Origin of the sequence: Aeromonas sp. ASNIH5, from assembly GCF_002902865.1 — a bacterium.
GTDB classification, from domain to species: Bacteria; Pseudomonadota; Gammaproteobacteria; order Enterobacterales; family Aeromonadaceae; genus Aeromonas; species Aeromonas caviae.
The window spans coordinates 171,483-228,841 of the sequence record NZ_CP026122.1 but is presented as its reverse complement, the minus strand read 5'-3'; the positions used below and the strand labels follow the sequence as shown (position 1 = coordinate 228,841).

Here is a 57,359-nt window from a genome sequence, read left to right as displayed (position 1 = left end):
TGATGCCAGCGGATCAGCGCCTCGGCCCCCAGCCTCACCACACTCTGGCCGCGCACGATGGGCTGATAGTAAAGGGCCAGTTGCGGGCATTGCGGGCAGTGGATAAGCTCCCGCAGCTCGGTCGACAGCCGGCGTTTGCGCTGATAGTGCTGATACATGCTGCTGGAGAAGAGCACATTGCGATTCAGCCGCTTGCGCTTGGCGCTGTCGAGGGTGATATCGGCAAACAGCAGCATCTCTTCCGGTGAATGATCCGGTTTCACGTACTGGCTGGTGCCCATGAAGACCCGCACCCGGTGCGCCGGATCGGCGGCAAACACCAGATCCGCCAGCTCGCTGCGCAGTTGCTCCAGAAACGGGAAGCGCAGATAGGTGGGCATGGTGCCAGTGATGATGAGGGTGAACTCGTCACTGCCGGTTCGGGCAACGAAGATCCCCTGGCCAGAGGCGGCGTGGATCCGCTCCGCAAGCCGTTTGAGCAAGGCGTCCCCCACTTCGTAACCCAGACTGTCATTGACCTCCCTGAAATGCCCCAGATCCATGAGGCAGACTGTGATGCTGCTGCGCCGACCGGGGTGGCTGGTCCACTGCTGGAGGTGCTTGATGAGCGCCGCCCGGTTGGGGAGACGGGTGAGGGGATCGTTCCACGCCAGAAAATGCTGGCGGCGCACTTCGCGAAACAGCACCATCAACATCACCATGGTCGCCAGCATCAGAAATCCCAGGATGAAGAAGTTCTGGGTTCTCGACTCGTTGAGCAGCTCACGCTGGGCGATGGCAGAGGGCCCGGTGAAGTTTTTCACCATCACGTCCCGCACCCCGCGCATCTCGTCATCGAGCGCGGCCGTGAACATCTTGAGTGCGGGGGAATCCGGCTCCCCTTGCACCACATCCTGCTCATAGCGTTCGAAGAGGGCGAGGATCTTGCCGACTGCCTTGTCCGCGCCGAATCGGGCCCTGACCGACTTTGCCTCCTCCCCGTGCAGGAAGACATCGAGCCGGTTCCAGGCAATGTCAAAGCGCTTGTTCATCTCCTCCCGGCTGGCGGCACCGGCACGATAGAGCTGCAAGCCCTCCTCGAAGGCGTGGATCTCCAGCTCGAGCTGGGCCAGTGCCCAAGCGGAGAGCTGGGTGTAGCGCGTCACCGCATTGAACGCGCGGTCATAGTTCCAGACCGACCAGAGGGTCACCCCCAAAAAGGTGGTCACCATCAGGATCAGGCTCAAGAACTTGCCGCACAGCATCTTATTTGCTCTCCAGCGCCGCCAGCTGCCACACCATCCGGCTGTGATAGAGCTCCTTGTTGAGTTCGGGATGGTCGGTGAGGGGATAAATGACCCAGAGCGGCCCCTTGTTGCGCAAAGTCAGCGCCTTGCCATCCTGCTTCTCGGCCACCAGCACCGGGTACTTCTCCCCGTCTTCCAGCGGCAGAGCGGCCCAGTATTCATTGACCGCGAGGGCCTTGACCTCCTGGCTCTTGAGACCGTAGATCCTGACCAGGTCCCGCAGCAACACCCCGCGATAGAGGTGCTCCCCCTCGGTCCAGGGCGTCCCCGTCTTAACTTACGTCTGCGGCAAGGCCTCAAACTCGGCACGGGTCAGCACCACCTCCCCCTTGCCATTGCAGCACCCCGCCCCCGCAATTCTGAAGAAGGGCTCCTCCGCCAACACCATACCCGACACGAGCCATCCAGATATCAGCAACACCTTGCCAAGCCACTTGCCCATCACGCACCTCCCTGTCATACGGTTTATTTATTCATCTCACTCTGCTGACTCATATGCAAACAACAGAATGCACCTTCAGACCAAAGTCGCAGTCGTTTGCAACCAGCAACTATCTCTGCGCCTTCCAAAAGTACCCAATCGCTTCCCAAAGAATGACACCAGGCGCCACCCCCAGGCAAATGGATTGCACCATTTTTCTTTCACTGGCTCCTCATCAAACCGGGTGCCCGCCACAGCCGGAAATAGGTGACAATCTTCACTACGCATCTGAAAAACAGACACAAAAAAGGCCGCTCCATGGAGCGGCCTTCTCATCAGTGCAGTCAGGGTTTAGCTGTCGCGGCGCTTGTTGCCACCGAATTTGCGACCCTTGTCGAAACCGCCTTCACGGCGATCCTTGTTGAAGGGACGGTCACCCTGGGGACGGCGATCCTTGTTGAAAGGACGGTCGCCACGGAACGAACGATCACCACGGGGCGGACGGGGAGCAGTGTTGCCACCGGCCGGCACTTCGGTGTAACGGGTGATCTGCAGCGGACGCTGGCAGACACGGGCCTTCTTGATCACTTCCAGCACCTCGGCGCTCATGCCCTTGGGCAGATCGACGGTGGAGAAGTCATCGGCGATGTCGATGTTGCCGATGAAGCGGCTCTCGATGTTCGCTTCGTTGGCGATGGCACCCACGATCTGGCCCGGCTTGACGCCGTGATGGGCGCCCACGTCGACGCGGTAGCGCTCCATCTCCACGTCCGGGTTGTCTTTCAGCGGACGCGGTTCGAGGGACGGCATGCGACGGGCCGGACGATCGCCACGGTCACCGAAGTCACGACCGCCACGGTCGTTGAACTCACGACGCTCGAAGCCACCGCGATCGTTGCCAGCGTTGAACACCGGATCCGGAATGGAGTCATCCAGCAGCAGCGGTTGATCGCCCTGTACCAGCTTGGCCAGTGCAGCAGCCAGCTCCAGCGGATCGGCAGAGTCTTCTTCGATCAGCTCGTTCACCAGGTTGTGGTAGATCTCGAGCTCTTCACCCATCATGGTTTCGCGGATGCGCTCCTTGAACTTGGCCAGACGGTGCTGGTTGATGTCCTCGGTGCTCGGCATCTTCATCGGCTCGATGGCTTGACGAGTTGCGTGCTCGATGGCACGCAGCATGCGACGCTCGCGCGGCGCCACGAACAGGATGGCTTCACCCTTGCGACCGGCACGGCCGGTACGGCCGATACGGTGAACGTAGGATTCGGTGTCGTAGGGAATGTCGTAGTTCACTACGTGGGTGATGCGCTCAACGTCCAGACCGCGGGCGACCACGTCGGTGGCGATCAGGATGTCCAGCTGGCCCTGACGCAGCTTGTCAACGGTACGCTCACGCAGCTTCTGCGGGATGTCACCGTGCAGCGCTTCACAGGCGTGACCACGGGCAGCCAGCTTGCCTGCCAGCTCTTCGGCGGCGTTCTTGGTACGCACGAACACCAGCAGGGCTTCGTAGGATTCCACTTCCAGCAGACGGGTCATGGCGTCCAGCTTGTGCAGACCGGTCACCTGCCAGTAACGCTGACGAATGGTGGTGGCGGTCGCGGTCTTGGAGGCGATCTTGATCTCTTTGGGCTGCTTCAGGTGCTTCTGGGCAACACGACGGATCTGCTCCGGCATGGTGGCAGAGAACAGGGCAACCTGACGACCGGCCGGGCACTGATCCATGATCCAGTCCACGTCGTCGATGAAGCCCATGCGCAGCATTTCGTCCGCTTCATCCAGCACCAGGGCTTTCAGACCGGAGAGGTCCAGGTTCTTGCGACGGATCAGGTCCATCACGCGGCCCGGGGTACCCACGACAACCTGGGCACCGCGGCGCAGGGCGCGGGTCTGGGTTTCGTAGGAAGCGCCGCCGTAGATGGGCAGCACGTGGAAATCGGGCATGTGGTGGGCATAGCGTTGGCACGCCTCTGCCACCTGCAGGGCCAGCTCGCGGGTCGGGGCCAGCACCAGGATCTGGGTGTTGCGGTTACCAGCTTCCAGACGAGACAACAGAGGCAAGGCAAAAGCAGCGGTCTTCCCTGTACCGGTTTGTGCCTGCCCCAGCAGATCGTGTCCCGCCATCAGGTGGGGAATTGCTGCGGCCTGGATGGGAGACGGGCGCTCATAGCCCACGTCCTGCAGCGCTTTCAATACAGGCGCGGCCAGTCCAAGCTCACTAAAAAGGGGCAGTTGTTCGGTATCAGACATAGATTCTTCCAGATTAAGGCAGGCGGCTAACACCGCGGAATAGCAAAAAGGCGGCGATTATAGCGCCACTTTGTTCTGCTGTCTTGAAAAATGTGATAGGTGTCTCAAGACGTTGGCAATTATAGAGGGATCTCGCGACTATGGCTTGCTTATTTTTCACTCATGATGCGTTATTGCCGATCACGCTTCGCCAGAGTCCTTGTCCCGCTTGTGCTTGAGCACCGCCATGGTCAATCGGCTGGTGCACAATAAACGACCACGTTCATCGCGAATCTCGATCTGCCACACCTGAGTCGTCGCCCCCAGATGCAGCGGCGCGCAGCGTCCCGTCACCACCCCTTCCCGCTTGGCCCTCAGGTGGTTGGCATTGACCTCCAGCCCCACGCAATAACTCTCCTCCCCCACCGCCATGTTGGCCGCAAGCGATCCCAGCGTTTCCGCCAGCACCACGGAGGCGCCGCCGTGCAGCATGCCGAGCGGTTGATGGGTGCGGTGATCCACCGGCATGGTGGCCTCCAGCCAGTCGGGGCCAAAGGCGGTGTAGACGATGTCGAGGTGGGCCATCAGGGTGTTGCGGGAGCTGGCATTGAGCCCCTCCAGGCTCATGGGTTTGCGCCAGATGGGGCTGCTTTCTTGACTCATGGTGAGCGGACTCCTTGCGTGATCAACGGGTTATCGCTGCGCTGTAGCGGCAAACCAGCAGTGTCGGCGAAAAAGGCGCAAAAAAAAAGATGCCCACGCCGAGGCATCTTGCATCGAGATTGACCCTCACCAGGGATAGGTCACCCCTGGCCACTCGGCCCAAGGGCCGTCCCGCCCCGGCAGACGCGGCTCGGACCAGCGCCATACCTTGCCGAGCCAGGCGCGCAGTTCGGCTTCGAGTTCGCTGTCAGTGAGCGGCGCCTCGGCCACCTTCCAGAAGAAGAGCTCCACCTGCACCTCCGGCAGCACCGACGGATAGAGGTAAACCCCGCCCCAGAAGCGGGGCTCCCTGTCCGGGCTCCAGAGGCCATAGGCAAAGGAGCGCTTGGCCAGAAACTCGGAGTGCTGCCACTCCAAATCGGCCTCGTGCTGACTCAGGCTGAAATGGGCGGAGGGCCACACATCGTCCGGGCGAAACAGCTGATGGAGCTGCTCCCGCTCGCGCAGGATGGCGACAAACTCCACCACGGCCTGGGACGGCGTGGTGGGGAGCAACAGAAAATGCGGGTGCCGATAGGCCTTTGGCACCCGGAACCCCTTGGGAAAGTGGAGCATCAGAGCAGTTCCAGCAGGGCCTGCAGCGGGTGCTTGAGCTTCTCCCCCTCCATCCGCTTGACCTGGCTGCGGCACGAATAGCCGGTGGCCAGGCAGCGAGCCTTGGGCAGGCGCGCGAGGGGCTCGGCCCAGCTCAGACCATAGATGCCTTTGGAGTTCTCCACCTGTTTGGCGTCGTGGCCATAGGTACCGGCCATGCCGCAGCAGCCCACCGAGACCGGCTGCAGCGTGGCACCGAAGCGGCCAAACAGGGTGCTCCAGTCACCGTGGGTGGTGGGCTTGGCGGTCTTCTCGGTGCAGTGGGCAAACAGATACCAGGGGTCGGAGCCAGCCTCTTCTCGCAGCGGCAGCGCCTCGGCAGGCAGGGAGAGCAGCCACTCCTGGGGCAGCAGCACCTGGAAATCGCCGCGGGCGGGGCCGAGCGCCTTCACGTACTCGTCCCGGTAGCAGAGCACCAGAGAGGGGTCGACCCCCACCATGGGGATGCCGAGAGCCGCCACCTTGTTGAGGAACTGGGCGCTGCTGGCAGCAGTGCGGGCGAAGGCGCGCAGGAATCCCTTCACGTGCTGAGGCTTGCCGTTGGGTTTGAACGGCAGCAGGTAGGGCTGATAACCCAGCTTGCTGGCCAGCTTCACCAGGTCACGCACCACGGGGGCGTCGTAGTAGCTGGTGAAGGGATCCTGCACGATGAGCACCACTTTTTGGCGCTGCTCGGGGCTCATGGCCTCGAGGCCTGGCAGATCGAAATAGCGGGCGCGGTGATCCCGCAGCTCCTCGGCCAGGGTCGGCACGGAGAGCAGCGGCACATCCACCATGCCGATGCTCTTCTCGGTCGCCTTCTGGGCCCACTCTTTTTCGAGGAAGAAGTTGACCAGCTTGGGGGCCTTGGCCAGCAGGGGCGCATAGCTTTCTACCGTGCCCACGAAGTAATCCTTGGGGCCGCGCAGATATCGGCTGTGATAGAGCTGCATGAAGCGGGCGCGGAAGGTGGGTACATCCACCTTGATGGGGCACTGGCTGGTGCATGCCTTGCACGCAAGGCACCCCTCCATCGCCTCCATCACCTCGTGGGAGAAGTCATACTCGCCCCGGGCGCGGGCCACCGTATTGCGGAACTTGTCGACGATCTGCTTGAAGCGTAGTCCCCCGCTTTGCAGCGCCACCTCTTCGGCAAGGGGATCGAAGCCCTGCTCCGACAACTGGCGCAGCCATTCACGCATCAGGCCAGCCCGCCCCTTGGGGGAGTGACGGCGGTCGCGGCTGATCTTGACCGAGGGGCACATGGGGGAGTCGGTCTCGAAGGTGAAGCAGAGACCATTGCCGTTGCAATCGAGGGCCCGGGTATAGCTCTCGCGCACGGCAATCGGGATCTGGCGGTCGAACTTGCCGCGCTTGGGCCCGTCCACCGAGACAAGCGAAGCGCCGCTGCCATAAGGCATGCAGATCTTGCCCGGGTTGATGCGGTTGGCCGGGTCAAATGCCCCCTTGACCCGTTGCAGCTCTTCCCACAGCTCGCCGAAGAAGGCGGGGCTGTATTCGGAGCGAAAACCCTTGCCGTGCTCCCCCCACATCAGGCCGCCGTATTTGGCGGTGAGCGCCACCACCTGATCCGAGATGCGCCGCAGCAGCACCTCCTGCTCCGGATCGCACAAGTCCAGCGCCGGGCGCACGTGCAGCACCCCGGCATCGACATGGCCGAACATACCGTAGTCAAGGCCGTGAGCGTCCAGCAGGGCGCGAAACTCCATGATGAAGTCCGCCAGGGATTCCGGCGGCACGGCGGTGTCTTCGGTAAAGGCCACCGGCTTCTTGCGCCCCTCGGCGTTGCCGAGCAGCCCCACCGACTTCTTGCGCATGCCATAGATGGTCTCGATGCTCGGCAGGTGGTCGCACACCTGATAGCCAATGATCCCCGCCTCCCCCCTGGCCAGCAGGGCGTCGATGCGCCGGCACAGCTCCGCCACCTTGGCCTTGTGCGCATCCTCGTCGGTGTCGGCAAACTCGACGATGTTGAGCCCCTGCAGATCCTTGCCCGGCACATCCTGGATGAGATCCTTTACCGAGTGCCAGATGATGTCGGCGCGGGCCAGTCCCAGCACCCGGGAGTCCACCGTCTCCACCGACAGGGCGTGGGCCTGTACCATAAAGGGGGCATTTCTGAGCGCGGAGGGGAAGCTGTCGTACTTGACGTTGACCAAGGTGCGGTAGCGCGGGATGGGGGTGATGTTGAGGCGGGCTTCGGTGATGAAGCCCAAAGAGCCTTCCGAGCCGCACAGCACCCGGCTCACATCCAGAGTGTCGGTATCGGGCTGATAGAGGTGCTTGAGATCGTAACCGGTCAGAAAGCGGTTGAGCTTGGGGAAGGTGGCTTCGATGTCGGCGCGCCGCTCGCGGCCAATGCGATAGAGGGTGCGATAGATCTCCCCTTCACGGGTCTCGAGGGCCAGCTTGTCCGCCAGACGCTGGCCGGTCACCGGCTCGGTCGCCATGAGATCGCCGTTTTCCAGCACGGCCTTGAGGCCAAGCACATGATCCGAGGTCTTGCCGTACACCAGCGACCCCTGCCCCGAGGCATCGGTGTTGACCATGCCCCCCAAAGTGGCCCGGTTGGAGGTGGAGAGATCCGGCGAGAAGAAGTAGCCGTGGGGCTTCAAATAGGCGTTGAGCTGGTCTTTGACCACCCCGGCCTGGGCCCGCACCCAGCCCTCTTCCAGATTAATTTCCATGATCTGGTTCATATGGCGCGAGAGATCGACGATAATGCCGCCGCCCAAGGATTGGCCATTGGTGCCGGTACCGCCGCCGCGAGGGAAGAAACTCAAGGTTGCGTACTCGGGCCCCTGGGCCAGCTTGAGCATCACCGCTATGTCATCCGCGCTGCGCGGATAGAGAACCGCCTGGGGTACGACCTGATAGACGCTGTTGTCCGTCGCCATCGCCAACCGGCTTGCATAAGACTTTTCGATATCACCACGAAATGCTGATCGCGCCAGCAACTCAAGAAACTGCAGGGTTGTAGGTGACAAACTGTCCTGGTAATCGAGTCTCGGGATCATGAATCCTTGTTCCCATCCTTTGCTTGATGCCGGCATTCCGGCGACAACGACCGTTCGGACCTGCCTCTTTGCGGGTGTCCGAACCAGTCCGCTCACATGTGAGCGGGCAGTATATCAGCTAGAAAACCGCTTGCGCGCGCAATCTTCACCATTTGAAAGGAGGACTTTTATGGCTCACTACAGCCATGTTATCAGTACGCTTATTCGCACCGAAAAACAGGCGCTGACCCTGTCGCTGTTTGGTTGCATCACCTTTGCCATTTTCGGGATCGGCTATGGTCTGTTCGTCGGTTCCAACGCCATCATGCTGGACGGCATCTTCACCCTGTTCAGCATGGGCATGACGGGCCTTGGGCTCATCACCGCCTACCTGGTTACCCGCCCCTCCGACGCCCGTTTCCAATACGGCTACGCCCATTTCGAACCCATCGCCAACGTCATCAACGGCGCCATCATTCTGCTGCTCTGCCTCGGTGCCCTCTATGGCGGCATCACCTCCCTGCTGGCGGGCGGACGGGAGATCGATCTCGGCCACGCCCTCATCTATGCCGTCGTCTCCACCTTCTTCTGCAGCATCCTCTATCTCATCGAGGCCGACGTGGCCGAGCGGGTCAACTCCGAGCTGGTGCGGGTGGACTCCAAGGAGTGGCTGGTGGATACCCTGCTCAGCGCCACCCTGCTCATCGGCTTTCTGGTCGCCATCGGGCTCGATACCCTGGGTTACGGCCACTACAACCGCTACATAGACCCCATGCTGGTCTCCCTGCTGGCCCTGTGCGCCACCCTCATTCCCATCAAGGTGCTCGGTCGCAACCTGCGGGAGGTGCTGAAGATCGCCCCCAAGGGAGAGGTCAAGCAGCGAGTCGAACACGAGATCGAGGCCCTGCGCCAGCGCCATGGCATCGAATGCTACAGCCACCTGGCGAAAAGCGGCCGCCGCTTCGATCTCGAGCTCAACATCCTGGTGGCCCCCGGCCAGGAGTGGCCCGTCGAGCGCCAGGATGCCCTGCGCCAGGAGCTCTGGTCCCGCCTCGGCGACACCCTGGGAGACGCCTGGCTGTCGGTCTGCTTCACCCGCGAGAAACGCTGGCTCTGATCCGGCGCTCGTCATTGCGCTGCAACGCGGGGCCCAGTCGCCCCGCGTCATGACTCCCGGCGCAACCGCCGCCAAGTTCCCTCCTCTGTCGAGGCCCCATCCTGCTTACCCCCTCACTCCTCGCGCCTTCCCCCTGTCCCGTTCAACCCGCCAGGAGAAAACGTTTGCCACCCCTTCCGGATCAATATTCACTTTCATCCCAGGGAAAAATAATAAAAATTCGTTGCTAAAATAAAGTACCGCCGCTATTTATTCCGATCAGGGATGAAGGCTATTTCCTGCCTGGCAATGGAATTGTTGTTAACCGGAAAAATAAAATAATAAATCTCGTATCATTAAACAGTTGAGGTAATGTCCATGAAGAAAGTACTGATCGCTGCCATAACCCTGGCCATGGCGGGTGCGGCGAGCGCCGCCATTCCACAGTTGAATTATCAGTGCCCGGGTCAAATCCAGATGCACAGCGATGAAGGTGGCCCCGTCTATATCAATGGCAAGGAGGCCAAACTCAAGAAGTACAGCGAGGAGTTCTACGAGGCCAAGGGCGCCGGCGTCACCCTCTCCATCAGCAACACCGGGGGCCAGTACGATGTCTCCTACACCAGCAAGAAAGGCTCGGGTACCTGCCAGCCAGGCTCCTCTGCGGCCCCTGCTGCAACCACTGCCCACAAGGCCAGTCCCGCAGAGAAAGCCTGTCTCAAGGCGGTCTCCGACAAGACAGACGTGGCACAACAGCAGCTCCAGGTGATCGATGTGATGGACTCGGAAGCCGGGGTAGGCGTCACCATCAAGGTGCCGGGCGCAGAGGCTCCCTGGTCATGCCTGAGCGACAAGAAAGGGCATGTTCAGGGCGCGGCCTATACCGGCAATTGACCTGACGACCAGGGTTAACGTCCCCTGAAACAACCCGTGTGAGCGCAAACGAGGAGGCCTGGGCCTCCTTGCTTTTATACGCTGAATATATGATTAATGTGAATTAGTTGGTGGCGAACAAGTTAAATTTAGAATAATAACTCCATATCAAACACCATAACCCCCTCTATTCCTTCTTTCTCCCATGACACAGCCGCAATATTTCCCCCTGAAACAAATTATTACAAAAATAATGGATATATATGAGCCTGATGAATCCGGTTGTTGGTATCAGATCGTTTATTTTCCTTGTTCAGCACCTATATTTGTGATCGTGTCAATGTGTCGCTCTTTTATCTCCAGTCAAACTTGGCTGCGCATCAATGCCCCTTTCCCTTGCCTCCCCCGTCGGCAATCCCCTCGTCGCGTCCCCCTGACAGCCCCCTTGCCAAATGGCGGCGAGTCGTTATCATCAGGGCTCACTTTTGACCCGAGGTTTTATTGCCCATCATGGACAATCCCCGAAGTAGCCCTTCGTCTTTTCCCATCAAAGCCTATCTGTACCTGCTCAACCAACGCCTCTGAAGCGATCGTCTCCGTCACCACGGCCACGCCGTGACCACGATTCACTGCATCTGTCTTCATTGAGGTCAATCACATGGAATTCTTGCTGGACCCGTCAATCTGGGTCGGTCTGCTTACCCTGATCATCCTGGAAATCGTTCTCGGGATAGACAACCTGGTCTTCATCGCCATCCTGGTGAAAAAACTGCCCCCCGCCCAGCGGGACAAGGCGCGCATCATCGGTCTCTCCCTGGCCCTGCTGATGCGCCTGGGACTGCTCACCATCATGTCATGGCTGGTCACCCTCACGGCTCCTCTGCTGCACATCTGGGATCACCCCTTCTCCGGTCGGGATCTCATCCTGATGGGAGGCGGACTCTTCCTGCTGTTCAAGGCCACCTCCGAGCTGCATGAGCGACTCGAGGCCAAGCCCGAGGAGCAAGGCGGCACCGGCGTCTATGCCGGGTTCGGGGTGGTGATCGCCCAGATCCTGGTGCTGGATGCGGTCTTCTCCCTGGACTCCATCATCACCGCCGTCGGCATGGTGGATCACCTCGGCGTCATGATGGCGGCCGTGACCATCGCCATGGTAGTGATGGTGCTCGCCTCCAAGCCCCTGACCCGCTTCGTCAACGCCCACCCCACTGTGGTGGTGCTCTGCCTGAGCTTCCTCTTGATGATCGGCTTCAGCCTGGTGGCGGAGGGCTTCGGCTTCCACATTCCGAAGGGCTACCTCTACGCGGCCATCGGCTTCTCGGTGCTCATCGAGTTCTTCAACCAGCTCGCCCAGCGCAGTGCCCTGCGCCATGAGGCGCGCCAGCCCCTGCGCGAGCGCACCACCGCCGCCATCTTCAAGCTGATGGGGGGGAACAAACGCTCAGCCCACCCGCAGGAGGACGAAGAAGAGGTGCAGGCTCAGCCCCTGCCCCCTGGTTTCGGTGAAGAGGAGCGTTACATGGTGAGCGGCGTGCTGTCGCTGGCCGAGCGTTCCATTCGCACCATCATGACCCCGCGCTCCGAGATGGAGTGGATCGACGTGAGCGACAGCGAGGACGAGATCCGCGCCCTGCTGCAACGGGCCCCCCACAGCCTGTTCCCGGTCTGTGACGGGGAGCTGGACGAGATCATCGGGGTGGTCAAGGCTCGGGATCTGCTGTTTGCCCTCAACGAGGGGCAATCCCTGGCAGCACTAGCCAGACAGAACGAGCCCGTCATCGTGCCCCAGACCATCAACGTGATCCGGCTGCTGGCGGAGCTGCGCCAGGCCAGGGGCAGCCTCATTCTGGTGGCGGACGAGTTTGGCGTCATCCAGGGGCTGGTCACCAACCACGATCTGCTGGAGGCCATCGTCGGCGAACTGCCGGACGAGGACGAGACCCCCGATGTGGTGCGCGAGGGCGAGCACTGGCTCATCCACGGCACCACCAACATCCATCAGGTGGAGCAGGCACTGAACTGCGACGGGCTGGTGAGCGAGAGCGACGAGTACGTGACCCTGGCGGGCATGCTGCTCTCCCACTTCGGCAGCCTGCCCGACGTCGGTCAGCAGTTGCACCTCGGCCAGTTCTGCTTCGAGGTCATGGCCGTGAGCGAGCGGCGCATCGAGCGAGTACGGGTCACCCCACTCTCCCCCTGATCATCGGTGGCAATGCAGCAAAAGAGGGCCTTTGGCCCTCTTTTTTCTGGCGCGAGCCCGGCCCCTCCTGCGCCATTGCTGCGATAACGGCAATTCTCTTCTGCAATACCCCCTCTTTTTCACAATAACAATCCCCTCTAAAGTCACCTCACTCCTAAAGATTGAGGAATCCATCATGCACCACGATCCCCTGTTCTGCCCCCTTCGCCTCGGCCAGCTGCACCTTGCCAACCGCATCGTCATGCCCCCCATGACCCGCTCCCGCGCCAGCCAGCCCGGGGACGTGGCCAACGCCATGATGGCGACCTACTACGCCCAGCGTGCCGGGGCCGGCCTCATCATCAGCGAAGGCACCCAGATAGATCCCCTGGGCAAGGGCTACGCCTGGACGCCGGGCATCCACAGCGCCGAGCAGGTGGCAGGCTGGAAGCAGGTAACAGACGCGGTCCACGCCGAGGGGGGCATCATGTTCGCCCAGCTCTGGCACGTGGGCCGGGTCACCCATCCTGACAACATCGGCGGCGCCCAGCCCCTCTCCTCCTCCGCCATCCAGGCCAAGGGAGTGAAGGTGTTCGTCGACAACGGCAGCGATGCCCCGGGGTTTGTGGAGACCGTCACCCCGCGCGCCATGACCCAGGCCGACATCGACGCCGTGGTGGGGCAGTTTCGCCGGGCCGCCCGCAACGCCATGGAGGCGGGCTTTGACGGCATCGAGTTGCACGCCGCCAACGGCTACCTCATCAACCAGTTCCTCGACTCCGAGTCCAATACCCGCACCGACGGCTATGGCGGTTCGCTCGAAAACCGGCTGCGCTTTCTGAAAGAGGTGACCGAGGCGGTCTGTGACGAGATCGGTCCCGACCGGGTCGGGGTACGCCTTGCGCCACTCACCACCCTCAACGGCACCGTGGATGCCAACCCCCAGGAGACCTATCTGGCCGCCGCGCGCCTGCTGGGCCAGCTCGGCGTGGTCTATCTGCACGTCGCCGAAGCGGACTGGGACGACGCCCCCCTGATGGCGGAGAGCTTCAAGCAGGGGCTGCGCGATGCCTTCCCCAACACCCTCATCTACGCCGGCAAGTACGATGGGGAACGTGCCCGCGCCGCCATCGAGGCGGGCTGGGCCGACATGATTGGCTTCGGTCGCCCCTTCGTGGCCAACCCCGACTTGCCGAACCGCCTGCGCCACGGCCATCCGTTCGCCCCCCATGATCCCGCGACCCTGTTTGGCGGCGGCGAGAAAGGGCTGACTGACTACCCCGTCTATGGGGCAGAGCGGACATAAGGCGGCTCGCGCCGAACGCCTTACCGGGCGGGCCCCACCAGCGTGGGGTCCGCCTTGTTGTCTCGCCAGTGCAACAGTAATTCAAGACATTGTTACGCCATATGACTCAATCTGCGCCCCCTCTCTTTCAAGGAGTCACCATGAACCATACCCAGGCCTGGTGCTGGCACGCCCCCAGCGAACCGGACCAGCTCACTCTCACCCGGCAAGCGCTCCCCACCCCCGGGCCCGACGAGGTCCTCGTCGCTAACCGGATCATCGCCTTCAATCCGGTGGACTGGAAACTCATCGAACAGGGTCATCCCCACTGGCAGCCAGGCCATGTGCCCGGCGTCGATGGCATGGGCACCCTGGTGGCGCTGGGGGCCAACGTCACCCACCTGCGCCCCGGCACCCGGGTCGCCTATCACACCGACTTGCGCCACGGCGGCAGCTTTGCCCGCCACACCCTGGTGCCGGCTCGCGCCCTGATGCCGGTGCCCGATGCCCTGAGCGACGAGGCGGCCGCCGCGCTCCCCTGCCCCGGCCTCACCGCCTGGCAGGCGCTGGCCAAGCTGCCGCACCTGCACGGGGAGGCCCTGCTCATCTCGGGGGCTGGCAGCAGTGTCGGCCGCTTCGCGGTGCAACTTGCCCTCCAGAAGGGTGCCCGCGTCTTTGCCAGCGCCAGCCCGCGCCACCACCAGTGGCTCAAACAGCTAGGCGTGCAGGGGGTGGCGGACTATCGGGATCCCGACTGGCTGGTCCAGTTGCAGGCCGCCAACGGCGGTGAACCCTTCGAGGGGATCATCGATCTGGTCTCCAGCCAGCAGGCAGAAGCCTTGCTGCCTGCCCTTGGCTATTACGGCCACATGGTGACGGTGCTCGGGCGCATCGCGCGCAACCCGCTGCCCGCCTTTAGCCATTGCCACTCGTTGCACGAGATTGCCCTCGGCGCCCAGCACGCCTTTGGCTCGGATAAACAGTGGAGCCGTCTGGTGGCGGCCGGTGTCGCCATGATGGCGCAGATGGCGAGCGGCGAGCTGACCCTGCCGCCGCTGGTGGTGGGCGACTTCGACGCCCTGCCCGCCCTGCTCACCCACGTCAAGCAGGAGGGACAAGGGGAAAAGTATCTGGTGAGGGTGGGTTGATACCCGCCCAACGATGGTACAAAGAGGCCCGCCATGGCGGGCCTCCTCCATTCAAGGTGTGCAAGGCGGCCTGCTCAGTGCAGGCTCACCCCGTGCAGGGCGGCATGGAGGCGAATGTCCCGGGTCAGACGCACCTTGTCCGCGAGGCTCAGCCAGCTCGCCTCCACGGCATTGAGACTGAGGCGGCACAGCTGCTCCTGGCTGGCGCCAAGCCCGTCGGCCAGGGCCTGGAAGTTGGCCCCCAGGTATCCCCCGAAATAGGCGGGATCGTCGGAGTTCACGGTGACGCAGAGCCCCTGCTCCAGCAGCCTCAGCACATTGTGGTGGGCCATCTGGTCAAACACCCTTAGCCGCACGTTGGAGAGGGGGCAGACGGTGAGGGGCAGCCGGGTGTCGGCAAGATAGCTCAGCAGCGCGGGATCCTCGACGCAGCGCACCCCGTGATCGATGCGTTGCACTCCGAGCTCCCGGATCGCCTGCCAGATGTAGTCCGCAGGTCCCTCCTCCCCCGCGTGGGCCACCACCGGCAGCCCCAGCTCGCGGCAGCGAGCGAAGACCCGGGCGAACTTGCTGGGCGGGTTGCCCTGCTCCCCCGAATCGAGGCCGACCCCGTGCAGGCGCGCCAGGTGCGGCGTGGCCTCTGCCAGGGTGGCGAATGCCGCCTCTTCACTCAGGTGGCGCAGGAAGCTCATGATGAGCCGCCAGCTGATGCCAAAGGCTGCTTCGCCAGCCTGTAGCGCCCGCTCGATGCCCCCCAGCACGGTGGCAAAGGGCACGCCGCGGGCGGTGTGGGTCTGGGGGTCGAAAAAGATCTCCACGTGCACCACGTGATCGGCAACGCAGCGCTCGAGATAGGCCCAGGTGAGGTCGAAGAAATCCTGTTCGTGGATGAGCACGCTGGCACCGAGGTAGTAGAGATCGAGGAAGGATTGCAGGCCGTCGAACTCATAGGCGGCGCGCAGGCTGCCAACATCGGGCCAGGGCAGCGCCACCCCATTGCGCTGACCGAGGGCGAACATCAGCTCGGGTTCGAGGGTCCCCTCGATATGCAGGTGCAGTTCCAGCTTGGGCAAGCCGGCAATAAAGTGCTCCATGATGACGGCTCCATCGTCAGACTCCGTGCGGACACCACCGGGGCGGCGCCCTCCCTTCGCCTTCATTGTGCACCCATCTGGCCCGCCGGAGGAGACTTGTCATCAAAGGGCCTTATAATGGCGGCACAAAAACCATAACCGATTGAAGAGACGAACAGAGGGATGCCCTGTCCCCGCTCTTGCGCCCTACAAGGAGAATTCATGAAGAAAAACGTCATCTGTGACATTGACGGCGTCATCCTGCACAACAACGATCTCATTCCCGGCGCCGACCGCTTCGTCCACCGCCTGCTGGAGCAGGGCAGCAAGCTCCTGTTCCTCACCAACTACCCGGCCCAGACCCAGAAAGATCTGCAAAACCGCTTCCGATCCGCCGGAATAGAGGTGCCCGAGGAGTGCTTCTACACCTCCGCCATGGGCACCGCCGACTTTCTCAAGCGCCAGGATGGCAAGAAGGCCTATGTGATTGGCGAAGGGGCCCTGACCCACGAGCTCTACAAGGCCGGCTTCACCATCACCGACATCGACCCCGACTTCGTGGTGGTGGGGGAGACCCGCAACTACAACTGGACCATGATGCAGCAGGGCGCCAAGTTCGTGGATCAGGGGGCCCGCTTCATCGCTACCAACCCGGATACCCACGGCCCCATGATGCACCCGGCCTGCGGCGCCCTGTGTGCCCCCATCGAGCGGATGACCGGCAAGAAGCCCTTCTATGTCGGCAAGCCGAGCGCCTGGATCATTCGCGCGGCCCTCAACCGGATGGAGGCCCACTCCGACGACACCATCATCATCGGCGACAACCTGCGCACCGACATCCTGGCGGGCTTCCAGGCCGGTCTCGAGACGGTGTTGGTGCTCTCCGGGGTGAGCAAGGTGGCGGACATCGACCGCATGCCGTTTCGACCGAACCACATCTTTGACTCCGTGGTGGACATCGACATCGTCTGATCCCGGGTGCCGCCCTTCCGGTGGCCTTCAGCCTGCACGGGCCCCCTTGGCAAAGGGGGCCCGTTTCGTCTAACGTAAGCGCAACATCGTTAAACAAACTAAACGGGAGCAGGATGCTCCTTCGCCACTCAAGGACGCACCATGAAGAGCCTGAACGACTGGATCCTGCTGGACAAGCACACTGTCTCCCCCACCCCGATGATGCCAGCCCCCGAGCGCATCAGGACTGGAACGCCGAGCCAGACGGCATGGAACCACTACTCCGACCCTAGCCAGCAGTTTCACGTGGGCTTCTGGGCTTGCGAGCCGGGCTGCTGGGCCGTTCACTATACCGAACACGAATACTGCCAGATGCTGGAAGGGGAGGCGGTGATCCACGACGAGCAGGGCGGCCGGCTGCACCTCAAACCGGGGGATCAGTTCGTCATTCCCGCCGGTTTTGTCGGGCAGTGGGAGACCCTCACCCCTTGTCGCAAGCTCTATGTGATCTTCGAACCCGCCGCGACTTGACGCGCACGTCAACCCTGACCCTCTCTCTTCAGGCGGCCGGACGGCCGCCATCCCCTGCGCAACTTGACGCTTACGGCATGATTTTCTGCGGTTTTCCCGCTTGCAAAAGGGTTTTCCGCTAGGCATTGTGATTGGCGAGGAATGTAAATGGAATTTCGAGCCCAAACGTGGGGGGCTCATATAAAAATCAAGAGGATTACCGCCAATGTGTTCTATTTTCGGCATTCTGGACATCAAGACCGACGCCACTGCCCTGCGCAAATCGGCCCTGGAGATGTCCAAGCGACTGCGTCACCGCGGGCCTGACTGGTCCGGCGTCTACAGCTCCGACAAGGCCATCCTGGTGCACGAGCGCCTGGCCATCGTCGATCCGGGCAACGGCGCACAGCCTCTCTACAACCCCGAGCGCACGCACGTATTGGCCGTCAACGGCGAGATCTACAACCACAAGGAGCTGGAGAAGAACCTCAAGGTCGACTTCCAGTTCCAGACCCACTCCGACTGTGAAGTGCTGCTGGCCCTCTACAAGGAGAAGGGCCCGGCGTTTTTGGACGATCTGAACGGCATCTTCGCCTTCATCCTCTATGACGCCGAGCAGGATGCCTACCTGATTGGTCGCGACCACATGGGGATCATCCCCCTCTATACCGGCCGCGACGAGCACGGCAACTTCTATGTCGCCTCCGAGATGAAGGCGCTGGTGCCCGTGTGCAAGAGCGTCGAGACCTTCCCGCCGGGACACTACCTGTGGAGCAAGGATGGCGAGCTTAAAACTTGGTACAAACGGGACTGGATGGAATACGCGCCGGTCGAGCACAACGTCAGCGACAAGGCCGAGCTCAAAGCGGCCCTGGAAGCGGCGGTCAAGCGCCAGCTGATGTGCGACGTGCCCTATGGCGTGCTGCTCTCCGGTGGTCTGGATTCGTCCGTCATCTCCGCCATCACCAAGCTCTATGCCGCCCGCCGGGTGGAAGACGATGGCAAGAGCGAAGCCTGGTGGCCGCAGCTGCACTCCTTCGCCGTCGGCCTGGAAGGGTCGCCGGATCTCGCCGCCGCCCGCAAGGTGGCCGATCACCTGGGCACCATCCACCACCAGATCCACTTCACCGTGCAGGAAGGGCTGGATGCCCTGCGGGACGTCATCTATCACCTCGAGACCTATGACGTCACCACCATCCGCGCCTCCACGCCCATGTATCTGATGGCCCGCTACATCAAGGCGATGGGGATCAAGATGGTGCTCTCTGGCGAAGGCTCCGACGAGCTGTTCGGCGGCTACCTCTACTTCCACAAGGCACCCAACGCCCGTGAGTTCCATGAGGAGAACGTGCGCAAGCTCGCTTCCCTGCACCTCTATGACTGCCTGCGGGCCAACAAGTCCATGGCCGCCTGGGGCGTGGAAGGCCGCGTGCCCTTCCTCGACAAGGAGTTCATGGACGTGGCGATGCGCCTCAATCCCGCCGACAAGATGTGCGGCAAGGGCAAGATCGAGAAACACATCCTGCGGGAAGCCTTCGAGGATCTGCTGCCCCACGAAGTGGCGTGGCGCCAGAAGGAGCAGTTCTCCGACGGCGTAGGCTACTCCTGGATTGACAGCCTGAAAGCCATGGTCGAGGAAGAGGTGACGGATCAGATGTTCGAGGCTGCGGCCTTCCGCTTCCCCGTCAACACCCCGCTCACCAAGGAGGCGTACTACTACCGCGCCATCTTCGACGAGCACTTCCCGCTGGAGTCCGCCGCCCGCACCGTGCCCTACGGCAAGTCGGTCGCCTGCTCCACCCCGACCGCGCTCGAATGGGATGCCAAGTTCAAGGAGATGGCCGACCCCTCCGGTCGCGCCGTGATGGACGTCCACCAGCAGGGTTACTGATCGCCCCTGACCTGAATACAAAGCCCCTCTCGAGGGGCTTTGTTGTTTTCTGCCATTCCATTGCCGCTTTTTGCCTTCCCCTTCCCTGTTTGCGGCTTGGCGCAGGAAACGCCTCGTGTCACATTGTCTGCGCCTGGAAGCAAAGATAACGACACAAGGAAGAGACCCATGAAACGACTGTTACTGCCCCTGATGCTGGGCTCCCTGCTGTTCAATGGCGCCGCCTGCGCGGGCGACCACCTCTGGAGTCAGAGCCTGCCCGCTTACAGCCAGGGTTATGACGAGACGCGGGATCCGGCCCGCGATCTCGCCGCCGCTACCGCCAAGGCCAGTGCCGAGGGCAAGAAAGTCCTGCTGCTGGTGGGGGGCGAATGGTGCAGCTGGTGCCAGGAGATGAACCGCTTTCTGGACAGTGAACCCGATCTCGCCGGCCAGCTCAACCGCACCTTCGTGGTGGTCAAGGTGAACGTCAGCGAGCAGAACAAGAATGAATCCTTCCTGAAAGCCTATCCCGAGTATCTGGGGGTCCCCCACTTCTACGTGCTGGATGCCAAGGGCAAGCTGCTCGAGTCCTTCAACACCGGGCTGCTGGAGAAGGGGAAGAGTTACGACGGGGAGAAACTCGGCAAATTTATCGCCTATTTCCAGCCCAGGACCACCCACGGCTGACTCGCCAGTCAATAAAACAGGGCCCCGCACGGTCAGTGACAGTGCAGGGCCTTGATGGCTACGCAAACAGGGAAGTGGCATGTCTGCGACACACCGACCATCCATCACCCCGGACAAGGACGAAAAAGATGTTGCGAATACTGGGCAAGGCGTCGTCAATCAATGTGCGCAAGGTACTGTGGACCTGTGCCGAGCTCACCCTCCCGTTCGAACTGGAGGAGTGGGGATCCGGCTTCAAACCCACGGATACCCCGGCGTTTCTGGCGCTCAACCCCAATGCCATGGTGCCCGTCATTCAGGATGAGGATTTTACGCTGTGGGAGTCGAACACCATCATCCGCTATCTGGCGACGCGCCATGGTGCCAATGCACTCTATCCCGCCGAGGCGAGAGCCAGGGCTCGGGTCGATCAATGGATTGACTGGCAGGCATCGGACTTGAACACCGCCTGGCGCTACGCCTTCCTGTCGCTGGTGAGGCGCTCCCCCCAGCATCAAGACCATCAGGCCCTTCACGCAGCTTGCCTGCAGTGGTCTCACTGCATGGAGATCCTGGAGAGACAGCTTCAAACAACCGGAGGATATGTGGCCGGTCCGCACTTCTCGCTGGCAGACATTCCCATCGGGCTGTCAGTCAACCGCTGGCTGGAGACGCCCTATGATCGCCCGTCGCTACCCGCCGTGGACGACTACTACCAGCGACTGAAAGAGCGGCCGGGGTTTCGACGCTATGGGGCCAATGGCACGCCCTGAGGCGAGCAAGATAACCCGGGCAAGAAAGAGACGGCAGACCGGGCCAACGCGCTGGCCCGGTCTGCACAGCTTCAGGGCTGGGCATCCGGCTGATTGGCGGGGGCGGCCTTGATAAAGGCCTGCAACTGCTCGCAGTTGGCGACGATGCGCGCAATGGTGGGGTAGTCATCCAGGGTCATGTCGAAGCGGAGGGCGTTGTAGACCTGGGGTACCAGCATGCAGTCCGCCAGGGTAACCTCATTGCCCACGCAATAGATGCCGGCGGTGGTCATGAGAAGCTGCTCCAGCGCGGTGAAGGTCTCGTCTATCCAGTGGCGATACCAGGCATCCCGCGCCATCTTGCTCTGCCCCAACTCCTGCTCCAGGTAGTGCAGCACGCGCAGGTTGTTGAGGGGGTGGGTGTCACAGGCGATCATGTTGACGATCTGGCGCACCCGGGCACGTTCGATGGGGGCGGAGGGCATCAGGGGGTAGGCGGGATAGGTCTCGTCGAGGTACTCCATGATGGCCACCGACTGACCCAGATGCACGTCATCGTCCACGAGAAACGGCACCAGTCCCTGTGGATTGACCCGGCGGTAGGCCTTCTCCTTCTGCTCACCCTGCCGCAAGTTGACCGGGTGCTGCTCATAATCGAGCCCCTTGAGTTGCAGTACCAAACGCACGCGAAAGCTGGCCGATGAGCGCCAATATCCAAACAACTGCAGCATAGTGTGTCCCTGTGGTGGCAGGTGTCTGCCACCTGCCGTGTCGCCCGCCCCTCCCGGGGTCGGGCTCTCCTAGCTCGTCCGCTCGGCCGTTGCTTGCGTGACCCGCTGCAAAATGGTGCCAAACAGACTCATCCCGTTGCGATCCTGCATCGCGATGGACACTGTATCACCAAAGCGCAGAAAGGGTGTAGTGGCTTGACCTGACTCGATAATTTCCAGCATCCGCCGCTCGGCAAGGCAGGAGGATCCCCGGCTTCTGTCGTAGTTGGAGACGGTGCCCGAGCCGATGATGCAGCCCGCCCCGAGCGGCCTTGTCTTGGCGGCATGGGCAATCAGCTCATCAAAGTTGAAGGTCATGTCCACCCCGGCGTCGGGCTGCCCGAACAGGGCGCCGTTGAGGTGGGTCACCAGGGGCAGGTGGACCTTGCCATCGCGCCAGTCATCCCCCAGCTCGTCCGGGGTGATGGCCACCGGCGAGAAGCTGCTGGAGGGCTTGGACTGGAAGAAGCCGAAGCCCTTGGCAAGCTCCCCGGGAATGAGGTTGCGCAGGCTCACGTCGTTGACCAGCATCAAGAGCTTGATGTGGCTCGCCGCCCTCTGCGAACGGGTGCCCATGGGCACGTCGTCGGTGATGACGGCAATTTCCGACTCAAAGTCGATGCCCCACTCCTCGGAGCCCATCACGATGGGGCCACGGGGCGGCAGGAAGCTGTCAGAGCCTCCCTGATACATCAGGGGATCGTGCCAGAAGCTTTCTGGCATGTCGGCGCCGCGGGCCTTGCGCACCAGCTCCACGTGATTGACGTAGGCACTGCCGTCAATCCACTGGTAGGCGCGGGGCAGCGGGGAGAGGCACGCCTCCTCATCGAAGGGGAAGGCGTCGGGGCAGGCGCCCTCGTTGAGTCGCTGATAGACGTTCGCCAATTGCGGCGCCACTTCGTCCCACTGATCGAGGGCCGACTGCAGGGTCGGAGCAATGGTCGTCACGTGGACGGCGCGCGCCAGATCGCGGCTCACCACCACCAGGGCGCCGTCGCGCTTGCCATTGTTCAGGGTTGCCAGTTTCATATCGAATTCCTTATTTGCCGAGCGTCTCTGGACGCTGCCAGCTGGTGACATAACCGGGGTGTTCGACCCCTTCGCAGATCGGGCCGACGGCCAGGGCATCCCGGGTGTCGAGCATCACCGCCACCTCGTCGGTGAAGGTCTTGGCATGAGCCAGTCCCGCCGCAAAGGCCTTGGGATGGGGACCATGGGTGAAGCCGGCAGGGTGGAAGGTGACCATGCCCCGCTTGATGTTGTCCCGGCTGAAGAAGTCCCCGGCGTGGTAGAAGAGCACTTCGTCGAAGTCGTCGTTGCTGTGGTAGAAGGGCACCCGCAGGGCGCCTGGGTCACTCTCGATGGGACGCGGCACGAAGGTGCAGACCACGAACCGGCTCGCCACGAAGGTGGAGTGAGCCGAGGGAGGCAGGTGGTAGCGGTGGCTCATCAGCGGGCGGATATCCCGCCAGTTGAGGCGCACCACGCACAAGTCCCCGTGCCACCCTTGTGCATCCAGCGGGTTGAACGGCCAGGTGACGACCGAGACCTGATCGTGGCGCTTGATCTGCAGCGACCAGGGGTTTTCATCCTGCTGGGCCAGGAAGCGCTCGTTGATGGCGGGCACGTCCAGGGCCGCCGGATCGAAGATGGCGTGATTGCCCACCAGTCCCTTGTCCGGCAGCTGATAACTGTCTTCCGTCGCCTCTATCATCAGGATGAAGAGGGGCGCGGTGGGCTCGATGCGCCACATGGTGCCACGGGGGATCACCACATAGTCGCCATCTCTCAAGATGAGGTGTCCGTAGTCGCAGTAGAACTCTCCGCTCCCCTCGTGAATGAACAGGAGCTCGTCGCCATCGGCGTTTCGCACCAGAAACGGCATGGGCTCATGCAGGCGCCAGATGCGGTAGCGGCAGTGGGGGTTGCTGAGCAGATCCGGCATCACCCAGGGGGAGAGGGAGCTCACCTCCTCCTGCAGATCGTTCAGATCAAACGCCCGTGGCCGAAGCGGCCCCTCCCAGTTGACCCAGTCGGTGGGAGCATGCTTGTGGTGCATGTGGGTGGCCGGACCGAAGAAGCCCGAGCGCCCCAGCTCGCGCTCATAGATGGCCTGCTCCGGCAGATCGGCATGGGCCTGGCGGGAGTGGGTTCCCTCCCGATGGGGGAAGCTTATCCAGTTACGCATCGCTCGGTTCTCCGTTTTTCTGGCCCTGCGCGGCACTGTTCACCTCCCCTTGCGTGGATCCGTCCAGCACGCCACGGCGGATCTGATCCAGTTCGATGGATTCGAACAGTGCCTGGAAGTTGCCCTCACCAAAGCCCTCGTTGCCCTTGCGCTGGATGATCTCGAAGAACACAGGCCCGATCACGGTATCGGTGAAGATCTGCAGCAGGATGCCGTCCTTCGTCGGCGAGCCGTCGATGAGGATGCGCAGCGCCTTCAGCGCCGCCAGATCCTCCTGATGACCCGCGACCCGGCTGTCCACCTTCTCGTAGTAGGTGTCCGGCGTCGGCATGAAGCCGGTTCCCCGCCCTCTGAGCGTGCGGATGGTGTGATAGATGTCGGCAGAGGCGAGCGCGATGTGCTGGATCCCCTCCCCCTTGTACTGGCGCAGGTACTCCTCTATCTGGGACTTGTCGTCCGCCGACTCGTTGATGGGAATGCGAATTTTACCGCAGGGGGCCGTCATGGCGCGCGAGTGCAATCCGGTTAGCTTGCCCTCGATGTCGAAGTAGCGGATTTCCCGGAAGTTGCCGATCCGCTCGTAGAAATTCGACCAGAGGTTCATGTTGCCGCGATGGACGTTGTGGGTCAGGTGGTCGATCTCATAGAGCCCCGCGTCCACCTCGGCCATGCGGGCCTGCCAGTCGGGGTAGAAGATAAAGTCCACGTCATAGATGGAGCCCCGCTCACCATAGCGATCGACAAAGGAGAGGGTACTCTCGCCGATGCCGTAGATGGCGGGGATGTTGAGCTCCATGGGGCCGATTTTGCCCACAAACGGCTTGGCCCCCTGGCCGATGGCGTACTGCTGGGCGCGGCCGGCATCGCTCACCCGAAACGCCATGCCGCACACGCTCGGACCATGGGCCCGGGCAAACTCCTCCGCCTGGGAGTGGGGCTCGGCATTGACCACGAAGTTGATGTCCCCCTGGCGATAGAGCCAGCACTGCTTGTGCCTGTGCTTGGCCACTTCGGCAAAGCCCAGTGAGACGAACAGCGCCTTGAGAGCCGCAATGCCCTTGAGATCCGGCGCCGTGTACTCGACGAACTCAAACCCGTCGGTGCCAAGGGGGTTGATGGTGTGAGTACGGGAAGAAGGGGTGGTCATGATGCGCTCCTTGCGATGAACTGATAACGAAACGGTTCACGCCGCAAGGGCTCGACAGGCAGCCCGCACGGCATTGTTAACAACTTGTTTCATTAGAGTGGCGAGCGCAGGGAATGAGAAGGGGCGGCGTTCAGATAGTTTGGCGGGGATCCGCGCCAAAAAATGTAAATGAAATGTGACATCACAGCCTCAACCTTGCACTGCGCTCGTTAGCGTCCCGCAAGGACGTCAGCTTTGCCTTACAGCGACCAATAACGGGGTTCGATATGGGGCAGCACCGCCCTCGCCTTTAGCAATCGAGTCCTTTGCGGGTTGATGAGCCAGGCCTGCTCCCCCAACGCCAGCAGGGGCAGATCGTGCAGGCTGTCACTCAGGGTGAGTGCGGCCTCCAGGGTCAGGAGCTCGGGCAGCAGCTTGTGCCTGCCATGGCAATAGAAGCGCGGCACCAGGCCGCCGAAACGGTAACCCATCCGCGAGCCGATGATGCGGTGAGGGAGCCTTGGCAGTTGACGATGGAGCTGGGCACGGACCAGGGCGCGGGGACTGGCGGAGATGACCCAGCAGCGGTGCCCCTCCCCCGTCAGGAGGGCTCGCGCCTCCCGATACAGACCGGGCCGGGTCAGGCTGTACTGCCGTACCAGGGCGCGCCAGGCCAGGGGGGATAGCCCGAGGGTGATGGCCCACCAGATGAGTGCAATGCCGCGACTGCGCTGACCTGGCAGCAGATAGATCACGGCACCGAACGGCACCGAACGCCATCAGTGGCCACAGCAGCAGCGGCCAGATACGGCGGCGCAAGATGAAACGCAGCAACCCCGCATGGCTGTCATCCGGCGCCAGGGTGTCATCGAAGTCGGCCAGGATCCAGCCACGGGCTGGGACTCTCGCGGTTGCAGCGCTCATTCGGTGATCTCTGCGATGGCGGCATGCAACTCGGGCAGGAGGAACAGCGCCCCCTCATCGGGCGGACAAACGAGATCGAAGCTCTCACCTGCCAGGGTGAAGGCGAGGCGCCAGGCGTGCAGATAACCGCGATCCGCCGCCGTGCCGCCGTAACGCTCATCTCCGAGGATGGGGGCTCCCACGCTCTTCAAGGCCACCCGGATCTGGTGGGTCTTGCCGGTCCGGGGCTTGATGCGATAAAGGCGCAGCCCCTCGCGCACCGAAACGGAGTCGAACCAGCTGATGGCCGGGTTATCCTGGGTGCGGCTCAGCATCCAGCTGCCGCCTCGCCCTTTCTCCATGTCACCCTTCACCCAGCCCTGCTTCTTCTTCGGCTTGCGATCGGAGAGTGCCAGATACTGCTTGCTCACTTCCCGCGCCGCGAAAGCCATGCTGAGGGCGCGATTCGCTTCGGCGGTGCGGGCCAGCAGCACCAGCCCAGAGGTCATCTTGTCCAGTCGATGGACCGGATAGAGGTCAAGACCGGTATCCATTCTGACCCGATTGACGAGACCCGGCTCGCCGGCATCATCGTGCATGCCAATGCCCGGACGCTTGTTGATCACCATGAAATCTTTGTGCTGCAATAGTATCCGGTACATGTATAACCCTTTAGAATGTTACTTGTTAACAACTTGAATGCAGGCCTGCAGGCCATCTTCATGGACCCTCAGCACAAGAATCGCACGAATGAAAAAATGCCTGTTTTGGCTGTTGTTGCTTGGCATCACTTGCTTCTCGCCCCTCCAGGCCAGTGAACGGACACGTGATCTGCCGGAGAAGGTGGTATTGCAGTTGCGCTGGCTGCATCAGCCCCAGTTTGTGGGCTATCACATGGCCAAGGCCAAGGGGTATTACGCCGACGCTGGTCTGGATGTCGAGATAAGGCCAGGTGGCAAGGGAATAAGTCCGGTTCAGGAGGTGCTGGCCGGACGCGCCGACTTTGGCGTCGGCAACACCGAGGTGCTGACCCACTACGCCCAGGGCAAGCCGCTGCTGGCGCTGGCCAGCGTCTACCAGCACTCTCCCTCCATCTTCCTGGCACGCCGCGACAGCGGCATTCTCACCGTTGCGGACATGCGTGGCAAACGGATCATGATGTTTCCGGGTCATCAGGATGCCGAACTGCTGGCCACCCTCTACTATCAGGGGCTTCACGAGCGCCAGCTCATCCCGGTACCCACCTCGGTCAACATCGACGATCTGATCGCTGGCCGGATAGACATCTTCAACGCCTATCTGAGCAATGAGCCCTTCTATCTGGAAGAGCGCGGCATCTCGGTGTCCGTCATCAACCCTCGCAACTACGGCATCGATTTCTACAGCGACATTCTCTTCACCACCCAGGCACAGGAGCGGCTCAATCCGGAGCGGGTGGCACGTTTTCGTGCAGCCAGCCTCAAGGGATGGCGCTATGCCCTCACCCACCCCGAGGAAGCCATCGCCCTGCTGCGCACGGAGTATGGCGTCAACCGCAGCCAGGCCCACATGGAATACGAGTTGCAGATGAGCAAGGAGATGATCCAGCCGCTCTATGTGGAGATCGGGTATATGAATCCGGATCGCTTCGCTCACATCATGCAGCAGCTGGTGGAGATAGGCCTCCTTGCCAAACCGGTCTCCCTGACCCGTTTTCTCTATCAGGTTCCCTCAGAACAGTGGATCTTCTGGCGTCCCTGGTTCCTGCTGAGCCTGGGTGTTGGTGGTCTCATCCTGCTGCTCTCCCTCTATCTTCTGATGAGCAACAAGCGGCTCAACCAGGAAGTGGCCCTGCGCAAGCAGCGAGAGCAGGAGATACTGCAACTGGCCCGCCTCGATCCCCTTACCGGGCTGCCCAATCGCCTGAGCCTGATGGAGCAGTTGAAACACCAGGTACAAAGCGACAATCCGGGCTGCCTGCTGTTTTGCGATCTCAATGACTTCAAGCGCATCAACGACAACTTCGGCCACAGCCAGGGGGATGCCATCCTCTGCCAGCTGGCCAGACGGATCCACGACGCCATCGGCCACCAGTGCTATTTTGCCCGCTTGGCGGGGGACGAGTTCATCCTGCTGCTGCCGGGCTACGATATCCGTCAGGCAGAGGAGGTCACCGCCGTGATCCGCCAGGCCATGCAGGCCCCCTTCGTGGTCAATGACCAGCCGATGCAGGTGGGCATCAGCATCGGCGTCAGCCACTACCAGCATGACTGGAGCCCGGAGCAGTGGCTCATCCAGGCCGACAGGGCCATGTATTGTGACAAGGGTGGCCGCGTCATCACGCTGGCGGAGCAGTCCGGCTGACTGGTTCATCTCCCGGCACACAGAGCCGATACCCCCATGAAACCGATAAACAGGAAGGCCACCCCAGGGGTGGCCTTCCTGCATTGCATGAGTCTGACCGCTCTTACCCGAAGGTCTGCCCCAGTGATTTGAGCTGGCGAGCCTTGGTGAGCAGGATGTCGCTCGAGGCGTCCATGTCCTGCATCTTGTTGCTGTTGGTGTGGGAGTGCTGGGAGATGGCGTTGACGTTGCGGCTGATGTCCTCCACCACCGCCTGCTGCTCCTCTGCCGCCGTCGAGATCTGGGCCGAGAGGTCCACCACCCGTTCTATTTCCGCCAGCACCTGATGCAGGCTCTCTGATCCCTGGCGAGTCAGGGTCACGCAGGATTGGGTCTGTTGCAGGTTCTGCTGCATCATTCCCTTCCAGCCGTTCAGGGTACGCTGGATCTGGCCTATGCTGCTCTGGATCTGCTCGGTCGCCTTGTGGGTGCGCGTGGAGAGGGTTCGCACCTCGTCCGCCACCACCGCAAAGCCTCGCCCCTGCTCCCCTGCCCGCGCCGCCTCGATGGCGGCGTTGAGCGCCAGCAGATTGGTCTGATCCGCAATGCCCTGGATCTCGCTCATCAGCACACCGATGCGGTCCGACTCCTCCGCCAGTGCCACGGCGGCCGTGAAGGCATGCTCTGCCTGGGTGGCCAGCTCCGTCACCCTGTGCTGGGTATCTTCCAGCTGCTGATCGGTGTGTTGACAGTGCGCCTTGGCCTGGGCTATCTGGTTGTCCGTCTCTAGGATATTGCGGGCAATCTCGTGGGCTGTCGCCGCCATCTCGGTGATGGCCGTCGCCACCTGCTGGGTCTGGACATCCTGTTCGGCGATGTCGGCGCTTGCCTCGCTGGAGGCTGTTTTCAGATGCACCGCGAGATCCTGCAGGGAGAGGGTCGCATCGTCCACTCGTCCAAGGACGGTGCGGATCCTGGCCTGCAACAGCTTGATGTGGAAGTCTGCAATGGCACTGGCATCCTCCCCCGAATAGATGAGCCGGGTCAGGCTGTCATATTCGTCCGCGAGCTGTCGCAGATAACGGGGGGTAGTGATGAGGGTGTCACGATAGATCAGGGCCAGCCACAAGAGGGGCAACAGGGTGAACAGCGGCCCCCAGGGCCCCATCAGATAGGCTCCCCCCGCCAGCATCAGCAAGAGACCGACGATGGCCAGCCCGTGGCGCATCGGGCGCAGGCTCAATCCGCCCTTTCGCTCCCCCCGCTCCACGCTCTTCAATCTGGCATAGGTGCGCCCGGCCACGGCTTTCATCTCCGGCGCGGCGCGACTGCGGACCGACTGGTAGCCATTGATCCGCCCCTGCTCGAAGATAGGGGTGACATAGGCATCCACCCAATAGTAACGCCCATCCTTGCAGCGGTTTTTCACCATGCCGCGCCAGGGTTTGCCCTGCTTGAGCTTGCCCCAGAGGTCAGCAAAGGCAGCCTTGGGCATGTCCGGGTGGCGAACCATGTTGTGGTGCTGGCCGATGAGCTCAGCCCAGCTGTACCCCGCTACCCGGCAGAAGTGATCATTGGCGTAGGTGATCACACCCTGCAGGTCCGTAGTGGAGACCAGCTGTTCATTGGCAGGAAAATCCACCTCTTCGTCGATGAGATGAACCTGGGTTTTCTTCATGGCGCACACTCCTTGTTTGATCACCCACTGAGCGTAGCCAAACGCCTACGGGCAAGCAACGCAGAGACCCAGTCGGGGAGGATGGCTGAGACACAATTTGCATCCTGTTTGACGCCGCACAAGATTTTGACCCCAAAAGCCCAGGTTTGGCCAAAAAACACTCGGCATTTTCCCAGGTTCACCTCTCTCCCACACGATGCATCACACCAAAAAATGGTTCCAACGAGTCTGTGGTACTGGCGTTGCCAGGAGGCCGTCAGGGGAGAGCACACTTGATACGACCTTGGACCTAAGCATAATTGACGTTAACGTAAACGTAGTGTGAGATGATACCGTTCACCCTACACATCCAGCAGACACGCACCCCATGAAAGGAGTCACCATGTCCAACCTCTCCCCCTCGGCCGGCAAGCGTTTTCGCACGGCCCTGGCCAACGAAAAGCCCCTTCAGATTGTCGGCACCATCAATGCCTACATGGCGCTGATGGCAGAGCGCAGCGGCTTCCAGGCCCTCTATCTCTCCGGCGCCGGGGTAGCGAACGCCTCCTATGGCCTGCCGGACCTCGGCATGACTTCCATGAATGACGTGCTCATCGATGCCGAACGCATCACGGCTGCCACCCAGGTGCCACTCTTGGTGGACATCGACACCGGCTGGGGGGGCGCCTTCAACATCGCCCGCACTATCCGCGCCTTCGAGCGCGGCGGTGTGGCCGCCGTCCACATGGAAGATCAGGTGGCCCAGAAGCGTTGCGGCCACAGGCCCAACAAGGCCGTGGTCAGCGTCACCGAGATGGTGGACAGGATCAAGGCGGCGGTGGATGCCCGCCAGGACGAGAGTTTCGTCATCATGGCCCGCACCGACGCCCTGGCGGTGGAAGGGCTGGGCTCGGCCCTGGAGCGCGCCGCCGCCTATGTGGAGGCGGGCGCCGACATGATCTTCGCCGAAGCGGTCACCGAGCTGGATCAGTACGATCGCTTCAGGCAGGCGGCCGGGGTGCCGATCCTCGCCAACATGACCGAGTTCGGCAAGACCGAGCTGTTTGACAAGGAGGCGCTCGCCGCCCACGGCGTGGACATGGTGCTCTACCCCCTGAGCGCCGCCCGCGCCGCCAACCAGGCCGCCCTCAACGTCTATCAGACGCTTCGCCGCGACGGCCACCAGCGCGCCGTGGTCGACACCATGCAGACCCGGGAGTCCCTCTACGATTTTCTCGGTTACCACCACTACGAGCAGACCCTGGACAGGCTGTTCACCCAGGATCTTTCGACCAAGGAATAAGACGGCGACCGGCCGCCTTATGCTGGCGGCTGGCGCATCAACGGACTGAATGAGGAAACATGTGATGAGCGCCCTGCCCGAAACCACCGGCTTCAAGCCGAAGAAATCCGTCGCCCTTTCCGGCACCGCCGCCGGCAATACCGCCCTGTGCACCGTGGGCCTCAGCGGCAACGATCTGCACTACCGTGGCTACGACATCCTGGACGTGGCCACCAGCTGCGAGTTTGAAGAGATAGCCCACCTGCTGGTGCACGGCCACCTGCCCAATGTGGCGGAGCTCGCCGCCTACAAGGCCAAGCTCAAGGCCCTGCGCGGCCTGCCCACCGGGGTCAGGACCGCCCTGGAGCAGTTGCCTCCCTCCGCCCACCCCATGGACGTGATGCGCACCGCCGTCTCCGTGCTGGGGTGCCTGTCGCCGGAGAAGGACGATCACAACCACCCGGGCGCCCGGGACATCGCCGACAAGCTGATGGCCTGTCTCGGCTCCGTGTTGCTCTACTGGTACCACTTCAGTCACAACGGTAAACGCATCCATGTGGAGACCGACGACGACTCCATCGGCGGCCACTTCCTGCACCTGCTGCACGGGCACAAGCCACGCGACTCCTGGGTTCGCGCCATGCACACCTCTCTGATCCTCTACGCCGAGCACGAGTTCAACGCCTCCACCTTCACCGGCCGCGTCATCGCCGGCACCGGCTCGGACATGTACTCCTGCATCACGGGAGCCATCGGTGCCCTGCGCGGGCCCAAGCACGGGGGCGCCAACGAGGTGGCTTTCGAGATCCAGAAGCGCTACGAGAACCCGGACGAGGCGGAGGCCGACATTCGCGCCCGCATCGAGAAGAAGGAGGTGGTCATCGGCTTCGGCCACCCGGTCTACACCGTCTCAGATCCCCGCAACAAGGTGATCAAGGAGGTGGCGCGCGAGCTCAGCCAGGAGCAGCACAACACCAAGATGTTCGACATCGCCGAGCGGCTGGAGTCCACCATGTGGGAGGCCAAGAAGATGTTCCCGAACCTCGACTGGTTCAGCGCCGTCAGCTACCACATGATGGGGGTGCCCACCGCCATGTTCACCCCGCTGTTCGTCATCGCCCGCACCTCAGGCTGGTCGGCCCACGTCATCGAGCAACGCATCGACGGCAAGATCATCCGCCCGAGCGCCAACTACGTCGGCCCGGAGGATCTCCAGTTCGTGCCGCTCAAGGAGCGCAAGTGATGATCAACACGCAATATCGCAAGCCCCTGCCCGGCACACAGCTTGACTACTTCGATGCCAGGGAGGCGGTCAACGCCATCGCCCCCGGCGCCTGGGACAGGCTCTCCTACACCGCCCGCGTCCACGCCGAGAACCTGGTTCGCAAATGCGATCCGACCATCCTCGGCGAGTGCCTCGGCCAGATAGTCCATGGCAAGCGCGATCGCGACTTTCCCTGGTTCCCGGCGCGGGTGGTGTGTCACGACATCCTGGGGCAGACCGCCCTGGTGGACCTCGCGGGCCTTCGCGACGCCATCGCCGAGCAGGGGGGCGATCCCGCCCAGGTGAACCCGGTCGTGCCGGTGCAGCTCATCGTCGACCATTCCCTGGCCGTTGAATGTGGCGGCTTTGACCCCCAGGCATTCGAGAAGAACCGCGCCATCGAGGATCGGCGCAACGAGGATCGCTTCCACTTCATCGACTGGACCAAGCAGGCGTTCAAGAACATCGAGGTGATCCCGCCAGGCAACGGCATCATGCACCAGATCAACCTGGAGAAGATGTCCCCTGTCATCCACGCCGATCGCGGCCTCGCCTACCCGGATACCTGCGTCGGCACCGACAGCCACACCCCCCACGTTGACGCTCTGGGCGTCATCGCGGTGGGGGTGGGTGGGTTAGAGGCCGAGAACGTCATGCTGGGGCGCGCCTCCTGGATGCGGCTGCCTTCGATCGTCGGCGTGGAGCTCTCCGGCAAGCCGCAACCCGGCATCACCGCCACCGATCTGGTGCTCTCCCTCACCGAATTCCTGCGCCAGCAGAAGGTGGTCGGCGCCTACCTGGAGTTTCGTGGCAAGGGGGCCGCCGCCCTCACCCTCGGCGATCGGGCCACCATCTCCAACATGGCGCCGGAGTATGGCGCTACCGCGGCCATGTTCTTCATCGACCAGCAGACCCTCGACTACCTCAAGCTCACCGGCCGTGACGACGAGCAGGTCAGACTGGTGGAAACCTATGCCAGGGAGGCCGGTCTCTGGGCCGATGCCCTGGCGGGCGCCCAGTACGAGCGGGTGCTGCACTTTGACTTGTCGAGCGTGGTGCGCACCCTGGCTGGCCCCTCCAACCCCCATCGCCGCCTGCCGGTATCGGCATTGGCCGAGCGCGGAATCGCGGTGGACCTGGACAAGGCTCGTGCCCAGGAGGCTGACGGCCTCTTGCCCGATGGCGCCGTCATCATCGCCGCCATCACCAGTTGCACCAACACCAGCAACCCGCGCAACGTGATTGCCGCAGGCCTGTTGGCCCGCAACGCCAACCGGCTCGGCCTGATGCGCAAGCCCTGGGTCAAATCCTCCCTCGCCCCCGGCTCCAAGACGGTCGCGCTTTACCTGAAAGAGGCGGGGCTGATGGATGAGCTGGCACAGCTCGGCTTCGGCGTCGTGGCGTTTGCCTGCACCACCTGCAACGGCATGTCCGGTGCCCTGGATCCCGCCATCCAGCAGGAGATCATCGAGCGGGACCTCTACGCCACGGCGGTGCTGTCCGGCAACCGCAACTTCGACGGCCGCATCCACCCCTATGCCAAGCAGGCGTTTCTCGCCTCGCCCCCCCTGGTGGTGGCCTACGCCATCGCGGGCACCATCCGCTTCGACATCGAGAAAGATGTGCTGGGGGTAGTGGACGGTCAGGAGATTCGCCTCAAGGATATCTGGCCGTCTGATGAAGAGATCGACGCCGTGGTTCGCACGGCGGTCAAACCGTCCCAGTTCCGCCAGGTCTATATCCCCATGTTCACCCAGGAAGAGGATCAGGGTCCCAAGGTGACGCCCCTGTACGACTGGCGTGCGCAGAGCACCTATATCCGTCGCCCGCCTTACTGGGAGGGGGCCCTGGCGGGCGAGCGCACCCTGCGCGGCATGCGGCCCCTGGCGCTGTTGCCGGACAACATCACCACAGACCACCTCTCCCCTTCCAACGCCATCCTGCCCGGCAGCGCGGCGGGGGAATACTTGGCGAAGATGGGCCTGCCGGAGGAGGACTTCAACTCCTACGCCACCCACCGCGGCGATCACCTGACCGCCCAGCGCGCCACCTTCGCCAACCCCCAGTTGGTCAACGAGATGGCGGTGGTGAACGGCGTGGTGCAGAAGGGGTCCCTCGCCCGCGTCGAGCCGGACGGCAAAGTGATGCGGATGTGGGAAGCCATCGAGACCTACATGGCACGCAAGCAGCCCCTCATCATCGTGGCCGGTGCCGACTACGGTCAGGGCTCGTCCCGTGACTGGGCGGCCAAGGGGGTGCGCCTTGCCGGGGTGGAGGTGATCGCGGCGGAAGGCTTCGAGCGCATTCACCGCACCAACCTCATCGGTATGGGGGTGCTGCCGCTCGAGTTCAAACCGGGCACCACCCGCCTCACGTTGGGCCTCGATGGCACCGAGACCTATGACGTGGTGGGAGCACGCCAGCCGCGCACCGATCTCACTCTGGTGATCCGCCGCCTGAGCGGCGAAGTGATCCAGGTGCCCATGACCTGCCGCCTCGACACCGCCGAGGAGGTCTCGGTCTATGAGGCGGGCGGCGTGCTGCAACGCTTCGCCCAGGACTTCCTGGCGTCGACCGCGCAAAAGGCCGCAAGCTAAATCGCAACCCCGCTCCGCCCCTTTGAAAAAGGGGAAGGCATAAGGCACCCTCTCCCTTTGGGAGAGGGTTGGGGTGAGGGGAAATCCCCCTCATCCGCCCTTCGGGCACCTTTTCTCCAGCAGAGAAGCTTCTTTCACCCTTTTTTGGACGATTTCTATGGCCCACCAACCACAAGTCAAAATCCCGGCCACCTACCTTCGCGGCGGCACCAGCAAGGGGGTCTTCTTTCGCTTATCTGACCTGCCCGAGCGCTGCCAGCAGCCGGGCCCGGCACGGGATGCCCTCTTCCTGCGGGTCATCGGCAGCCCCGATCCCTACGGCGCCCATATCGACGGCATGGGGGGGGCCACCTCCTCCACAGCCAAGTGCGTGATCCTCTCCAAAAGCCAGCAACCCGATCACGATGTGGACTACCTCTACGGCCAGGTCGCCATCGACAAGGCATTCGTGGACTGGAGCGGCAACTGCGGCAACCTCTCCACCGGCGCCGGGCTCTTCGCTATCCATGCCGGGTTGGTGGACCCGTCCCGCATCCCGGAGAACGGCACCTGTGAGGTGCGGATCTGGCAGGCCAATATCGGCAAGACCATCCTCGCCCACGTGCCGGTGACGAACGGCCAGGTGCAGGAGACAGGCGATTTCGAGCTGGACGGTGTGACCTTCCCCGCCGCCGAGATCGTGCTGGAGTTTCTCGACCCATCCGACGAGGGTGAAGACGGCGGCGCCCTCTTCCCCACCGGCAATCTGATAGACGAGCTGGAGGTGCCGGATTCTGTTGTAAAGAGCGGCACCTTGAAGGCCACCCTGATCAGCGCCGGCATCCCCACGCTGTTCGTCAACGCCGAGGACATCGGTTATGAGGGCACCGAGCTGCGCGAGCAGATAAACACGGACCCCGAGGCCTTGGCCCGCTTCGAGGCGATCCGGGTTGCCGGTGCCCTGCGCATGGGGCTCATCAAGCGCCCCGAAGAGGCGGCCACTCGCCAGCACACCCCGAAAATTGCCTTCGTCGCACCCGCCAAGGATTACCGCACCGCCAGCGGCAAGGAGATTATTGCTGGCGAGATCGATCTGCTGGTGCGGGCCCTCTCCATGGGCAAGCTGCACCACGCCATGATGGGCACCTGCGCCGTGGCCATCGGCACGGCGGCGGCCATTCCCGGCACCCTCGTCAATCTGGCCGCCGGGGGCGGCGAGCGCGAAGCGGTGCGCTTTGGTCACCCCTCCGGCACCCTGAGAGTCGGAGCCCAGGCAGAGCAGGTAGCGGGACAGTGGACGGTCACCAAAGCGGTGATGTCCCGCTCCGCCCGCATCCTGATGGAAGGCTGGGTGCGGGTCCCTGGAGATGCCTTCTAGCCCGCTGCGGCATCACACCGACCAGGCCAGCCAGACGAAAAGAGCCCCAAGGCGACTGCCTCAGGGCTCTTTTTTGGATGTTTCAGGCTGTGAAAATCACATCATCATTGCGGTCTTGCCACACACTCCACCTTTCTTGGCACATTGTGCTTCGCGTCCCCGCCGATGAGCCGCTTGACCTGCCCTGGTGGGCAGCGACCGTCATCCACATAGGCGGTCTCCCCAAGGGGCAGCCTGCCTGGGGGCGGATCCTGACTCAGATAGGTGACGGGAATGGGCGCAGGCGCAAACCCACTGCACCCCGACATCAAGAGTGCACTGCACCACAGGGCCAGCATGCCTCCCCTCTTTCCTGCAACCGCCATCGCTCACTCCCTGCCTCTGTCGGGGCACCGACCCGGCGCCCCTCGTTTCGGCAGTCTACCCAGGGATGGCGCCGGACCGACACCCGTCTCCGGCGCCGTTGTGACGATTCCAGACACAGGCAAAAATATCGGCTTTCACGGCTTCGACCCGTAGTAGTGGGCCAGCAGGGCATCGGCCTCGTCCACGGGGATCGCCATCTGCGGCCAGCGCGCGGCCTTCTCCCTGATGTCCCGCAGGCTCCCCAGCTCCGGGCGCAGTGCGCTGCCGAGGTGGCGGTTCAGGGCATCAAAGCGGGCGATCACCCCCTGTCGGCTGAAGTGCCCGGGCGCCAGATCCAGCCGGTAGCCCTGAAACAGCCACTGGAGTCCCTGATAGACGGCGGGGTGGTAGACGCTGTGATGATCCTCCTCCTCGAAGTAGCGGCTGGTGACGTGCAGGTTTGCGCCGGGTGCCCCCACTACCTGCCGCGCAAACTGCTGCAGGCGATCCCGGTGAAACGCCGAGCACCCGAATCCCGGGGTGAAGGGGTTGTTGGCCACCGCCATAAACAGCGAGGAGGCGTGCTTGAGCGGCCCGGTCAACTCCGACGCGATGCGCTCGTAATTGCGGGGGTAATCGAACCAGAGGCTGGCGTCGATGGCGATCACACCCTGGAACTGGCCGCCATCTTGCGCCTGTGCATCGAGCGCCAGCAGGCCGCCGAGGGAGTGGCCCACCAGCAGGGCCGGCGCCCGGGTCCGAAACCTCTCCTCGATGAGGGGGCGCAGCTCCTCACTCAGATAGCGCTGGAACCGGGGCCCGCCCCCCGTCACGGCATAGCCGGGCCCCGCCGGTGCCCCATTTGGCAAGGTCATGGTGTGGCTCGGGGTGTAATCCCGCATCCGGTCGGTGTTGTGGACCGCGACGATGATGAGGGGGGGGATAGCCGGATTGAGCCCGGCCCGCAGGGCCCGGGTGATGCCGACAACCTCCAGCAGGCTCTTCTCCCCGTCGAGCAGATAGAGCACGGGGAACCGAGCCCCGGGCTCGCGTTCATATTCCTGGGGCAGGGAGACGCTGTATTGCCGCGTCTCCCCCAGCAGGGCCGAATGGTGGGTGAAGCGCTGGGCGTAGTGGAGCATGTCTGCCTGGGCAGAAGAGAGTGTGATCATGGTGAGCAGCAGGGTGATGAGTCTTGTCATGGGATGAACCAGGATTGTGTCGCCAGCCTTGGGGATCCCCCGTAGGGCAGCGCACAGAGACGACAGCAGGGCCCGCAGGCCCTGCTGTCGTCGGTCGTTACAGCTTGTAGGTGAAGCCTGCCATCAGGTTCGCCGGCTCGCCGTACATGTTGAAGGTGCTGGTGGAGCCGACCCGGTAGAAGTACTCCCGGTCGAGCAGGTTGTAGAGGTTCAGGGTCGCCTGCATCTTGTCGTTGATCTCGTAACGCACCGCCGCATCGAACAGGGCATAGCCCCCCTGATGGGTCTCGACCCCCTTCTGGTTGAAGCCGTAGTCGCTCACCGCCGTCATGCCTGCCCCGAGGTGCAGCCCCTGCACCCAGTCGGCCAGGTGGTAGTCGGTCCAGAGTGAGAGGGCGTGACGAGGGATGGTGTCGAATTTCGGGTTGTGATCCCCGGCCTTCTCCTCGATGTCGGTGAAGGTATAGCCGGCCATCACCATCCAGTTCTGGCTGAGATAGCCGCTCGCCTCCAGCTCCACCCCTTGCGTCTCCACCTTGCCGGTGGCCCAGTAGGTGTTGGTGATGGCAATGCCCTGATCGTCGTAGGCCTGGGCCGCGATGTTGTCGTCCTTCATCAGGAAGAGGGTCGCCCGGGTGTTGAGCAGGCCGTCACGCAGCGAGGACTTGATGCCGGTTTCCCACTGGCTGCCCTCCCGGGGATTGAGCAGGTTGCCGCTCTCGTCCTGGCTGGTCTGGGGCTTGAACACCTTGGAGTAGCTGGCATACCAGGCGTGTGCGTCGCTCAGGTCATAGACGGCCCCCGCGTAGGGGGTGAGCTTGCCGTTGAACTCACTGGACTCGCCACTCTGGGCTCCGGAACTCAGGGTCGTGCTGACGGCATCCAGATCGTACCAGGAGACGCGGGCCCCGGTGATCACCGCCAGCGGCTCCATCAGCCGCCAGGTCACCTTGCCATACAGACCGAGCTCCGACTGCTCCTCATGGTCATTCTTGGTGTAGCTGTAGTCCGGCTTGGCGACCCGGGTCGGGTCGAAATCGAACACATTGATCTTGCCGAGGTTGCGGTTGGTGTAGGTCTGGATGTCCGACTCGTAGCGCTTGTAGTCGGAGCCCAGCACAAACTCGCTCTTGTGCCCCAACAGATCGAACATCTGGCTGTAGTTGGCATCGAAGGCCATGTTCTTCTGCTGGTTCCCCTGGCCGTTGAACATCAGCCCGGTGTTGCCCGCCGCGTCCACGGGGCCGTTGGTGAAGGTCTGCTCCAGCCGCATGTCGTGATCCATGTAGCGGGCCGAGACCTGACCCACCCCGCCGTTGGCAAAGGCGTATTGCAGCGAGGCCCCCACATCCGTGGTGTCGGCGTCGAAGAAGTCTTCAGCCGACCCCAGGTAGGTGCTGCGGCCGATGTCGAGCAGGGAACCGTCCTTGTACGCCGGCAGGCCGTTGGTGGGCAGGATGTCCTTGGTCTGGTGCAGGGCGTAGACGGAGAGGCGGGTGCGATCCGAGAGATCGAACTCCAGGGTGCCGTAGTAGGTACCGTTGTCGTTGTTGTTGTAGTCCACCTGGTTCTTGATGTCGGCGTTGGCCACCACGACACGGCCGCGCAGGGAACCCTCGTCGTTGAGTGCGCCCCCCATGTCCGCCTCCAGGTAATGCCTGTCCCAGCTGCCATAGCGCGCCGTGACCGAGCCCTTGAAGGCGTCGGTCGGACGCTTGAGCACCATGTTGATCACGCCCCCCAGCTCGCTGGTGCTGTTGAAGAGGCCGGAGGGGCCCCGCATGATCTCCACCCGATCCACCGCCGCCAGCGATGGCAGGGTGCCGTACTTGCTCTGCATGGGCGATGGCAGGCCGTTGAGGTTCACTTCGTCGTACTCATAGCCACGGGAGAAGATGGAGGAGCGACCGCTGTCGTTGACCAGGGTGCGCAGACCCGGCGTGAACTTGGCCAGATCGTCCACCGCCACGAAGTTACGCTCCTCGATGTAGTCGTTGGTCAACACGGTGATCGACTGGGGGATGTCTTTGAGGGCCGCCGGCGTCTTGGTGCCGACGGTGGCCGAGTCGACCCCATAGCCTCCCGTCTCCTCCGACGGCGACATCCCGTAGAGTGGATTGCCATAGACGACCAGGGTTTCGTCCGGCTTGATGTCCGGTGTGTGTGCCCCTGCCGGGGCGGCAAAGGTGACGGCCAGAGCGGCAGAGATGGCCAGAGCCAGCGGGCTTCGCGCTTTATCCTTCAAGACAACCATAGTAAGAGTGATCCCAAGATAGAGATGATAATCATTTTCATTTAATTTTCCGGGGGCTAATATATCACTCCATCTTCCGCCGCAGTTTTGCGGTGTGGTCATTTCACTCTTCGACATGGTCAAATTGCACATGACTGACACAGTGGCAAGGGACACCAGCGCACGCCAACGGGGGCGCTTCACCGGCAGGGTGGAGAACCTGGTGATCCAGGAGGGTCTTCGCTTTCACAACAAGGACATCGTTCACAAGGCAGACTTCGCCACCGAGCGGGAGTTGCCGCCGCAGTTGATCATCGCCATTCCCCTCGAGAGCCGGGCCCTGATGACCTATGGCGCCACTCACAGGCTCAAGGAGTGTCGCTTCCACGAGTCCGACCCCATAGTGGCAACCGCCATCCTCTATACCGAGCCCGACATCGTGCAGGGGGCGGCCAAAGCCCAGGTGCGCAGCCGCAGCATCGTCCTCTCCCTGGACCACACCTGGCTCGCCCACAACCTGGCACAGGCGCATCGCAAGGCTTTCGCACAGACCTTCAGCCGCCATCTGAGCCGCGTCGACTGGACCCTGCCCGCGGCGCTTGGACAGATTGCGGAAGCGCTCAATCTCACCAGCAGCCAGAACGCCTCCGAGATGCTGATGCGCAAGGCCTTTGCCCTCAGTGTCTGGGAGAGCCTGATGACCCACCTCCAGCAGGCCGCCTCCCCCTGTTGCCAGCGCCAGAACGAGCAACCGACGCGCCTCAAGATGCTGCTCAGGGATGAAAAAGTGGACGAGATGACCCTGACCGAGATCGCGGCCACCCTCGGCATGAGCGTCTCCACCTTGCAGCGGGCCGCAAAAAAAGAGCTGGGCATGAGCCTGCAGCGCTACCTTCGCCAGCGAAAGCTGCAAGAAGCGCGGGCCAGGCTGGAGGCGCGCAGCCTCTCTCTGCAAGGGGCCGCCGCCCACGCCGGCTATGACCATGTGGCCAATTTCATCACGGCGTTTAGAAAGCAGTTCGGCTTCTCGCCGACGCGGATCGCCAGACAGGGTAAAGAGCAGGAGCAGGCGCCCTCTGCAACGCCTTGAACCTCCTTGTTCATGCGCAATACATCTTTGCTCTGGGATAGTAGGCACCACGCAGGTGGGGTGGCGCTTGAAATCAGCGCTCGTCATCCACACATTCAGTGCATACAATGCGTTAACGAAGCACACTTGGTCGCTTCACCCCGGAAATCAAGAGGACATCAAGATGGATACCCGTTCTATCTACACTGGCACCCAGGGTGCCGTGCGCGACACCAACAAGGTGCTGCGCAACACCTACATGCTGCTCTCCCTCACTCTTGGCTTCTCAGCCGTGGTAGCCGGGGTAGCGACCGTCATGAACATGCCGCCCCTGCACTGGGCCGTGTTCCTCATCGGTGTCTACGGCCTGATGTTCCTGACCGAGAAGAACCGTGACAACGGCATGGGGCTGGTGTTTACCTTCGCCCTGACCGGCCTGCTGGGCTATAGCCTCGGCCCCATCATCAACATGTACATGAACAATGGCGGCGGCGAGATCGTGATGACGGCGCTGGGCGGTACTGCGCTCACCTTCTTCGGCCTGTCTGCCTATGCCCTGACCACCAAGCGGGACCTCTCCTTCCTCGGCGGCATGCTGTTCGTCGGGTTCTGGGTACTGCTGGTTGCCATGGTCGCCAACATCTTCCTGCAGATGAGCGCCCTGAGCCTGGCCCTGTCCGCCATGTTCATGCTCTTCTCCTCCGGCGCCATCCTGCTGACCACCCAACAGATCGTGCGCGGCGGCGAAACCAACTACATCTCTGCCACCGTCACCCTGTATGTCTCCATCTACAACATCTTCCTGAGCCTGCTGAGCCTGCTTGGCGGCAACCGCAACTGATGGATGCTTGATATGCACAAGACCCCGCTTCGGCGGGGTTTTTATTGGCGCCCATTTCTGTCAGGATAAGTTGCAAATCAAGGATATGAAGCGAAGTGGCCCTGATCCAAATCAGGGCCGTTTCGTTGCCGACGGGTTATGCTGTCGCTTTCGTTTCGCTCAAGGGTTGCCTTCATCCCATGCCCATGGACTTCTCAGGTTTATTGCGCCGTCTGCTGACCGACAGCCACATCGATTTCACCTCGTTCAAGGGTGGTGCCTAGCATGCCGATGGATTTTTCCGGCCTGCTGCGCCGGCTGCTGACCGACAGCCACATCTATTTCGCCCTCAAGGTCCTGCTCGCCATCGCGGGGCTGCTCGCCTTCGCGCTGGCTACCGGTGACATCCAGCTCACCGTGCTGCTCTCCCTCGGGGTGGTGGCCGGCGCCATCGCCGAGACCGACGACAGCCTCTGGGGCCGGGTCAAGAACCTCGCCATGACCCTGCTCTGCTTCCTGTTTGCCTCATTGTGCGTACAGTATCTCTTCCCCACCCCCTGGCTCTTTGCCATCGGGCTCGCGGGCTCCACCTTTATCTTCGTGATGGTGGGGGCCCTCGGCCAACGCTACGCCACCATCAGCTTCGGCTCCCTGCTGATTGCCATCTACACCATGCTGGGGGCTGCCAAGGCGCCGGATCTCTTCTATCAGCCGCTGGCCCTGTGCGCCGGGGCCCTCTGGTACGGCCTGGTGTCCCTGGTCTGGCTCTGGCTGCTGCCCTACAAGACCCTGCACGAGCAACTGGCCCAGAGCTACTTCGCCCTCGCCCGCTACTTGCAGGAGAAATCCCGCTTCTTCCCGGCCGACGAGCACGGCGCCCAGGCCATCCGCCACAATCTGGCCCAGCTCAACATCAACCTGGTCAATGCCCTGAACCAGGCCAAGACGGCGCTCAATGCCCGTCTTCATGCCCCAGGCCGCCACGGGGTTGCCCCCGAGCTCGCGGGCCTGCTGCGCCTATACCTGCTTGCCCTGGAGATCCAGGAGCGGGCCACCTCCAGCCACTACCCCTACAGCAAGCTGGAAGCGGAGCTCAAGCAGGGCATCGTCCTCGACGGCTTCCAGGAGGTGCTGTCACAGCTTGCCGACGCCTGTCAGCAGCTTGGCTACGCCATCCTGGTGCACAAGCCCTACACCCACCACAAACGCATTCACTGGACCCTGGAGGCCCTCGGCGATCAGCTGGAGTTCACCCACCTCAAGCAGCACTACCCCAAGACCCTGCTGACACCGATGAAGTTCCTGCGTCGCAACCTGGCCAGCATCAACCAGTTGCTGCAAAGCGCCGAAGAGCTGCAAAACCCCGCCGCGCCCCCCACCAGCCTGCCTCCCCTGGCACGGCCGGTCGCCCTGCCCCTGCTGGCATTGCTCAGGCAGCACCTGACCCCGAACTCCATGGTGTTTCGCCATGCCCTGCGGCTCTCCCTCGGGCTGGTCGTGGGCTATGGCATTCTGCAGGCGTTTCACCTGGACAAGGGGTACTGGATCCTGCTCACCGTATTGTTCGTCTGCCAGCCGAGCTACAGCGCAACCCGCCGTCGCCTGGTGCAGCGGATGCTCGGCACCTTCGCCGGTATCCTCATCGGCGTGCCCGTGCTCTGGTTCTTCCCCGAGCTGCACCTGCAACTGGGGATCATGGGGCTTGCCGCCTTCCTGTTTTTCACCCAGGTGCGCAGCAACTACAGCGCCGCCGTCTGCTTCATCACCCTCTACGTGCTGATGGCGTTCAACCTGCTGGATGGCATCGGCTTCGCCATCCTCGGACCCCGCCTGCTAGATACCCTGCTCGGCTGCCTGCTCTCCTACGCCCTGGTGGCCTGGCTCTGGCCCGACTGGCAATACAAGCGGTTGCCGACCCTTATCGCCAACTCCCTGTCCGCCAATGCGAAGTACCTCTCGGCGGTACTCGCCAGCCTGCATCGCCAACGGGATGAATCCCTGGACTACCGGGTGGCCCGCAAGTGTGCCCACCTCGCCGACAGCGAGCTGGCCATGGCCTGGCAGAGCATGCTGGTGGAGCCGAGCAAACGCCGCCGCTTCCTGGATCTCTGCTTCACTCTCACCTGGCGCAACCATGCCCTGCTCTCCTATATCTCGGCGCTTGGGGCCCATCGCGACAAACTCGAGCCCATTGAGGGGCTGGAGGAGATAAGCCGCCACATCAGCCAGACCCTGGAGCAGGCCGCCGGTCACCTGGCGGGGGAGATGCCGACGCCGCTCGCGGGAGCCTGTCCGGCCATCGCTCCGGAGAGCAGCGAGGAGCAGCTGATGCTGAGCCAGCAGCTCACCCTCATCAGCCAGTTGGCAGACGAGCTGCTGATGCTGGCCAACGACGGCCAGCTGCTGACAGGTCAGGGCGAACCTAGCCGGACATAGCCGCCGGGCCTGTCCCGCCCGAGGCAGGCGCCAAGCGCCGCCCCGGTTGCCGGACGGGACGCAAGGCGCTACCATGCCCGCCCCATTGAGATAGCCTTTTCGAGGAAGCGTCATGTCCGAGCCACATCATTTGCAGTTCAACGGCCAACTCATCGAGACCGATGCCCAGGGCTATCTGCGCCACAGCGAGCAATGGAGCGAGGCGCTGGCCCTGGTGCTGGCCGAGAAAGAGGGGATAGTGCTGGAGGATCCCCACTGGGAAGTGGTGCGTTTCGTGCGGGCCTTCTATCTGGAGTTCAACACCTCCCCCGCCATCCGCGCCCTGGTCAAGGCAATGGAAAAGCAGTACGGCCCGGAGAAGGGCAACAGCCGCTACCTCTACAAGTTGTTCCCGGAAGGCCCCGCCAAGCAGGCCACCAAGATCGCAGGCCTCCCCAAGCCGGTGAAGTGCATCTAGGCCTCCTCGGCAGCCCGATAGCCACACAGCCTCAACCGTGTTGGACACAAAAAAAGACCGCACCCATGTTGCCATGAGGCGCGGTCTTTTCATTTCATCGTCCTGTCAGGGGTTGTAGGCCACCACGGAGCCGCTCAAGCCCGTCATCTGGCTGATCCGGCTCTGCATGCCCTGCAACTTGGCCTTGGACACATCCGGTCCGATGAAGACCCGGTTGATCTGCCCCTGCACCGGGGTTCTCGGCGACGTCTGGGCCGAGTAGCCCGCCGCCCTCAGCTTGCTCACCAGAGCATTGACGCTGTCTGCATTCTTGAAGGCGCCGAGCTGCAGGATCCAGCTCCCCTGAGCCGGGGCTGCTGCTGCCGGTGCCGTAGTCGGCTGGGCCATCTTGCTCGCGATGAGATCATCCATGGTCTTGATCTGGCCCGCCTGTGGCTTGGCCTCCACCGGTTTTTGCACCTCTACCGGCTTGGTTGGCACCGGCTTGGGTTTGGGCTGCTCCACCGGTTTCTTGGCGATCACTTCCGGCTTGGGCTCGGGTTTGGGCTGGGGCTTGGGTTGCGCCACGGCCTGTACCGGCTGCTGCTGGGTGATGGGAGCCTGACTGGCTCCCGCTGGATTGGCTCCCCCCTGATTGGCCAGGGTCACGGTATCGCCAATCTCCTCTACCTGCCACTGGGTCGCGGCAGAGGCCTGCTGCTGACTCGCCAGATGCTCGGCCGACAGGGTGCTCGCCGCCGAGACCTGAAGCGCAGGTTTGGCGGGCTCGAGCTCCGGACGCAGGGGGATCTTGGCGAAGGCCTCGTCCTTCTGCTCCAGCTTGTTGCCGTCCATCAGGTCCGGCAGAAAGATGACCACCAGGGCGACCAGGATGACGGTCCCCACCAATCTGTTTTGAAACTTCGAAGCCAAGTTAATTTCCACCCATGTTACTTAGGATCCATTGCAATCTTGCACACTTCGCAAAGAACGCCTCCCCTCACGCCGGCTGGCGAAGCCGGGTCCCTCGCCACCCACTTGGCCTGAAAGGGGATTATCCAGTGCAAAACCCGGCCCGTCGTCACGATGACGGAGCCAGGGGAGCGAACGGCTCAGACCGAGCCCAGAGCCAGCACGTCGGCGACAGTGTAAAACGAGCCGAACACAATGACCATATCGTCAGGACTCGATGCGGCCAAGGCGGCGCCGTAGGCATCCCCCACGCTGGCAAAGGTGAGCGCCGCGCCCCGGCCGCTGCCAAGGGCCGTCGCCAACTGGTCGGCCGTGGCCGCGCGCGGGCCGTGGAGGCTTGCCAGGAACCACTCGTCAATCAGACCGTCAAGCTCGGCCAGCGACCCCGCCATGTCCTTGTCCTTGAGCATGCCAACCACGGCGCGGCGCTTGCCCTTGCCGGGGAGCTGGCGCAACTGGCTGGCGAGATAGGCGGCAGAGTGGGGATTGTGGGCCACGTCGACGATGACCAGCGGCGAGGTTTGCAACTGCTGCATCCGGCCAGCAAGGCGGGCATTGGCCAGGCCGTCGCGGATGGCGGACTCCGCCAATGGCAGACCGAGGGACTCCAGCGCCGCCAGCACGGTGACCGCATTCATCAGCGGCAGGGCCGGTTTGGGCAATCCCGACCAGTGGTGCAGGCCGTGATAATCCCAGTCACCTTCATGCTCGTCACCACGAAAATCGATGCCGACCTGACGCAGGCAGGCGCCGAGGCGCGCCGCTTCGCTTGCAATGGTCGACGGCGGATTGGGCTCCCCGCTGATGGCGGGTTTACCTTTGCGATAGACGCCAGCCTTCTCCACTGCCACCGCCTCCCGGGTATCCCCGAGCCAGTCGCAGTGATCCAGGGCAATGGAGGTGATCAGGGCGACGTCCGATTCCACCACATTGGTGGCGTCGAGCCGCCCCCCCAGCCCCACTTCCAGCAAGAGCACATCGGGCGCGGCGCGACGAAACAGCCACAGACCCGCCAGGGTGGCGAACTCGAAGAAGGTGAGGGCGATGTCGCCCCGGGCGGCTTCCACCTCGGCAAAGGCCGCGCAGTGATCGCCATCGGCCAGCTCCTGGCCATTGACGCGCACCCGTTCGGTAAAGCGCAGCAGATGGGGGGAGGAGTAGACACCGACCCGGTAGCCGGCGGCCATCAGGATGCTGGCCGCCATGGCGCAGGAGGAGCCCTTGCCGTTGGTGCCCGCCACCGTGATCACCTTGAACGGCAGTTCGGTGAGGCCCATGCGGCGGGCAACCGTGCCGACCCGCTCCAGCCCCATGTCGATGTTGGCCGGGTGGATCTGCTCCAAATAAGAAAGCCAGTCGACCAGCGACCGGCTTTGGGATTGTTGCATGTGTGAACTCATCTTCAGTCTTCGATGACCTGAGTGTTCATCAGCTTGGCCAGCAGACCGGCCAGACGGTTGCGCATTTCGCGCCTGTCGATGATGAGATCGATGGCACCCTTCTCCAGCAGGAACTCGGAGCGCTGGAAGCCTTCCGGCAGTTTCTCGCGCACGGTCTGCTCAATGACGCGGGGGCCGGCAAAGCCGATCAGCGCCTTGGGTTCGCCTACGTTGATGTCACCCAGCATGGCCAGACTCGCGGAGACGCCACCCATGGTGGGGTCGGTCAGCACGGAGATGAAGGGCAGGCCCGCCTTGGTGAGGCGATCTAGGGCCGCACTGGTCTTCGCCATCTGCATCAGGGAGAACAGGGCTTCCTGCATCCGCGCACCACCGGAGGTGGAGAAGCAGACCAGGCCGCGGCCTTCCTTGATGCTCTCCTCGACGGCGCGCACGAAGCGGGCACCGACCACGGAGGACATGGAGCCCCCGATGAAGGAGAACTCGAATGAACAGGCGACGACCGGTACCCCCTTGAGGGTCCCCTTCATCACCACCAGCGCATCCTTCTCGCCCGTCTCTTTCTGGGCGGCAGACAAACGATCCTTGTAGCGCTTGGAATCCTTGAATTTCAGGATGTCTTGCGGCTCCAGCTCGGCCGCGACTTCGCTGCGTCCCTCGGCGTCGAGGAAGCTCTCGAGACGGGCACGTGCGCTGATGCGCATATGATGGTCACACTTGGGGCACACTTCGAGATTGCGCTCCAGCTCTGCCCGGTAGAGCACCTGTTCGCAAGCAGTACACTTGGTCCACACCCCTTCCGGAATGTTGTGACGACGCGGTGTGGTGATCTTGCTCTTGGGAAGGATCTTCTCAAGCCAGCTCATGGAATTCCTTAATGCATTTGTGCCTGACAAAACACATCGAGCCTTGATTGTTCAATGACTTAACGGCTCGATGGCAATAAACGACGGATCATTAAACCACAAATTTTCGGGCCCAGTTACTAAAAACTGGTCGTACCCGGTGCCGAGTCCGGCAGCCACAGCGGGCCGAGGGGCGGCCGGGGCAACCCGAATTCGGCCGGGTAATCCACATCCACCAGATAGAGGCCGCCCGCCTTGGCGGTCGGGCCCGCCAGGTTGCGATCCTTCGCCGCCAGCACCTCGGCAATCCACTCCACCGGTTGAAGCCCCTGCCCCACCAGCAGCAGGGAGCCGGTGATGTTGCGCACCATGTGATGCAGGAAGGCGTTGGCCTTGATGTCGAGCACGATGTAGGGGCCGGAACGGCTGACACACAGGTGGGTCACATTGCGCCAGGGGGTGTTGGACTGACAGGCGACAGCCCGGAAGGTGCTGAAGTCATGCTCCCCCAGCAGGCTCTGGCCGGCCTTATGCATCAGCGTCGCATCGATGGCTTCGTGGTAGTGGCTGACGCCTTGGCCCAGGATCGCCGGGCGGTAGTTGTGGTTGTAGATGACGTAACGGTAGCGACGGGCGGTGGCGCTGAAGCGGGCATGGAAATGCTCGTCCACCTCCCTGACCCAGCGCACGGCGATGTCAGGGGGCAGGTTGGAGTTGAGCCCCAGGGTCCAGGCGCCTTCTGCGCGGTTCGACTCGGTATCGAAGTGGATCACCTGGCCGGTGGCATGCACCCCCGCATCGGTGCGACCGGCACACTGGATGGAGACGGGGTGGTTGGCGATGCGGCTGAGGGCTTTTTCCAGCTCCTCCTGAACGCTGATCACTTCGCGCTGGCGCTGCCAGCCGAAGTACCGGCTGCCGTCATATTCAATACCAAGGGCAATTCGCATGGGTAACGGTGTCTTCTGATGAAAGGATGCAGTGAAAGAAACGGGGCGGATTATACGCGCTCAGGCTCAAAAGTCCCAGACCGGGCGAGGCCGCGGTGCGGGGCCCCCAAAGAGAGAGGGCAGCCCGCGGGCTGCCCTCTCTGGTGCATGGATGACAAGGGCCTGCCTAGCCCAGGCGCTTGAGCAGCTTCTGCGCCTCGCTGCGCTGGTGCTCGCTGCCCTGGGCCACCGCCTCTTCCAGCAGCTCGCGGGCGCTCTCCTTGTCGTCGATCTCGAGGTAGGCCCGGGCCAGATCCAGCTTGGCCCCCACCCCGCCGTCATCGGCATCCACATCAAAGCCGTTGGACTCCGGCAGCACCTCGGGGAAACCGTCCAGCCCCACATCCAGGGAGAAGCCCTGATAGGGTTCCTGCTCCGTGCTGCTGGCATCGGCATCGGCCAGCAGCTTGTCGATTTCAACAAAGTCGCTGTCTTGCACCTGTTCGCGGGGTTTCACCTCCCCCTGATGGGACTCCACCTCGGCGAAGGCATCCTCGAAGTCCGCCAGGGCCAGCTCGCTGGGATCCCACTCGGACGCCGTCGGCTTGGTGGGCTCCAGCCCGAGCTCGGCCAGCATGTCGTCCACATCGTCCTTGCCAAACCCCGTCTCGTCGATGTGCGGCGCCTTGGCGGCAAGCTCATCGTCGGTCGGCTCGCCAAACCTGGTCTCTAGATCGCTCAGATCGAAGTTAGCCAGTGTCTCGTCACGCTGGCTGCGGCTCTCCTCCTGGGCCTGGGCCAGATCCGCTTCCAGATCCGCGTCCAGCTCGGCAAACAGGGCGGCCTGCAGCTCCTCCTCGGTCATGATCTCGTCATGACCACGAGCAGAGGAGCTGGGCTCGTCGGAGAGATCGAGTTCCGGCACCACGGGCAGATCGAAGTCCCCCTCGTGGGCCAGATCCAGCTCGGGCACCAGATCCGGATCCCGGTTCGCCGTCGTCACCGCAGGCTCCACATCAAAAGCGGAGAGCGCCGTCTCGTCATCCCGGAAGATGACATCGGCGGCGGCACTGGCGCCATCTTGCTTCCTGCTCACTTCCGGCTCGTTCAGATCCGGCATGCCATGGAGGGGCTCGTCATCCGCGATGCCCACCGTCATCAACTGATCAAACTCGCTGTTCTCGTCTCCCATGACCATGGAGGTCGACTCGGAGAGACTCTTCTCCTGCTCTTCCAGCTCGCGGCGGGCACGAGCACGCAGCCAGAGCGTGACCAGGGCAAGCACCAGGAGCACCGGCAGCAGGATGATCATGGCGAGATTGAGCGGCGAAGAGAGCAGCTCCATCAGCCAGCTCTGTTTGGGCACCGGCGCCACCACGGGAGGCGTCGGATTGGCCTTGAGTTCCGCCACCTCTTTTTGCAGGGCGGTCTGATCCTGCAACTGGGCCTTGAGGGTCTCCACCTCTTCGGTCAGGGCTTGCAGACGCAGCTTGAGCCTGTGGTTCATCTCGGTGACCTGGCCGAGCTGGGCGTTGGCATCTTCCAGGGCCAGCGCCATCTCGGTGGAAGGTTTGCCCACCGCAGTGGCGGGCAGGGGCGCCGGCGCCGTGCTGGCGGCGCTGCTCGCAGCACCGCTCACCACCACGGGGGTGGAGACAGCCGCCTTGGCGGTCTCCTTCACCTCGGGGGCAGGAGCCGTCGCCTTGGGTGCCGCCGGGATCGGCGCCGCCTTGGGCGGTGTATTCTTGGCCACCACAGCCGGCTTGGCCGGAGCAGGCTTGCTCGCCACCGGCTGGGCGACGTGGGATTGCTTGTTGGCCAGGTATTTGGGGCTCAGCCCCTTCCAGCTCGCGTTGTCGCTGTTGAAGCGACGGCGTGCTTCGGCATCCGTGATGCGCCCCGCCTCTGCGGCGGTGGGCAGCAGGATGTGGGAACCCACCAGAATATGGTTGATGTTGCCGTCTGCGAAGCTTCGGGGGTTCTTGTCATAGATGGCCACCATGGTCTGGTAGACGCTTACCCGGTTGGAAGGGCGATGCTTGCTCGCCAGACTCCAGAGGGTATCGGTGGGACGCACGGGACCATAACTGCCAGCCGACGCAGCAGGCACCTGACGCACGATGGGCTCGGCTCTGGGCAGGGTGACGGGCGCCACGGGCTGGGCCCGGGGCTCTGGTTGCACCGCGGGGGGCGGTGAGCCATCCGGTCCCTTGAGTTCGACAAAGAAGGGTTCTCGCGCCCCCTCTTCGGCCTGAACCGTGCCCAGAAGCCCCAATGCGAGTAGCGTTGCCAGCGTTATGCGGGAATGTCCCATATTCGTTCCTTCGTATGACGGCCCTATCACATTGAAAAATCTGGATAGTTACCCCAAAACAATCGGCTCAATATAAATCAGGCGCCGGTCTCAAGCCAGCGATCCGACATATTTCGCGCCCGGCGGCGACCAGAAAGCAGCCCCAGACGCGAACCAGAGTGTAGAAAAAAACCTAGTCCACTGATATCACACGGTATTCCAAAAACCGGAGAGTGGGTTCCCGGTCACATCCCGGGGCCAGGGCGCCCACATCAAGGCGGGGTTCCCTCCCCGCCCGGGGCCGACATCCGGCCTCAGAGGTAGTCGCGTACCAGCAGTTCGGCAATCTGCACGCTGTTGGTTGCCGCGCCCTTACGAACGTTATCGGCCACGATCCACATATTGATACCACTCGGATGAGAAATATCCTGGCGTACCCGCCCGACCATCACATCATCCTGACCGGTGGCATCGCGCACCGGGGTCGGGTAGTCCCCTTCATCATCAAACAGGGTGACGCCCGGGGCATTGCGCAACAGATCCTTGACCTGCTCGGCGTCCAGCGGCTGGTGCAGCTCCACATGGACCGCCTCGGCGTGACCATAGAAGACCGGTACCCGCACGCAGGTAGGGTTCACGGCGATGCTGGCATCCCCCAGAATTTTCTGGGTCTCCCACACCATCTTCATCTCTTCCCGGGTGTAGCCGTTGTCGGTGAAGGCATCGATCTGCGGGATCAGGTTGAAGGCGATCTGCTGCGGATAGAGGGTCGGCTCCACCGGACGGCCGTTGAGCAGGTGGGCGGTCTGGCCCGCCAGCTCGCTCACCCCTTCCTTGCCGGAGCCGGAAACGGATTGGTAGGTCGCCACGTTGATGCGACTGATGCCTACCTCGTCATGCAGGGGCTTGAGGGCCACCAGCATCTGGATGGTGGAGCAGTTGGGGTTGGCGATGATGTTGCGGTTGCGAAAATCGGCCAGCGCGTCCGGGTTCACTTCCGGAATGACCAGGGGAATGTCCTCTTCGTAGCGGAAGCAGGAGGTGTTGTCGATGACGATGCAGCCGTGCTCGGCGGCGATGGGCGCCCATTTGGCCGAGACCTCGGCACCGGCGGAGAAGAGTGCAATCTCCACCTGGCTCCAGTCAAAGGCCTCCACGTCAAGGATGTCGACGTTCTTGCCGCCAAAACGCACCGTGTCCCCAGCGCTGCGACTGGAGGCGAGCGGATAGAGGGTCGCTACCGGGAAGGCGCGCTCCTCCAGGATCTCGATCATGGCCTGACCCACGGCGCCGCTGGCACCCAATACCGCTACGTTGAATTGCTGACTCACTGATCTGTTCTCCTGTGATGCGGCCCGTCGGGGCCGGGCATGAGGGCCCCGGCTGGCACGCGTATCGGTTTGATGACAGGCCCGCCTGATGCCGGGCCGGGGGGAGGCGCCGCCTGGGCAAGCCCCTCCCCTTGTTGAAATCGGGTTTATTGCCCCGAGACGGCAAAGCCCAGTCGGGCCAGTCTGTCGTCGGCGAAGGGCCCTTTCAGTTGCAAGGCGCCAAGTTCGCGCCGCTCGGGGTAGCGCTTGCGCTGCTCATCGAAGCTGCCAGGCAGCCCGATCCGGTTGCGAAAACGGGCGTCGTCCCGGCGCACGTCATAAACAAGGTGGACAAGCTGCTTGATGAGCGCCTGATCCGCCGGCTGCCCCGGCGTCAGCTCGCGCACCTCTGGGGCAGGCAGCAGGGATTGCAGATCCTGGCGCGGGGTGCGCCCCAGTTGCCGGCACAGCGCCTCATAGAGCATCCAGGTGCCACGGGCCTTGCCTTCCAGGCTGTAACCGGCGATATGCGGGGTGGCCAGCTCGGTATGGGGCACCAGTTCATTGAGGGGCTCCGGCTCTCCTTCCCATACGTCCATCACCAGTCGCAGGGGATGGGGTCCCTGCTGGCGGACAAGCAGGGCACGGTTGTCCCACACCTCGCCGCGGGAGGCGTTGATGAGGATCTGCCCGGCCGGACGCTCGGCGATCTCCTCGGCTCCCAGCAGGTGGAAGGTGGCCTCATCCCCTTCACGAAGATAGGGGACATGGAAGCTGACGATGTCGGCATCCAGGGCAGTGCGGTAATCCACGAAGTCGCCAGCGGCGCCGCTACGGGCCAGGGGCGGGTCGCAGCGCAGCACCTTCATCCCGAGCGCCTCGGCCTTGCCGGCCACGCTCTCGCCGGTGTTGCCGGCACCGATGACGGCGAGGCTCATCTCGCTCAAGGTCAGCTCATGGCGTTCAGCCAGAACCAGCAGGGCGGAGAGCACGTAGTCCCCCACCGACACCTTGTTGCAGCCGGGGGCGCTGAAGAAGGGGATGCCCCGCGCCGCCAGCAGCCCCTGATCGATGTGATCCGTGCCGATGGTGGCCGTGCCGACAAACCCCAGCCTGGGGCAACTCGCCAGGAGCGCTTCGTTGACCCGGGTCACGGAGCGCACCAGCAGCACATCCGCCTCTTGCAGATCCGCGGCCCTTATTTCTCGTCCCGGCAGGGGAACCACTTCACCAAATTCCGCAAACAGCTCCACCGCATGGGGCATATTTTCATCAACGACGATCTTCATCGGCACGCATCTCGTCCACAAGGGCCACAGGCGCGCCATTCTAGCCCAAACGCGACGGATTTTCAGAGGCTTGTTGGCAGACCGCTCTGCGGCCATCTTTCCGCCTTCCGGCCTCAGGTGCGGGCACGATGCCCGGCAGCATCATATGTAACAGCCTGTTGCCCTCGCCCCCTTCGCCTTGACCAGAGCAACCTGACTGGCACAATGACGCCTCTTTCTAGCCGCTCGCGCCACCGAACCGGACCCCTTGATGCCGACTCACTCCTCTTCGTTGCCACGCCGCAAGGTGCTTCATTTCAATGCCCTCCTGCTCCTCCCCCTGCTGCTGCTCGTCTGCCTGCCCTGGCAGCCGTTCATGACCCAGGCCCTGCAATCGGGCTGGCTATGGTGGCCCTACGCCCTCACCCGCATGGTGGACTTGCCGGGGCTGGTCTTCACCATCGCCGCCCTGCTGCTGCTCACAAGACACAAGCTGACGCTGGACGGTCGCGCTCTGCTGGCGCTGGCTGGCGCCCTCTTTGCCGTGCTGGCGAGCGACTGGGTCATCAAGAGCCTCATCAAGCTGCTGACCGAGGAGCCCAGGCCCTACCTCATCTGGCTGGAGAGCCAGGAGCTGATCCCCGCCATCCGCCAGTTCTATGGAGGAAGCCAGGCCCTTCGCAGTGAACAGGTCCACGCCGCGACCCAGTTGCTTGCGCTGCCCGCCTGGCTCGGCCAGCACTGGCAGGCAGAGGTCAACTATGCCTTTCCCTCCGGTCACAGCATCGCCGCCATGAGCCTCGCCCAGTTCTTCGGCCTGATCTGGCTGGCCCGGGCACCCGCCGGGGCCTGGCTGCTGCCGCTCTGGGCCATCGGGATCGGCCTCTCGCGCACCCTTATCGGCATGCACTGGCCCCTGGATGTGCTGGCAAGCGCCCTGCTTGGCAGCCTCACCGCCCTCCTGGCCGCCCGCTGGTGGTTGCGCCACTACTGACCTCCAATAAAAAACGGGCACCTGGGTGCCCGTTTTTATCGCTTGTACGCCACTCACCCCTTCTGCTGCCAGCCCTCGGGATACTTGTAGCCGACGAAGCGCTTGGCGGCATAAGCCTTGAATTCAGGGGAGTTGTAGGCGGCCGCCACATCCTTGGCGAACGGCTTGCCCGCATCGGCGCTCTTGACCACCACCCAGTTGATGAAGTCATAGCTGCGCTCGAGGAAGAGGCCGGAGCTGAACGGGATCCCGCTTGAGGCGGCAAAGTTGCCGTTGATGACGGAGAAGTCCACATCCTCACGGGAGCGCGGCAGCTGCGCCGCTTCCAGCAGCACCAGCTTGAGGTTGTGGGGGTTCTTCACCACATCGAACTCGCTCGCCTTGAGGGGATTGATCCCCTCCTTGAGGCTCAGCCAGCCCAGATCCTGCAACATCAGCAGTGCTCGCGCCTGGTTGGTGGGATCGTTCGGAATGGCGACCGTGCTTCCCTCTTTCACCGCCTTCAGATCCCCCAGCTTGCCGGCGTAGAGCCCCATGGGACCGGTCGGTACCTGGGTGATGGGCGCCAGAGAGAGACCCCGGTCTTTGGCGAAGCTCTCCAGATAGGGCTTGTGCTGGAAGCAGTTGACGTCAAGCGACCCGTCCGCCAGGGCGATATTGGGGGTCACGTAATCGGTGAACTCCACCAGTTTGACCTTGTAGCCCTTGGCTTCGAGCTGCGGCTTGATGGCGTCGGTGACCATGTCGGCAAAGTCGCCAACCGTGGTGCCGATGACGATCTCTTTCTTCGCCTCATCGATGGCAAAGGCGGACAGCGGCAGGCTGCTGGCGAGCAGCGCCAGGGCGGAAAGGGTGAAGAAGGAACGACGTTGCATAAAAACTCCCTGTCAACATGATCATCAAAACGGTGAGCGGTCGGGGGCGCGAACATGCAGTCAGCGCACAGCCACCTAGCCATCCAAACGGCTAACTGAGCACACCATAACAGAGCTCGTAGCCTTCGCCAAGCAACAAAACCGGGCAAGCTTGGCCAGCACGAAGCAAAGCGCATCCCGCAACTGGATGAAAAATCTTTGACGGAGCACGCAGTTATGCGCCTTGCCCTCTCCCTGCCTGGCGTCAAACTGGCTTATTGTGGTCATTCGATACCCATTTACACAAGTTCCAATGAGGGCCTGATGGGCTGCTCTACACCCAGGCAACACAAGGAGTCACCGTGTCGATCATGTTGAAATCAAGGTGGTGCGTTTTGACTCCTGTCAGCACTTCTACGCCACCGTGCTGGCTCCTCTTTTGATAGAACTCAAATGGTCTGATGAGACGGCGGCCGGTTTTGGCCTGATGGGCCGCGATCACGTGGGCTTCCTGATTGAGCGGGGGCAGCAGGGCGCCTCCTGCCATCTCGCATTCAGGGCCGACGACGCGACACAGGTGGATGCGTTCCATCACGCGGGGATCAAGGCAGGCTTTGCCTGCAATGGGTTGCCGGGACTGCGTCCCCACTATGCCCCCAATTACTACGCCGCCTTCCTGCGCGATCCCGATGGCAGCAACATCGAGGCGATGACCTACATTGAGTCCTCACACGCCGCAAACACATCGCAGCACTGTGCCACCCAGCAAAAGGCCCTGCATTCGGTGAATCCAGGGCCTGAGAAGTACACGTAGTGAGTCGGGTTAGATTATTTGACCGCCTTGCTGGCGTTCTCCAAGGCCTGCTTCTCGGCGGCGTTCATGATGGACGCCTGGCGGTTTTGCTCGGCCTGGTAGCAGGCGTCCTTGCTGATCCCTTGCGCCTGGCATTCCGCCATGCGTTGTGCCGGGCTGGCGCAACCGGCCAAAAGGCCAGCCAGGGAGACGAACAGGATTATCTTCTTCATGGTACTTCTCATCGTTAATGGAAAATCGTCCAACTACGCAGTAGCGGGTTGATGCGTCGCCCCTTGTCATGCACACCACAACTGAGAAAACGGGCTCCATGACGCGCATCCTAGTGCCCGCCACGCCGTCGGTCAGCTCACAATTTGTATCAAGATGTACGCGAGAATGGCTCCCAGGATGGCGCTGTATCTCATCCGCAACGGAGAAAGGAGACAAAAAATGCACAAACACCATCACCCAGGCCTGCTGGTGGTCGATATTCAGGGCAAACTGGCCCGCCTGGTCGAGGAGAGCGACGCCCTGATTGCCAATACCGCCAGGCTGGTGCAAGGGGCCAGGGTGCTGGGGCTGCCGGTTGTCTGGCTGGAGCAGAACCCGGACAAGCTCGGTGCCACCGTGCCCGAATTGCAATCGCTGCAGGCAGGCGATCTTGTGCTGCCCAAATACAGCTTCGGCGCCCTGGGGGAGCCCACTGTGGCGACCGCGCTGGCCGAAAGCGGGGTAGAGCATTGGCTGGTATGTGGCATCGAGACCCATATCTGCGTCTACCAGAGCGTGTTGGGACTTCTGGCCAGGGGCGCCCGGGTCTCGCTGGTGGTGGATGCGGTGTCGTCTCGCTGCGCTGCCAACCGGGATCTCGCCATCGGCCAGCTTGCGGCCAGGGGAGCTGCGCTGACGTCGGTGGAGATGTGTCTCTTTGATCTGATGGGGGATTGCCGCCATCCGGCATTTCGCCAGATCCTCTCCCTGGTGAAATGACCGCCATGATGGACAACATGGCGCCCTTTCTGTTCGCCCTCATCGC

At 62.8% G+C, this 57,359-nt stretch carries 49 protein-coding genes and 2 pseudogenes (2 of these 51 cut by a window edge); 24 read left to right on the top strand and 27 right to left on the bottom strand.

Features of this window, described 5'->3' with window-relative positions; genetic code table 11:
• The 7 genes and pseudogenes from C2U30_RS00970 to ydiJ form a co-directional block, all read right to left on the bottom strand.
• Positions 1–1,244: pseudogene (locus tag C2U30_RS00970) on the bottom strand (putative bifunctional diguanylate cyclase/phosphodiesterase); it reaches 606 nt to the left of the window's first position.
• Between the two features lies 1 nt (position 1,245).
• The gene (locus tag C2U30_RS22850) at positions 1,246–1,515 is read right to left on the bottom strand and encodes a hypothetical protein (RefSeq protein ID WP_233721032.1); all 270 of its coding nucleotides are present in this window, start codon (positions 1,513–1,515) and stop codon (positions 1,246–1,248) included.
• A gap of 48 nt (positions 1,516–1,563) precedes the next feature.
• Positions 1,564–1,728 (bottom strand): hypothetical protein, encoded by a 165-nt coding sequence (locus tag C2U30_RS22845; protein WP_233721030.1) that lies wholly within the window; start codon positions 1,726–1,728, stop codon positions 1,564–1,566.
• 330 nt (positions 1,729–2,058) lie between these two features.
• Positions 2,059–3,957: a DEAD/DEAH box helicase gene (locus C2U30_RS00960; RefSeq protein ID WP_199767324.1), complete on the bottom strand. Its 1,899-nt coding sequence runs from the start codon at positions 3,955–3,957 to the stop codon at positions 2,059–2,061.
• Positions 3,958–4,137: 180 nt separating this feature from the next.
• Entirely contained in the window at positions 4,138–4,599 is a 462-nt protein-coding gene (locus tag C2U30_RS00955) for a hotdog fold thioesterase (RefSeq protein ID WP_039038762.1), read from the bottom strand.
• 126 nt (positions 4,600–4,725) lie between these two features.
• Entirely contained in the window at positions 4,726–5,214 is a 489-nt protein-coding gene (locus C2U30_RS00950) for a hypothetical protein (RefSeq protein WP_103242972.1), read from the bottom strand.
• Entirely contained in the window at positions 5,214–8,270 is a 3,057-nt protein-coding gene (gene ydiJ, locus C2U30_RS00945; RefSeq protein WP_199767323.1) for a D-2-hydroxyglutarate dehydrogenase YdiJ, read from the bottom strand. Before ydiJ ends, C2U30_RS00950 begins: the two co-directional genes overlap by 1 nt.
• A gap of 169 nt (positions 8,271–8,439) precedes the next feature.
• Here ydiJ and C2U30_RS00940 point away from each other — a divergent pair, with 169 nt between their 5' ends.
• The 5 genes from C2U30_RS00940 to C2U30_RS00920 all read left to right on the top strand — a co-directional run bounded on the left by C2U30_RS00940 (position 8,440) and on the right by C2U30_RS00920 (position 14,830).
• Positions 8,440–9,366 carry a cation diffusion facilitator family transporter gene (locus tag C2U30_RS00940; RefSeq protein ID WP_010675108.1) on the top strand — a complete coding sequence of 309 codons (927 nt, stop codon included), beginning with the start codon at positions 8,440–8,442 and terminating at the stop codon, positions 9,364–9,366.
• A gap of 357 nt (positions 9,367–9,723) precedes the next feature.
• Positions 9,724–10,239 (top strand): hypothetical protein, encoded by a 516-nt coding sequence (locus tag C2U30_RS00935; RefSeq protein ID WP_103242970.1) that lies wholly within the window; start codon positions 9,724–9,726, stop codon positions 10,237–10,239.
• Between the two features lie 637 nt (positions 10,240–10,876).
• Positions 10,877–12,418, top strand: coding sequence for a TerC family protein (locus C2U30_RS00930; protein ID WP_039038766.1), 1,542 nt, complete (start codon positions 10,877–10,879; stop codon positions 12,416–12,418).
• Between the two features lie 175 nt (positions 12,419–12,593).
• Positions 12,594–13,703 (top strand): alkene reductase, encoded by a 1,110-nt coding sequence (locus C2U30_RS00925; RefSeq protein WP_103242969.1) that lies wholly within the window; start codon positions 12,594–12,596, stop codon positions 13,701–13,703.
• Positions 13,704–13,843: 140 nt separating this feature from the next.
• The gene (locus C2U30_RS00920; RefSeq protein WP_103242968.1) at positions 13,844–14,830 is read left to right on the top strand and encodes a zinc-binding dehydrogenase; all 987 of its coding nucleotides are present in this window, start codon (positions 13,844–13,846) and stop codon (positions 14,828–14,830) included.
• Positions 14,831–14,904: 74 nt separating this feature from the next.
• Here the strand turns inward: C2U30_RS00920 and C2U30_RS00915 are convergent, their stop codons facing one another.
• On the bottom strand, positions 14,905–15,924 hold the full coding sequence (locus C2U30_RS00915; protein ID WP_103242967.1) for an adenosine deaminase: 1,020 nt from the start codon (positions 15,922–15,924) through the stop codon (positions 14,905–14,907).
• A gap of 201 nt (positions 15,925–16,125) precedes the next feature.
• Between C2U30_RS00915 and C2U30_RS00910 the strand changes: the two genes are divergently transcribed.
• From C2U30_RS00910 to C2U30_RS00890, 5 genes are all read left to right on the top strand, one after another.
• Complete coding sequence (locus C2U30_RS00910) at positions 16,126–16,875, top strand: HAD-IIA family hydrolase (RefSeq protein WP_005337281.1); 750 nt, start codon at positions 16,126–16,128, stop codon at positions 16,873–16,875.
• A gap of 141 nt (positions 16,876–17,016) precedes the next feature.
• Positions 17,017–17,385, top strand: a complete 369-nt coding sequence (locus tag C2U30_RS00905; protein WP_043155137.1) for a cupin domain-containing protein — start codon at positions 17,017–17,019, stop codon at positions 17,383–17,385.
• Between the two features lie 205 nt (positions 17,386–17,590).
• Positions 17,591–19,255, top strand: a complete 1,665-nt coding sequence (asnB, locus tag C2U30_RS00900) for an asparagine synthase B (protein WP_041213050.1) — start codon at positions 17,591–17,593, stop codon at positions 19,253–19,255.
• 168 nt (positions 19,256–19,423) lie between these two features.
• A complete protein-coding gene (locus C2U30_RS00895; protein ID WP_103242966.1) occupies positions 19,424–19,924 on the top strand; it encodes a thioredoxin family protein in 501 nt (166 codons plus the stop codon).
• Positions 19,925–20,052: 128 nt separating this feature from the next.
• A complete protein-coding gene (locus tag C2U30_RS00890; RefSeq protein WP_039038772.1) occupies positions 20,053–20,676 on the top strand; it encodes a glutathione S-transferase family protein in 624 nt (207 codons plus the stop codon).
• A 71-nt stretch (positions 20,677–20,747) separates the two neighbouring features.
• On the opposite strand, the gene maiA is transcribed toward C2U30_RS00890, so the two are convergent.
• From maiA to C2U30_RS00860, 6 genes and pseudogenes are all read right to left on the bottom strand, one after another.
• The gene (gene maiA / locus C2U30_RS00885; protein ID WP_199767321.1) at positions 20,748–21,386 is read right to left on the bottom strand and encodes a maleylacetoacetate isomerase; all 639 of its coding nucleotides are present in this window, start codon (positions 21,384–21,386) and stop codon (positions 20,748–20,750) included.
• Between the two features lie 69 nt (positions 21,387–21,455).
• Positions 21,456–22,454 (bottom strand): fumarylacetoacetate hydrolase family protein, encoded by a 999-nt coding sequence (locus tag C2U30_RS00880; protein WP_103242964.1) that lies wholly within the window; start codon positions 22,452–22,454, stop codon positions 21,456–21,458.
• A 10-nt stretch (positions 22,455–22,464) separates the two neighbouring features.
• On the bottom strand, positions 22,465–23,613 hold the full coding sequence (locus C2U30_RS00875) for a homogentisate 1,2-dioxygenase (protein WP_103242963.1): 1,149 nt from the start codon (positions 23,611–23,613) through the stop codon (positions 22,465–22,467).
• The gene (hppD, locus tag C2U30_RS00870; RefSeq protein WP_010675123.1) at positions 23,606–24,760 is read right to left on the bottom strand and encodes a 4-hydroxyphenylpyruvate dioxygenase; all 1,155 of its coding nucleotides are present in this window, start codon (positions 24,758–24,760) and stop codon (positions 23,606–23,608) included. The genes C2U30_RS00875 and hppD overlap by 8 nt, the downstream gene beginning before the upstream one ends.
• Positions 24,761–24,999: 239 nt before the next feature.
• Positions 25,000–25,663 (bottom strand): annotated as a pseudogene (locus C2U30_RS00865) (HAD family hydrolase).
• Positions 25,660–26,304, bottom strand: a complete 645-nt coding sequence (locus C2U30_RS00860) for a TIGR01621 family pseudouridine synthase (protein ID WP_103242962.1) — start codon at positions 26,302–26,304, stop codon at positions 25,660–25,662. The pseudogene C2U30_RS00865 and the gene C2U30_RS00860 overlap by 4 nt, the downstream one beginning before the upstream one ends.
• 88 nt (positions 26,305–26,392) lie before the next feature.
• On the opposite strand from C2U30_RS00860, the gene C2U30_RS00855 reads away from it, so the two are divergent.
• The gene (locus C2U30_RS00855; protein WP_039038778.1) at positions 26,393–27,985 is read left to right on the top strand and encodes a GGDEF domain-containing protein; all 1,593 of its coding nucleotides are present in this window, start codon (positions 26,393–26,395) and stop codon (positions 27,983–27,985) included.
• Positions 27,986–28,088: 103 nt separating this feature from the next.
• Here the strand turns inward: C2U30_RS00855 and C2U30_RS00850 are convergent, their stop codons facing one another.
• Positions 28,089–29,642, bottom strand: coding sequence for a methyl-accepting chemotaxis protein (locus C2U30_RS00850; RefSeq protein ID WP_103242961.1), 1,554 nt, complete (start codon positions 29,640–29,642; stop codon positions 28,089–28,091).
• Between the two features lie 382 nt (positions 29,643–30,024).
• Here C2U30_RS00850 and prpB point away from each other — a divergent pair, with 382 nt between their 5' ends.
• The 4 genes from prpB to prpF all read left to right on the top strand — a co-directional run bounded on the left by prpB (position 30,025) and on the right by prpF (position 36,121).
• Positions 30,025–30,924: a methylisocitrate lyase gene (gene prpB / locus C2U30_RS00845; RefSeq protein ID WP_043155116.1), complete on the top strand. Its 900-nt coding sequence runs from the start codon at positions 30,025–30,027 to the stop codon at positions 30,922–30,924.
• 64 nt (positions 30,925–30,988) lie between these two features.
• Complete coding sequence (prpC, locus tag C2U30_RS00840) at positions 30,989–32,146, top strand: bifunctional 2-methylcitrate synthase/citrate synthase (RefSeq protein ID WP_010675128.1); 1,158 nt, start codon at positions 30,989–30,991, stop codon at positions 32,144–32,146.
• The gene (acnD, locus tag C2U30_RS00835; protein WP_199767320.1) at positions 32,146–34,764 is read left to right on the top strand and encodes a Fe/S-dependent 2-methylisocitrate dehydratase AcnD; all 2,619 of its coding nucleotides are present in this window, start codon (positions 32,146–32,148) and stop codon (positions 34,762–34,764) included. Before prpC ends, acnD begins: the two co-directional genes overlap by 1 nt.
• Positions 34,765–34,921: 157 nt before the next feature.
• Complete coding sequence (gene prpF / locus C2U30_RS00830; RefSeq protein ID WP_103242960.1) at positions 34,922–36,121, top strand: 2-methylaconitate cis-trans isomerase PrpF; 1,200 nt, start codon at positions 34,922–34,924, stop codon at positions 36,119–36,121.
• A 104-nt stretch (positions 36,122–36,225) separates the two neighbouring features.
• Here prpF and C2U30_RS23145 read toward each other — a convergent pair whose 3' ends face one another.
• The 3 genes from C2U30_RS23145 to C2U30_RS00815 form a co-directional block, all read right to left on the bottom strand.
• Positions 36,226–36,429, bottom strand: a complete 204-nt coding sequence (locus tag C2U30_RS23145; RefSeq protein WP_353933824.1) for a DUF6719 family protein — start codon at positions 36,427–36,429, stop codon at positions 36,226–36,228.
• A 192-nt stretch (positions 36,430–36,621) separates the two neighbouring features.
• The gene (locus tag C2U30_RS00820; RefSeq protein ID WP_103242958.1) at positions 36,622–37,668 is read right to left on the bottom strand and encodes an alpha/beta hydrolase; all 1,047 of its coding nucleotides are present in this window, start codon (positions 37,666–37,668) and stop codon (positions 36,622–36,624) included.
• A gap of 97 nt (positions 37,669–37,765) precedes the next feature.
• Positions 37,766–39,922 carry a TonB-dependent siderophore receptor gene (locus C2U30_RS00815; protein WP_103242957.1) on the bottom strand — a complete coding sequence of 719 codons (2,157 nt, stop codon included), beginning with the start codon at positions 39,920–39,922 and terminating at the stop codon, positions 37,766–37,768.
• A gap of 130 nt (positions 39,923–40,052) precedes the next feature.
• Here C2U30_RS00815 and C2U30_RS00810 point away from each other — a divergent pair, with 130 nt between their 5' ends.
• The 5 genes from C2U30_RS00810 to C2U30_RS00795 all read left to right on the top strand — a co-directional run bounded on the left by C2U30_RS00810 (position 40,053) and on the right by C2U30_RS00795 (position 44,683).
• The gene (locus C2U30_RS00810; protein WP_233721028.1) at positions 40,053–40,991 is read left to right on the top strand and encodes a helix-turn-helix transcriptional regulator; all 939 of its coding nucleotides are present in this window, start codon (positions 40,053–40,055) and stop codon (positions 40,989–40,991) included.
• Positions 40,992–41,154: 163 nt separating this feature from the next.
• The gene (locus C2U30_RS00805) at positions 41,155–41,811 is read left to right on the top strand and encodes a Bax inhibitor-1/YccA family protein (protein ID WP_010675134.1); all 657 of its coding nucleotides are present in this window, start codon (positions 41,155–41,157) and stop codon (positions 41,809–41,811) included.
• Between the two features lie 95 nt (positions 41,812–41,906).
• Entirely contained in the window at positions 41,907–42,074 is a 168-nt protein-coding gene (locus tag C2U30_RS22560) for a hypothetical protein (protein WP_158654765.1), read from the top strand.
• A gap of 1 nt (position 42,075) precedes the next feature.
• A complete protein-coding gene (gene yccS, locus C2U30_RS00800) occupies positions 42,076–44,226 on the top strand; it encodes a YccS family putative transporter (RefSeq protein ID WP_103242955.1) in 2,151 nt (716 codons plus the stop codon).
• A 112-nt stretch (positions 44,227–44,338) separates the two neighbouring features.
• On the top strand, positions 44,339–44,683 hold the full coding sequence (locus C2U30_RS00795; RefSeq protein ID WP_039038798.1) for a TusE/DsrC/DsvC family sulfur relay protein: 345 nt from the start codon (positions 44,339–44,341) through the stop codon (positions 44,681–44,683).
• 105 nt (positions 44,684–44,788) lie between these two features.
• On the opposite strand, the gene dedD is transcribed toward C2U30_RS00795, so the two are convergent.
• From dedD to C2U30_RS00760, 7 genes are all read right to left on the bottom strand, one after another.
• Positions 44,789–45,595, bottom strand: coding sequence for a cell division protein DedD (gene dedD, locus C2U30_RS00790; RefSeq protein WP_103242954.1), 807 nt, complete (start codon positions 45,593–45,595; stop codon positions 44,789–44,791).
• 179 nt (positions 45,596–45,774) lie between these two features.
• Positions 45,775–47,034, bottom strand: coding sequence for a bifunctional tetrahydrofolate synthase/dihydrofolate synthase (gene folC / locus C2U30_RS00785; protein WP_199767319.1), 1,260 nt, complete (start codon positions 47,032–47,034; stop codon positions 45,775–45,777).
• Between the two features lie 2 nt (positions 47,035–47,036).
• Positions 47,037–47,900, bottom strand: coding sequence for an acetyl-CoA carboxylase, carboxyltransferase subunit beta (gene accD / locus C2U30_RS00780; RefSeq protein ID WP_010675139.1), 864 nt, complete (start codon positions 47,898–47,900; stop codon positions 47,037–47,039).
• Between the two features lie 119 nt (positions 47,901–48,019).
• Positions 48,020–48,829 carry a tRNA pseudouridine(38-40) synthase TruA gene (gene truA / locus C2U30_RS00775; RefSeq protein ID WP_103242952.1) on the bottom strand — a complete coding sequence of 270 codons (810 nt, stop codon included), beginning with the start codon at positions 48,827–48,829 and terminating at the stop codon, positions 48,020–48,022.
• Positions 48,830–48,995: 166 nt separating this feature from the next.
• Entirely contained in the window at positions 48,996–51,122 is a 2,127-nt protein-coding gene (locus C2U30_RS00770; RefSeq protein ID WP_103242951.1) for a FimV/HubP family polar landmark protein, read from the bottom strand.
• A gap of 293 nt (positions 51,123–51,415) precedes the next feature.
• Positions 51,416–52,432, bottom strand: a complete 1,017-nt coding sequence (locus tag C2U30_RS00765) for an aspartate-semialdehyde dehydrogenase (protein WP_103242950.1) — start codon at positions 52,430–52,432, stop codon at positions 51,416–51,418.
• A gap of 146 nt (positions 52,433–52,578) precedes the next feature.
• On the bottom strand, positions 52,579–53,700 hold the full coding sequence (locus C2U30_RS00760) for a 4-phosphoerythronate dehydrogenase (RefSeq protein WP_103242949.1): 1,122 nt from the start codon (positions 53,698–53,700) through the stop codon (positions 52,579–52,581).
• A gap of 250 nt (positions 53,701–53,950) precedes the next feature.
• Between C2U30_RS00760 and C2U30_RS00755 the strand changes: the two genes are divergently transcribed.
• Positions 53,951–54,673 (top strand): phosphatase PAP2 family protein, encoded by a 723-nt coding sequence (locus C2U30_RS00755; protein ID WP_029314731.1) that lies wholly within the window; start codon positions 53,951–53,953, stop codon positions 54,671–54,673.
• Positions 54,674–54,726: 53 nt separating this feature from the next.
• Here the strand turns inward: C2U30_RS00755 and C2U30_RS00750 are convergent, their stop codons facing one another.
• Complete coding sequence (locus C2U30_RS00750) at positions 54,727–55,548, bottom strand: MetQ/NlpA family ABC transporter substrate-binding protein (RefSeq protein ID WP_010675145.1); 822 nt, start codon at positions 55,546–55,548, stop codon at positions 54,727–54,729.
• A gap of 364 nt (positions 55,549–55,912) precedes the next feature.
• Between C2U30_RS00750 and C2U30_RS00740 the strand changes: the two genes are divergently transcribed.
• Positions 55,913–56,341, top strand: coding sequence for a VOC family protein (locus C2U30_RS00740; protein WP_233721026.1), 429 nt, complete (start codon positions 55,913–55,915; stop codon positions 56,339–56,341).
• Between the two features lie 14 nt (positions 56,342–56,355).
• Here the strand turns inward: C2U30_RS00740 and C2U30_RS00735 are convergent, their stop codons facing one another.
• Entirely contained in the window at positions 56,356–56,553 is a 198-nt protein-coding gene (locus C2U30_RS00735) for a hypothetical protein (RefSeq protein WP_010675148.1), read from the bottom strand.
• A gap of 220 nt (positions 56,554–56,773) precedes the next feature.
• Here C2U30_RS00735 and C2U30_RS00730 point away from each other — a divergent pair, with 220 nt between their 5' ends.
• Positions 56,774–57,313, top strand: a complete 540-nt coding sequence (locus C2U30_RS00730) for a hydrolase (RefSeq protein WP_103242947.1) — start codon at positions 56,774–56,776, stop codon at positions 57,311–57,313.
• Between the two features lie 17 nt (positions 57,314–57,330).
• Positions 57,331–57,359: the start of a hypothetical protein gene (locus C2U30_RS00725; protein WP_223918067.1), read on the top strand. The gene runs 151 nt beyond the window's last position; the window shows 29 of its 180 coding nt (coding positions 1–29); it begins with the start codon at positions 57,331–57,333; its stop codon lies off the right edge, out of view.

What these genes read in the sequence shown, in the direction of transcription:
- prpF (WP_103242960.1), top strand. Translation starts at nt 34,922, where the DNA reads ATGGCCCACCAACCACAAGTCAAAATCCCGGCCACCTACCTTCGCGGC.
- acnD (WP_199767320.1), top strand. Translation starts at nt 32,146, where the DNA reads ATGATCAACACGCAATATCGCAAGCCCCTGCCCGGCACACAGCTTGAC.
- prpB (WP_043155116.1), top strand. Translation starts at nt 30,025, where the DNA reads ATGTCCAACCTCTCCCCCTCGGCCGGCAAGCGTTTTCGCACGGCCCTG.
- prpC (WP_010675128.1), top strand. Translation starts at nt 30,989, where the DNA reads ATGAGCGCCCTGCCCGAAACCACCGGCTTCAAGCCGAAGAAATCCGTC.
- folC (WP_199767319.1), bottom strand. Translation starts at nt 47,034, where the DNA reads ATGAGTTCACACATGCAACAATCCCAAAGCCGGTCGCTGGTCGACTGG.
- C2U30_RS00815 (WP_103242957.1), bottom strand. Translation starts at nt 39,922, where the DNA reads ATGGTTGTCTTGAAGGATAAAGCGCGAAGCCCGCTGGCTCTGGCCATC.
- C2U30_RS00935 (WP_103242970.1), top strand. Translation starts at nt 9,724, where the DNA reads ATGAAGAAAGTACTGATCGCTGCCATAACCCTGGCCATGGCGGGTGCG.
- C2U30_RS00730 (WP_103242947.1), top strand. Translation starts at nt 56,774, where the DNA reads ATGCACAAACACCATCACCCAGGCCTGCTGGTGGTCGATATTCAGGGC.
- C2U30_RS00925 (WP_103242969.1), top strand. Translation starts at nt 12,594, where the DNA reads ATGCACCACGATCCCCTGTTCTGCCCCCTTCGCCTCGGCCAGCTGCAC.
- C2U30_RS00750 (WP_010675145.1), bottom strand. Translation starts at nt 55,548, where the DNA reads ATGCAACGTCGTTCCTTCTTCACCCTTTCCGCCCTGGCGCTGCTCGCC.
- C2U30_RS00960 (WP_199767324.1), bottom strand. Translation starts at nt 3,957, where the DNA reads ATGTCTGATACCGAACAACTGCCCCTTTTTAGTGAGCTTGGACTGGCC.
- C2U30_RS00860 (WP_103242962.1), bottom strand. Translation starts at nt 26,304, where the DNA reads ATGTACCGGATACTATTGCAGCACAAAGATTTCATGGTGATCAACAAG.
- C2U30_RS00910 (WP_005337281.1), top strand. Translation starts at nt 16,126, where the DNA reads ATGAAGAAAAACGTCATCTGTGACATTGACGGCGTCATCCTGCACAAC.
- C2U30_RS22845 (WP_233721030.1), bottom strand. Translation starts at nt 1,728, where the DNA reads ATGGGCAAGTGGCTTGGCAAGGTGTTGCTGATATCTGGATGGCTCGTG.
- C2U30_RS00950 (WP_103242972.1), bottom strand. Translation starts at nt 5,214, where the DNA reads ATGCTCCACTTTCCCAAGGGGTTCCGGGTGCCAAAGGCCTATCGGCAC.
- C2U30_RS00755 (WP_029314731.1), top strand. Translation starts at nt 53,951, where the DNA reads ATGCCGACTCACTCCTCTTCGTTGCCACGCCGCAAGGTGCTTCATTTC.
- yccS (WP_103242955.1), top strand. Translation starts at nt 42,076, where the DNA reads ATGCCGATGGATTTTTCCGGCCTGCTGCGCCGGCTGCTGACCGACAGC.
- C2U30_RS00895 (WP_103242966.1), top strand. Translation starts at nt 19,424, where the DNA reads ATGAAACGACTGTTACTGCCCCTGATGCTGGGCTCCCTGCTGTTCAAT.
- C2U30_RS00760 (WP_103242949.1), bottom strand. Translation starts at nt 53,700, where the DNA reads ATGAAGATCGTCGTTGATGAAAATATGCCCCATGCGGTGGAGCTGTTT.
- C2U30_RS00805 (WP_010675134.1), top strand. Translation starts at nt 41,155, where the DNA reads ATGGATACCCGTTCTATCTACACTGGCACCCAGGGTGCCGTGCGCGAC.
- C2U30_RS00810 (WP_233721028.1), top strand. Translation starts at nt 40,053, where the DNA reads ATGACTGACACAGTGGCAAGGGACACCAGCGCACGCCAACGGGGGCGC.
- C2U30_RS00905 (WP_043155137.1), top strand. Translation starts at nt 17,017, where the DNA reads ATGAAGAGCCTGAACGACTGGATCCTGCTGGACAAGCACACTGTCTCC.
- C2U30_RS00890 (WP_039038772.1), top strand. Translation starts at nt 20,053, where the DNA reads ATGTTGCGAATACTGGGCAAGGCGTCGTCAATCAATGTGCGCAAGGTA.
- C2U30_RS00850 (WP_103242961.1), bottom strand. Translation starts at nt 29,642, where the DNA reads ATGAAGAAAACCCAGGTTCATCTCATCGACGAAGAGGTGGATTTTCCT.
- C2U30_RS00880 (WP_103242964.1), bottom strand. Translation starts at nt 22,454, where the DNA reads ATGAAACTGGCAACCCTGAACAATGGCAAGCGCGACGGCGCCCTGGTG.
- C2U30_RS00855 (WP_039038778.1), top strand. Translation starts at nt 26,393, where the DNA reads ATGAAAAAATGCCTGTTTTGGCTGTTGTTGCTTGGCATCACTTGCTTC.
- C2U30_RS00770 (WP_103242951.1), bottom strand. Translation starts at nt 51,122, where the DNA reads ATGGGACATTCCCGCATAACGCTGGCAACGCTACTCGCATTGGGGCTT.
- ydiJ (WP_199767323.1), bottom strand. Translation starts at nt 8,270, where the DNA reads ATGATCCCGAGACTCGATTACCAGGACAGTTTGTCACCTACAACCCTG.
- C2U30_RS00955 (WP_039038762.1), bottom strand. Translation starts at nt 4,599, where the DNA reads ATGAGTCAAGAAAGCAGCCCCATCTGGCGCAAACCCATGAGCCTGGAG.
- maiA (WP_199767321.1), bottom strand. Translation starts at nt 21,386, where the DNA reads ATGCTGCAGTTGTTTGGATATTGGCGCTCATCGGCCAGCTTTCGCGTG.
- C2U30_RS23145 (WP_353933824.1), bottom strand. Translation starts at nt 36,429, where the DNA reads ATGTCGGGGTGCAGTGGGTTTGCGCCTGCGCCCATTCCCGTCACCTAT.
- truA (WP_103242952.1), bottom strand. Translation starts at nt 48,829, where the DNA reads ATGCGAATTGCCCTTGGTATTGAATATGACGGCAGCCGGTACTTCGGC.
- C2U30_RS00735 (WP_010675148.1), bottom strand. Translation starts at nt 56,553, where the DNA reads ATGAAGAAGATAATCCTGTTCGTCTCCCTGGCTGGCCTTTTGGCCGGT.
- accD (WP_010675139.1), bottom strand. Translation starts at nt 47,900, where the DNA reads ATGAGCTGGCTTGAGAAGATCCTTCCCAAGAGCAAGATCACCACACCG.
- C2U30_RS00930 (WP_039038766.1), top strand. Translation starts at nt 10,877, where the DNA reads ATGGAATTCTTGCTGGACCCGTCAATCTGGGTCGGTCTGCTTACCCTG.
- C2U30_RS00820 (WP_103242958.1), bottom strand. Translation starts at nt 37,668, where the DNA reads ATGACAAGACTCATCACCCTGCTGCTCACCATGATCACACTCTCTTCT.
- asnB (WP_041213050.1), top strand. Translation starts at nt 17,591, where the DNA reads ATGTGTTCTATTTTCGGCATTCTGGACATCAAGACCGACGCCACTGCC.
- C2U30_RS00920 (WP_103242968.1), top strand. Translation starts at nt 13,844, where the DNA reads ATGAACCATACCCAGGCCTGGTGCTGGCACGCCCCCAGCGAACCGGAC.
- C2U30_RS00795 (WP_039038798.1), top strand. Translation starts at nt 44,339, where the DNA reads ATGTCCGAGCCACATCATTTGCAGTTCAACGGCCAACTCATCGAGACC.
- C2U30_RS00940 (WP_010675108.1), top strand. Translation starts at nt 8,440, where the DNA reads ATGGCTCACTACAGCCATGTTATCAGTACGCTTATTCGCACCGAAAAA.
- C2U30_RS00875 (WP_103242963.1), bottom strand. Translation starts at nt 23,613, where the DNA reads ATGCGTAACTGGATAAGCTTCCCCCATCGGGAGGGAACCCACTCCCGC.
- hppD (WP_010675123.1), bottom strand. Translation starts at nt 24,760, where the DNA reads ATGACCACCCCTTCTTCCCGTACTCACACCATCAACCCCCTTGGCACC.
- C2U30_RS00915 (WP_103242967.1), bottom strand. Translation starts at nt 15,924, where the DNA reads ATGGAGCACTTTATTGCCGGCTTGCCCAAGCTGGAACTGCACCTGCAT.